This is a genomic window from Pseudomonas sp. Irchel 3A5 (genome assembly GCF_900187575.1).
GTDB classification, from domain to species: Bacteria; Pseudomonadota; Gammaproteobacteria; order Pseudomonadales; family Pseudomonadaceae; genus Aquipseudomonas; species Aquipseudomonas folii.
Genome location: NZ_FYDU01000004.1, coordinates 230,687 through 282,250 on the forward strand (window position 1 = coordinate 230,687; position 51,564 = coordinate 282,250).

76 protein-coding genes and 1 pseudogene (2 of these 77 only partly in view) are annotated in these 51,564 nt (G+C 56.4%); 21 read left to right on the forward strand and 56 right to left on the reverse strand.

Annotated features, from left to right (window positions below):
- Positions 1–88: the final stretch of a hypothetical protein gene (locus CKW31_RS08040; RefSeq protein WP_095093822.1), read on the forward strand. 656 nt of this gene lie to the left of the window's left edge; the window shows 88 of its 744 coding nt (coding positions 657–744); its start codon lies beyond the left edge, outside the window; its stop codon occupies positions 86–88.
- A 62-nt stretch (positions 89–150) separates the two neighbouring features.
- Here CKW31_RS08040 and CKW31_RS08045 read toward each other — a convergent pair whose 3' ends face one another.
- The 14 genes from CKW31_RS08045 to CKW31_RS29495 form a co-directional block, all read right to left on the reverse strand.
- Positions 151–1,395, reverse strand: a complete 1,245-nt coding sequence (locus CKW31_RS08045) for an SGNH/GDSL hydrolase family protein (RefSeq protein WP_095093823.1) — start codon at positions 1,393–1,395, stop codon at positions 151–153.
- Positions 1,392–1,604 carry a hypothetical protein gene (locus CKW31_RS08050; protein WP_095093824.1) on the reverse strand — a complete coding sequence of 71 codons (213 nt, stop codon included), beginning with the start codon at positions 1,602–1,604 and terminating at the stop codon, positions 1,392–1,394. Before CKW31_RS08050 ends, CKW31_RS08045 begins: the two co-directional genes overlap by 4 nt.
- Before the next feature lie 12 nt (positions 1,605–1,616).
- A complete protein-coding gene (locus CKW31_RS08055) occupies positions 1,617–2,153 on the reverse strand; it encodes a DUF2514 domain-containing protein (RefSeq protein ID WP_095093825.1) in 537 nt (178 codons plus the stop codon).
- Positions 2,150–2,587 (reverse strand): cell wall hydrolase, encoded by a 438-nt coding sequence (locus tag CKW31_RS08060; RefSeq protein ID WP_095093826.1) that lies wholly within the window; start codon positions 2,585–2,587, stop codon positions 2,150–2,152. Before CKW31_RS08060 ends, CKW31_RS08055 begins: the two co-directional genes overlap by 4 nt.
- Positions 2,588–2,647: 60 nt before the next feature.
- Positions 2,648–3,016 (reverse strand): phage tail protein, encoded by a 369-nt coding sequence (locus CKW31_RS08065; RefSeq protein ID WP_095093827.1) that lies wholly within the window; start codon positions 3,014–3,016, stop codon positions 2,648–2,650.
- Complete coding sequence (locus CKW31_RS08070) at positions 3,013–3,348, reverse strand: hypothetical protein (RefSeq protein WP_095093828.1); 336 nt, start codon at positions 3,346–3,348, stop codon at positions 3,013–3,015. Before CKW31_RS08070 ends, CKW31_RS08065 begins: the two co-directional genes overlap by 4 nt.
- Entirely contained in the window at positions 3,345–4,313 is a 969-nt protein-coding gene (locus CKW31_RS29785; protein ID WP_176469827.1) for a hypothetical protein, read from the reverse strand. Before CKW31_RS29785 ends, CKW31_RS08070 begins: the two co-directional genes overlap by 4 nt.
- Positions 4,314–4,375: 62 nt before the next feature.
- Complete coding sequence (locus CKW31_RS08080; protein ID WP_141230125.1) at positions 4,376–4,891, reverse strand: hypothetical protein; 516 nt, start codon at positions 4,889–4,891, stop codon at positions 4,376–4,378.
- A 219-nt stretch (positions 4,892–5,110) separates the two neighbouring features.
- Positions 5,111–5,407 (reverse strand): hypothetical protein, encoded by a 297-nt coding sequence (locus tag CKW31_RS08085; protein WP_095093830.1) that lies wholly within the window; start codon positions 5,405–5,407, stop codon positions 5,111–5,113.
- Positions 5,407–9,015 (reverse strand): DUF1983 domain-containing protein, encoded by a 3,609-nt coding sequence (locus tag CKW31_RS08090; RefSeq protein ID WP_095093831.1) that lies wholly within the window; start codon positions 9,013–9,015, stop codon positions 5,407–5,409. The genes CKW31_RS08085 and CKW31_RS08090 overlap by 1 nt, the downstream gene beginning before the upstream one ends.
- Positions 9,016–9,074: 59 nt before the next feature.
- Positions 9,075–9,686, reverse strand: coding sequence for a tail assembly protein (locus CKW31_RS08095; RefSeq protein ID WP_095093832.1), 612 nt, complete (start codon positions 9,684–9,686; stop codon positions 9,075–9,077).
- 61 nt (positions 9,687–9,747) lie between these two features.
- Positions 9,748–10,038, reverse strand: coding sequence for a hypothetical protein (locus CKW31_RS08100; protein ID WP_256582522.1), 291 nt, complete (start codon positions 10,036–10,038; stop codon positions 9,748–9,750).
- 74 nt (positions 10,039–10,112) lie between these two features.
- On the reverse strand, positions 10,113–10,700 hold the full coding sequence (locus tag CKW31_RS08105) for a hypothetical protein (RefSeq protein ID WP_095093834.1): 588 nt from the start codon (positions 10,698–10,700) through the stop codon (positions 10,113–10,115).
- A 116-nt stretch (positions 10,701–10,816) separates the two neighbouring features.
- Positions 10,817–10,999: a hypothetical protein gene (locus tag CKW31_RS29495; RefSeq protein WP_141230126.1), complete on the reverse strand. Its 183-nt coding sequence runs from the start codon at positions 10,997–10,999 to the stop codon at positions 10,817–10,819.
- 183 nt (positions 11,000–11,182) lie between these two features.
- Here CKW31_RS29495 and CKW31_RS08110 point away from each other — a divergent pair, with 183 nt between their 5' ends.
- Both CKW31_RS08110 and CKW31_RS08115 read left to right on the forward strand, forming a co-directional pair.
- Positions 11,183–11,545 (forward strand): hypothetical protein, encoded by a 363-nt coding sequence (locus CKW31_RS08110; protein ID WP_095093835.1) that lies wholly within the window; start codon positions 11,183–11,185, stop codon positions 11,543–11,545.
- Positions 11,546–11,625: 80 nt separating this feature from the next.
- Positions 11,626–11,871: a hypothetical protein gene (locus CKW31_RS08115; RefSeq protein WP_141230127.1), complete on the forward strand. Its 246-nt coding sequence runs from the start codon at positions 11,626–11,628 to the stop codon at positions 11,869–11,871.
- Between the two features lie 105 nt (positions 11,872–11,976).
- Here CKW31_RS08115 and CKW31_RS08120 read toward each other — a convergent pair whose 3' ends face one another.
- The 24 genes from CKW31_RS08120 to CKW31_RS08240 form a co-directional block, all read right to left on the reverse strand.
- Positions 11,977–12,741: a C40 family peptidase gene (locus tag CKW31_RS08120; RefSeq protein WP_095093837.1), complete on the reverse strand. Its 765-nt coding sequence runs from the start codon at positions 12,739–12,741 to the stop codon at positions 11,977–11,979.
- A gap of 2 nt (positions 12,742–12,743) precedes the next feature.
- Complete coding sequence (locus CKW31_RS08125) at positions 12,744–13,496, reverse strand: phage minor tail protein L (RefSeq protein WP_095093838.1); 753 nt, start codon at positions 13,494–13,496, stop codon at positions 12,744–12,746.
- An 11-nt stretch (positions 13,497–13,507) separates the two neighbouring features.
- Entirely contained in the window at positions 13,508–13,846 is a 339-nt protein-coding gene (locus CKW31_RS08130) for a phage tail protein (protein ID WP_095093839.1), read from the reverse strand.
- Positions 13,846–16,800, reverse strand: coding sequence for a phage tail tape measure protein (locus CKW31_RS08135; RefSeq protein WP_095093840.1), 2,955 nt, complete (start codon positions 16,798–16,800; stop codon positions 13,846–13,848). Before CKW31_RS08135 ends, CKW31_RS08130 begins: the two co-directional genes overlap by 1 nt.
- Positions 16,801–16,810: 10 nt before the next feature.
- Entirely contained in the window at positions 16,811–17,194 is a 384-nt protein-coding gene (locus CKW31_RS08140; RefSeq protein ID WP_371856704.1) for a DUF1799 domain-containing protein, read from the reverse strand.
- On the reverse strand, positions 17,122–17,505 hold the full coding sequence (locus tag CKW31_RS08145; protein ID WP_095093841.1) for a phage tail assembly chaperone: 384 nt from the start codon (positions 17,503–17,505) through the stop codon (positions 17,122–17,124). Before CKW31_RS08145 ends, CKW31_RS08140 begins: the two co-directional genes overlap by 73 nt.
- A gap of 3 nt (positions 17,506–17,508) precedes the next feature.
- On the reverse strand, positions 17,509–18,162 hold the full coding sequence (locus tag CKW31_RS08150; protein ID WP_095093842.1) for a phage tail protein: 654 nt from the start codon (positions 18,160–18,162) through the stop codon (positions 17,509–17,511).
- 69 nt (positions 18,163–18,231) lie between these two features.
- Positions 18,232–18,642: a phage tail terminator-like protein gene (locus tag CKW31_RS08155; RefSeq protein WP_095093843.1), complete on the reverse strand. Its 411-nt coding sequence runs from the start codon at positions 18,640–18,642 to the stop codon at positions 18,232–18,234.
- Positions 18,639–19,292 (reverse strand): hypothetical protein, encoded by a 654-nt coding sequence (locus CKW31_RS08160; RefSeq protein WP_095093844.1) that lies wholly within the window; start codon positions 19,290–19,292, stop codon positions 18,639–18,641. Before CKW31_RS08160 ends, CKW31_RS08155 begins: the two co-directional genes overlap by 4 nt.
- The gene (locus CKW31_RS08165; RefSeq protein ID WP_095093845.1) at positions 19,289–19,657 is read right to left on the reverse strand and encodes a hypothetical protein; all 369 of its coding nucleotides are present in this window, start codon (positions 19,655–19,657) and stop codon (positions 19,289–19,291) included. The genes CKW31_RS08160 and CKW31_RS08165 overlap by 4 nt, the downstream gene beginning before the upstream one ends.
- Positions 19,658–19,856: 199 nt before the next feature.
- Entirely contained in the window at positions 19,857–20,357 is a 501-nt protein-coding gene (locus CKW31_RS08170) for a DnaT-like ssDNA-binding protein (protein ID WP_095093846.1), read from the reverse strand.
- 3 nt (positions 20,358–20,360) lie between these two features.
- A complete protein-coding gene (locus tag CKW31_RS08175; RefSeq protein WP_256582524.1) occupies positions 20,361–20,786 on the reverse strand; it encodes a CTP synthase in 426 nt (141 codons plus the stop codon).
- A gap of 45 nt (positions 20,787–20,831) precedes the next feature.
- Positions 20,832–21,782, reverse strand: coding sequence for a major capsid protein (locus CKW31_RS08180; protein WP_095093848.1), 951 nt, complete (start codon positions 21,780–21,782; stop codon positions 20,832–20,834).
- Between the two features lie 12 nt (positions 21,783–21,794).
- The gene (locus CKW31_RS08185) at positions 21,795–22,523 is read right to left on the reverse strand and encodes a hypothetical protein (RefSeq protein WP_095093849.1); all 729 of its coding nucleotides are present in this window, start codon (positions 22,521–22,523) and stop codon (positions 21,795–21,797) included.
- 82 nt (positions 22,524–22,605) lie between these two features.
- Positions 22,606–22,929, reverse strand: a complete 324-nt coding sequence (locus CKW31_RS08190) for a hypothetical protein (RefSeq protein WP_095093850.1) — start codon at positions 22,927–22,929, stop codon at positions 22,606–22,608.
- Positions 22,930–22,958: 29 nt separating this feature from the next.
- Positions 22,959–24,038, reverse strand: coding sequence for a minor capsid protein (locus CKW31_RS08195; protein WP_095093851.1), 1,080 nt, complete (start codon positions 24,036–24,038; stop codon positions 22,959–22,961).
- Positions 24,013–25,446 carry a DUF4055 domain-containing protein gene (locus CKW31_RS08200; protein ID WP_095093852.1) on the reverse strand — a complete coding sequence of 478 codons (1,434 nt, stop codon included), beginning with the start codon at positions 25,444–25,446 and terminating at the stop codon, positions 24,013–24,015. The genes CKW31_RS08195 and CKW31_RS08200 overlap by 26 nt, the downstream gene beginning before the upstream one ends.
- The gene (locus tag CKW31_RS08205; RefSeq protein WP_095093853.1) at positions 25,443–26,744 is read right to left on the reverse strand and encodes a terminase large subunit domain-containing protein; all 1,302 of its coding nucleotides are present in this window, start codon (positions 26,742–26,744) and stop codon (positions 25,443–25,445) included. The genes CKW31_RS08200 and CKW31_RS08205 overlap by 4 nt, the downstream gene beginning before the upstream one ends.
- On the reverse strand, positions 26,731–27,192 hold the full coding sequence (locus tag CKW31_RS08210; protein ID WP_095093854.1) for a DUF2280 domain-containing protein: 462 nt from the start codon (positions 27,190–27,192) through the stop codon (positions 26,731–26,733). The genes CKW31_RS08205 and CKW31_RS08210 overlap by 14 nt, the downstream gene beginning before the upstream one ends.
- Positions 27,193–27,223: 31 nt before the next feature.
- Positions 27,224–27,832, reverse strand: coding sequence for a putative metallopeptidase (locus CKW31_RS08215; protein ID WP_095093855.1), 609 nt, complete (start codon positions 27,830–27,832; stop codon positions 27,224–27,226).
- 96 nt (positions 27,833–27,928) lie between these two features.
- A complete protein-coding gene (locus CKW31_RS08220; protein WP_095093856.1) occupies positions 27,929–28,405 on the reverse strand; it encodes a hypothetical protein in 477 nt (158 codons plus the stop codon).
- A 111-nt stretch (positions 28,406–28,516) separates the two neighbouring features.
- Entirely contained in the window at positions 28,517–28,729 is a 213-nt protein-coding gene (locus CKW31_RS08225) for a hypothetical protein (protein ID WP_095093857.1), read from the reverse strand.
- A gap of 402 nt (positions 28,730–29,131) precedes the next feature.
- Entirely contained in the window at positions 29,132–29,470 is a 339-nt protein-coding gene (locus CKW31_RS08235; protein WP_095093859.1) for a hypothetical protein, read from the reverse strand.
- Positions 29,470–29,841, reverse strand: a complete 372-nt coding sequence (locus CKW31_RS08240; protein ID WP_095093860.1) for a chemotaxis protein — start codon at positions 29,839–29,841, stop codon at positions 29,470–29,472. The genes CKW31_RS08235 and CKW31_RS08240 overlap by 1 nt, the downstream gene beginning before the upstream one ends.
- Before the next feature lie 121 nt (positions 29,842–29,962).
- Here CKW31_RS08240 and CKW31_RS08245 point away from each other — a divergent pair, with 121 nt between their 5' ends.
- Both CKW31_RS08245 and CKW31_RS08250 read left to right on the forward strand, forming a co-directional pair.
- Entirely contained in the window at positions 29,963–30,142 is a 180-nt protein-coding gene (locus CKW31_RS08245) for a type II toxin-antitoxin system HicA family toxin (protein WP_038413159.1), read from the forward strand.
- A 51-nt stretch (positions 30,143–30,193) separates the two neighbouring features.
- Complete coding sequence (locus CKW31_RS08250) at positions 30,194–30,619, forward strand: type II toxin-antitoxin system HicB family antitoxin (RefSeq protein ID WP_095093861.1); 426 nt, start codon at positions 30,194–30,196, stop codon at positions 30,617–30,619.
- Positions 30,620–31,061: 442 nt separating this feature from the next.
- On the opposite strand, the gene CKW31_RS08260 is transcribed toward CKW31_RS08250, so the two are convergent.
- The 9 genes from CKW31_RS08260 to CKW31_RS08300 form a co-directional block, all read right to left on the reverse strand.
- The gene (locus tag CKW31_RS08260) at positions 31,062–31,745 is read right to left on the reverse strand and encodes a hypothetical protein (protein ID WP_095093863.1); all 684 of its coding nucleotides are present in this window, start codon (positions 31,743–31,745) and stop codon (positions 31,062–31,064) included.
- Entirely contained in the window at positions 31,742–32,326 is a 585-nt protein-coding gene (locus CKW31_RS08265; RefSeq protein WP_095093864.1) for a recombination protein NinG, read from the reverse strand. Before CKW31_RS08265 ends, CKW31_RS08260 begins: the two co-directional genes overlap by 4 nt.
- Positions 32,323–32,793 carry a hypothetical protein gene (locus CKW31_RS08270; RefSeq protein ID WP_095093865.1) on the reverse strand — a complete coding sequence of 157 codons (471 nt, stop codon included), beginning with the start codon at positions 32,791–32,793 and terminating at the stop codon, positions 32,323–32,325. The genes CKW31_RS08265 and CKW31_RS08270 overlap by 4 nt, the downstream gene beginning before the upstream one ends.
- A complete protein-coding gene (locus CKW31_RS08275) occupies positions 32,790–33,575 on the reverse strand; it encodes a hypothetical protein (protein WP_095093866.1) in 786 nt (261 codons plus the stop codon). Before CKW31_RS08275 ends, CKW31_RS08270 begins: the two co-directional genes overlap by 4 nt.
- Positions 33,562–34,464, reverse strand: a complete 903-nt coding sequence (locus CKW31_RS08280) for a helix-turn-helix domain-containing protein (protein ID WP_095093867.1) — start codon at positions 34,462–34,464, stop codon at positions 33,562–33,564. The genes CKW31_RS08275 and CKW31_RS08280 overlap by 14 nt, the downstream gene beginning before the upstream one ends.
- Complete coding sequence (locus tag CKW31_RS08285) at positions 34,461–35,252, reverse strand: Rha family transcriptional regulator (RefSeq protein ID WP_256582525.1); 792 nt, start codon at positions 35,250–35,252, stop codon at positions 34,461–34,463. Before CKW31_RS08285 ends, CKW31_RS08280 begins: the two co-directional genes overlap by 4 nt.
- An 84-nt stretch (positions 35,253–35,336) precedes the next feature.
- A complete protein-coding gene (locus tag CKW31_RS08290; RefSeq protein ID WP_095093869.1) occupies positions 35,337–35,579 on the reverse strand; it encodes a hypothetical protein in 243 nt (80 codons plus the stop codon).
- Between the two features lie 20 nt (positions 35,580–35,599).
- A complete protein-coding gene (locus CKW31_RS08295; RefSeq protein WP_095093870.1) occupies positions 35,600–35,794 on the reverse strand; it encodes a hypothetical protein in 195 nt (64 codons plus the stop codon).
- Between the two features lie 30 nt (positions 35,795–35,824).
- The gene (locus tag CKW31_RS08300) at positions 35,825–36,049 is read right to left on the reverse strand and encodes a helix-turn-helix transcriptional regulator (protein ID WP_095093871.1); all 225 of its coding nucleotides are present in this window, start codon (positions 36,047–36,049) and stop codon (positions 35,825–35,827) included.
- A gap of 104 nt (positions 36,050–36,153) precedes the next feature.
- Between CKW31_RS08300 and CKW31_RS08305 the strand changes: the two genes are divergently transcribed.
- Positions 36,154–36,978, forward strand: a complete 825-nt coding sequence (locus CKW31_RS08305; RefSeq protein WP_095093872.1) for an XRE family transcriptional regulator — start codon at positions 36,154–36,156, stop codon at positions 36,976–36,978.
- 291 nt (positions 36,979–37,269) lie between these two features.
- Positions 37,270–37,509 carry a hypothetical protein gene (locus CKW31_RS08315; protein ID WP_095093874.1) on the forward strand — a complete coding sequence of 80 codons (240 nt, stop codon included), beginning with the start codon at positions 37,270–37,272 and terminating at the stop codon, positions 37,507–37,509.
- Positions 37,510–37,560: 51 nt separating this feature from the next.
- Here CKW31_RS08315 and rhuM read toward each other — a convergent pair whose 3' ends face one another.
- Complete coding sequence (rhuM, locus tag CKW31_RS08320) at positions 37,561–38,589, reverse strand: RhuM family protein (RefSeq protein WP_095093875.1); 1,029 nt, start codon at positions 38,587–38,589, stop codon at positions 37,561–37,563.
- Between the two features lie 303 nt (positions 38,590–38,892).
- On the opposite strand from rhuM, the gene CKW31_RS08325 reads away from it, so the two are divergent.
- On the forward strand, positions 38,893–39,366 hold the full coding sequence (locus CKW31_RS08325) for a hypothetical protein (RefSeq protein WP_095094013.1): 474 nt from the start codon (positions 38,893–38,895) through the stop codon (positions 39,364–39,366).
- Positions 39,367–39,398: 32 nt separating this feature from the next.
- Here the strand turns inward: CKW31_RS08325 and CKW31_RS08330 are convergent, their stop codons facing one another.
- Both CKW31_RS08330 and CKW31_RS29500 read right to left on the reverse strand, forming a co-directional pair.
- Positions 39,399–39,701 carry a DUF1654 domain-containing protein gene (locus CKW31_RS08330; RefSeq protein WP_095094014.1) on the reverse strand — a complete coding sequence of 101 codons (303 nt, stop codon included), beginning with the start codon at positions 39,699–39,701 and terminating at the stop codon, positions 39,399–39,401.
- A 774-nt stretch (positions 39,702–40,475) separates the two neighbouring features.
- Positions 40,476–40,787, reverse strand: a complete 312-nt coding sequence (locus CKW31_RS29500) for a hypothetical protein (protein WP_141230128.1) — start codon at positions 40,785–40,787, stop codon at positions 40,476–40,478.
- A 613-nt stretch (positions 40,788–41,400) separates the two neighbouring features.
- On the opposite strand from CKW31_RS29500, the gene CKW31_RS08345 reads away from it, so the two are divergent.
- The 9 genes from CKW31_RS08345 to CKW31_RS08385 all read left to right on the forward strand — a co-directional run bounded on the left by CKW31_RS08345 (position 41,401) and on the right by CKW31_RS08385 (position 46,231).
- Complete coding sequence (locus CKW31_RS08345; RefSeq protein WP_095093878.1) at positions 41,401–41,721, forward strand: hypothetical protein; 321 nt, start codon at positions 41,401–41,403, stop codon at positions 41,719–41,721.
- A gap of 20 nt (positions 41,722–41,741) precedes the next feature.
- The gene (locus tag CKW31_RS08350) at positions 41,742–41,987 is read left to right on the forward strand and encodes a hypothetical protein (protein ID WP_095093879.1); all 246 of its coding nucleotides are present in this window, start codon (positions 41,742–41,744) and stop codon (positions 41,985–41,987) included.
- Positions 41,984–42,211: a hypothetical protein gene (locus CKW31_RS08355; RefSeq protein ID WP_095093880.1), complete on the forward strand. Its 228-nt coding sequence runs from the start codon at positions 41,984–41,986 to the stop codon at positions 42,209–42,211. Before CKW31_RS08350 ends, CKW31_RS08355 begins: the two co-directional genes overlap by 4 nt.
- The gene (locus tag CKW31_RS08360; protein ID WP_095093881.1) at positions 42,208–42,387 is read left to right on the forward strand and encodes a hypothetical protein; all 180 of its coding nucleotides are present in this window, start codon (positions 42,208–42,210) and stop codon (positions 42,385–42,387) included. The genes CKW31_RS08355 and CKW31_RS08360 overlap by 4 nt, the downstream gene beginning before the upstream one ends.
- A gap of 214 nt (positions 42,388–42,601) precedes the next feature.
- Positions 42,602–43,489: a recombinase RecT gene (gene recT, locus CKW31_RS08365; RefSeq protein WP_095093882.1), complete on the forward strand. Its 888-nt coding sequence runs from the start codon at positions 42,602–42,604 to the stop codon at positions 43,487–43,489.
- The gene (locus tag CKW31_RS08370; RefSeq protein ID WP_095093883.1) at positions 43,486–45,129 is read left to right on the forward strand and encodes a YqaJ viral recombinase family protein; all 1,644 of its coding nucleotides are present in this window, start codon (positions 43,486–43,488) and stop codon (positions 45,127–45,129) included. Before recT ends, CKW31_RS08370 begins: the two co-directional genes overlap by 4 nt.
- The gene (locus CKW31_RS08375) at positions 45,126–45,359 is read left to right on the forward strand and encodes a hypothetical protein (protein WP_095093884.1); all 234 of its coding nucleotides are present in this window, start codon (positions 45,126–45,128) and stop codon (positions 45,357–45,359) included. Before CKW31_RS08370 ends, CKW31_RS08375 begins: the two co-directional genes overlap by 4 nt.
- The gene (locus CKW31_RS08380) at positions 45,356–45,814 is read left to right on the forward strand and encodes a hypothetical protein (protein ID WP_095093885.1); all 459 of its coding nucleotides are present in this window, start codon (positions 45,356–45,358) and stop codon (positions 45,812–45,814) included. The genes CKW31_RS08375 and CKW31_RS08380 overlap by 4 nt, the downstream gene beginning before the upstream one ends.
- A gap of 81 nt (positions 45,815–45,895) precedes the next feature.
- Complete coding sequence (locus CKW31_RS08385; protein ID WP_095093886.1) at positions 45,896–46,231, forward strand: hypothetical protein; 336 nt, start codon at positions 45,896–45,898, stop codon at positions 46,229–46,231.
- Between the two features lie 7 nt (positions 46,232–46,238).
- On the opposite strand, the gene CKW31_RS08390 is transcribed toward CKW31_RS08385, so the two are convergent.
- Entirely contained in the window at positions 46,239–46,820 is a 582-nt protein-coding gene (locus CKW31_RS08390; protein ID WP_095093887.1) for a hypothetical protein, read from the reverse strand.
- A gap of 104 nt (positions 46,821–46,924) precedes the next feature.
- On the opposite strand from CKW31_RS08390, the gene CKW31_RS08395 reads away from it, so the two are divergent.
- A complete protein-coding gene (locus tag CKW31_RS08395; RefSeq protein ID WP_095093888.1) occupies positions 46,925–47,521 on the forward strand; it encodes a hypothetical protein in 597 nt (198 codons plus the stop codon).
- 451 nt (positions 47,522–47,972) lie between these two features.
- Complete coding sequence (locus CKW31_RS08405) at positions 47,973–48,380, forward strand: hypothetical protein (RefSeq protein WP_095093890.1); 408 nt, start codon at positions 47,973–47,975, stop codon at positions 48,378–48,380.
- Position 48,381: 1 nt separating this feature from the next.
- On the opposite strand, the gene CKW31_RS08410 is transcribed toward CKW31_RS08405, so the two are convergent.
- The 3 genes from CKW31_RS08410 to CKW31_RS08420 all read right to left on the reverse strand — a co-directional run bounded on the left by CKW31_RS08410 (position 48,382) and on the right by CKW31_RS08420 (position 49,109).
- A complete protein-coding gene (locus CKW31_RS08410; protein ID WP_095093891.1) occupies positions 48,382–48,591 on the reverse strand; it encodes a hypothetical protein in 210 nt (69 codons plus the stop codon).
- Positions 48,592–48,657: 66 nt separating this feature from the next.
- Positions 48,658–48,873: a hypothetical protein gene (locus CKW31_RS08415; protein WP_095093892.1), complete on the reverse strand. Its 216-nt coding sequence runs from the start codon at positions 48,871–48,873 to the stop codon at positions 48,658–48,660.
- Positions 48,874–48,908: 35 nt separating this feature from the next.
- Complete coding sequence (locus tag CKW31_RS08420; RefSeq protein WP_095093893.1) at positions 48,909–49,109, reverse strand: hypothetical protein; 201 nt, start codon at positions 49,107–49,109, stop codon at positions 48,909–48,911.
- Between the two features lie 103 nt (positions 49,110–49,212).
- Here CKW31_RS08420 and CKW31_RS08425 point away from each other — a divergent pair, with 103 nt between their 5' ends.
- A complete protein-coding gene (locus CKW31_RS08425) occupies positions 49,213–50,316 on the forward strand; it encodes a site-specific DNA-methyltransferase (protein WP_095093894.1) in 1,104 nt (367 codons plus the stop codon).
- Between the two features lies 1 nt (position 50,317).
- Here the strand turns inward: CKW31_RS08425 and CKW31_RS29505 are convergent, their stop codons facing one another.
- Positions 50,318–50,623, reverse strand: coding sequence for a hypothetical protein (locus CKW31_RS29505; protein WP_141230129.1), 306 nt, complete (start codon positions 50,621–50,623; stop codon positions 50,318–50,320).
- A 5-nt stretch (positions 50,624–50,628) separates the two neighbouring features.
- Positions 50,629–50,969, reverse strand: a pseudogene (locus CKW31_RS08430) (DUF6864 domain-containing function).
- Positions 50,970–51,494: 525 nt separating this feature from the next.
- Between CKW31_RS08430 and CKW31_RS08435 the strand changes: the two are divergent.
- On the forward strand, positions 51,495–51,564 hold the 5' end (the start) of the coding sequence (locus CKW31_RS08435) for a DNA cytosine methyltransferase (RefSeq protein WP_095093896.1). It continues 1,985 nt past the right edge of the window; 70 of the gene's 2,055 nt are visible here — the first part of the coding sequence; the start codon lies at positions 51,495–51,497; its stop codon lies off the right edge, out of view.

Below are 51,564 nucleotides of genomic sequence, written 5' to 3' on the forward strand. Positions count from 1 at the left end.
CCATTCCTGCAAAGGCATGGGCTTCATAGAGGATCCGCTCTGTCCGAGCAGGCTACCCGCAAGCCATCCTGCTCATGGAGCATCTTGAACAAGACTTAACACCCCAGCTTCGGAGCTTGATTAGCCTCCTCCCTCATGTGGCAGGCGATCTCACACTTTGCGAATTCCGAACTGAGCAACCTTTACCGTAGAGTTCTGGGCCACGCCTGCAGCCAGGTACAGGCCCATGCGCGAGGTGATAACAGTCTCACCCAGATCGACGACTCCGCGCTGTGTTTCCAGCTGTCCTGAAAAGCTGGCGGGCATGGTGAACGGCTCCTGGTACTTGTCCATCGACCGGTAATAGAAGGTCGTAGAAGTACCGCTCACCGGTTTGGTAATGATCAACTCCGCTTCCCACGCCAATATCCCGCGCGATGAGCCGACGATATCCACCGCCGACACCATTTCGATAACGTCACCGGCCGCCAGATTGGTGGTGATGACGTTGGCCGTCGGCTGCATGTAGACGTAACCACCCGCCGCCGCCATTGTGCCGCCCAGTTCTATGCACTGCGCCTCGCCATAAGCCGCAGGCTCCTTGAACCACCGCGTGGTGATGCCGGTTAAGCCAGAGCCGACGGCCTTATACCCATCCGCCAGCATGGATCCAGCCACGGCATTCACACCGGCCGGGAGAGTGCCGCCAGTCCCGACCAGTAGTGGGTTGGCATTGAGGCAGCCGAAGGGGCGGATAGCTGAGTAGATATCGCCAGCATCCGTTGGTAATGGGATGCCAGGGAATTCAAAGTTAGCGCTGATGATCGGCACGACACGCGAGCTGATGAAGTCCGCGCCGAGGATATTCGGGTGCAGGCCCTCCACAGTCATTGCCTCTGTGAAGCCATCCCAGATGTTCACCACAGGCACGAACTGGCTGACGTAACTGATTACCCAGTCTTTGTAGGCTATCGCGTCGGCCAGCGCTTGCCCGGCCAGCGCCCGCGCTCCGAAGCGTGGCGTTCCGGTGCCGACGATCAGGTACTTACCGGGCGTGTTCAAGAAAGCCGTGACGACCTTCATCACGTTGGCTTTCGTGTCGGCCAGCGTCATGCCAGCGGTGGTGCTGTCATTGGTGCGCGACAGCAGAAGCCACAGATCGGCAGTGGACGAAGCGATGCACGCCGGTAGTCGAGCCATGAACTGGCCGGTGTGGTCGCCGACTTTTCCCTGGTTATCGAGGTAGCTGGGGAACAATCCAGTGCGCGCTGCGATCATGGCGGCGAAGCCGTAAGCCTCGGTGCCGTAGGCAGTTGCAGCGATCGTATGGCAGTTCCCGGAGAAGCTGTCACCGAGCAGCCCCAGCCCGCGGCGAACTGACTGCCGACTCGGAGCCTGATTGACCAAAAGGCTCATCGGGTCACCTCGAAGGACGCACCGGCTGAGGGTGTGATGCGCGTCGACGAGTTACCGAGTTGCAACAGGTAGCCACCGTCCTTGGCGAAAGTGTCAGTCACCACCCAGCTTGTACCGACTTGTTTCTCGACGGTCACGCTGCCGCCATTTGCCTTGACGATCAGCATCGTCTGGCCCATGTATTTCTGAATCAGCTGGGTCGTCGCCATCTTATTGTTCCGTTACTCAGAGGTAATCAAGGGTTTGGGGAGCGCATCAACAAAGCGTTCGCAGGCCAGCCCCGCTACTCGGGATTGGTCATAAGCCTTTGCCAGTTCTCCCGCTCGCGCGTCAGCCCTGCCGAGCAGGTCGGAGAGCACCATGGCGGCGCGGGTGGCTGCCTTGCCTCGCTCGGTAGGGCCGGTATCGCCGGGGGCGCAACTTGCGGTGGCGGCCAGCTTTCCGGCTTCGACGCGCAGGCGGTCGCCAGCAGTGTCAGCGGCAGCAGCATCAGTAAGCGCAGCGGTCTGTTCTTGTCTCGCATTGTTTGCCACCTGGTTGGCCGCTTTCTGGCGGCGCTGTTCTTCGGTTCGGTAGTCGTTGGTTGTCGTCGCGACGGCCTGCGCCTGGTTGCCGAACTGCTTTTCCCATTTCGCCTGCCATGCCAGATCAGAGACATGCACTCCGTGGCCGTACGCTGCGTAAAGTGATCCGGCGATGATCAGCATGACAAAGAGAGCGCCGCCCAGCTTCAGGTACAGCTGAGTGGCTGGACTCATGGCACATCCTTGAAGAAGACGTGATGACCCAGCTTCAACGTCTGCTTGGCCTTCGCCGCCCATGCCGGCGCCTTTGGCATCATGATCGCGTAGTAGTGAGTCGCGCCTCGAGTTGGATCAGGCTGCTTGCCGTCGATCACCAGGTCAGCAGCGCTGCGCGCTTGAGCCAGGTCGCGGAACGGGATCTGTTTCGCCCCGGACAGGAACGGATAGTTCGGGTCGCTCTTGTTCCAGCAACTGAACTGGTAGGGCTTCAGGCAAACTCCGGAATACCCCTCGCCCCACCAGTCAGGATTGCCGTCATTGTTCAGGTCCATGTCCACACGGTTGCGGATGGTCCAGGCTACGGCGATCTGGCCGTTCAGGCCTTCACCGCGAGCTTCTCCCCACAAGGTTCTGGCAAGGATGTCGCGGTCTTTCTCGGATACGGTCATGCTTTTCTCCAGGCAAAAAAATACCCGCTCGATGGCGGGGTTCTTGTACTGCTCTTGCGGTTAGATGGCTTCAGCCGCTATCTCGGATGGATCGGCTGCAATGTCAGGAATGGCGGGGGCGCTGGGCCAGACCGGGGCTGACGGCCAGGCTGCTTGAACGGCGACTTTGCCCAGAGCGTACTTGTACGCCTTCCAAGCCTTGAGGTTGATCGTTAACGCGGCAAGCTCGGCTTCGTCCTCTTCTGTGGCCTCGCCGCTGTCGATCCCGTAGCCGAGAGTTTCCACTCGGTCCTGAATTCGCGCTATTTGCGCGGCCGCTGTTGCGTTCCGGGAAGCAAGCTCCAATTTGGAGAGTGCGAGTTTATTTGCAGCGATTGCTGCGGCTTTCATTTCCTGCGTGATCAGCCTGGACCAGTCGATATTGCTCATACCGCCTCCTCAGCAGCTTGCTCATTGAATGCTTCGGGGTTTGGCTGGGGCAGCTCTACGGGCCCATCCGGTACATTCAAAAGGTCGGCCGGAAAAGCCTGCTCTTGGCTGAAGTTTCGAGGCAGCGGAAGCAGAAGTGTCAGGGTTAGTTCCCCGTCAATATTTTCTACATCACCCGCGAACCACACTGACGTGATGGCGTCTTCCGGGAGGGTCGCTCCGACAGTGACTGGTCCAAAGTCGAACACTTCCCCGTTGACAGTAAGGATGCTGCCTGACTTTACTACAGACAACTGATCATCCCGACGCTGCGGAACAAGTTTGATAATCATCCGAACCATCTCCCAATCGCGGTGTAATCGAAATATACGAGGTCGCTCTGAGTCCTCGACACCTCAGTCATGACAAAGCCTGCGGGCCATGCAGATAAGGGCGCGGTCCAGCGAGAACCCAGCCAAAGCACCTCATAGGTGTAGCCGGTAACTTGAATTGAAACTCGGGGCTCGCTCGAAAAAGCCGCCGGATATTGGGGCTCGCCCTCTTTTGCATCGAAGAACAATGCACCGGCAGCTTTATTCAATAGCCTTTGACCTGACAGCCTGCGAGTGCAAAGCATCGTGCCATCTGCCCATTTTGTATAAGTGCCAGTTGTACTTGTTGCAGTCTCGATGATGGCTCCAGCAGGGAGTCCATTCGACTGACTGACAGTCCCAACGAGAGGCGCAACGGCTGCCGACCCCAGCCCCATAGTGCCGCGCGCCGAAGCGGCATCTGCATCGTCGATAAGCGACCGACCAAAAGCAGAGAGCGTGGTCAGTGCTGCGGCAGATGTAGAGGAAAAATAGGGTAGCTGGTTGGCGGAGAAGTTTTGAAAGCTGAGCGCCGACAGGCTCGCGGTTTTAGGCTGGCCATTGAGGTTGCTAAGCGCAGTGGAGAAGTTGTCAGCGCCGGTCCCCCCCTTATTGATTGGCAGGATGTCGTAATTGCCCGTCGTGCCCAGCGCTGCGAGCTTGGCACCGAACTGATTGTTCAGATTGTTGAAAGAGTCAGCGAGCAGTTTCGGATAGCCATTGACCGGCATGATTGCGTAGGCCGAGCCACTGACTGTCGCACCTTTGTATGCTGGGATAATCGAAATAACAGTCGGGCTGGCGACGTTGGCAACCTCATAATTAAACCCGTCAGGACCAATGAACGCATCGCCCACCCGAGAGTTTGCGGCGAAATCAGCGTTTGTACCTGTGACAGTTGTCGACCCGTTAGTAACAGCAACTGTTCCACCTCGAAGCCAAGGCATGGGGCATCCTTAATTTGGTAAATAAAAAGCCCGCACTTGGCGGGCTGTTTGTATTGATCGGTCTAGAGCGGGCGCATGGGCCTGGCAGCAAACGTCGTTCTGCCATTTTTATCAGTTCCCCCTTCCGAGCTGACGAGGGCACCCATATAGCCATTTAGCGTGCTGCGCAGGCCTGCGTGAAATCCACACGGCGTTTCACGAGAGGTGTTGCCGTTGTAGTTCTTCCCACCAAGCAGCGTAGAAGCGAGAAAGTAATCATCGTAGGAGCCAGTCCAGTTCATTTGAAAGCCAGACCAATAAACACCTGATACCTGCCCACCCCGATTATCCAGCCTCCAGCCTTCGTTAGACGGGACACCTGTCAGCACCAAGAGATTGTCAGCCCCCACGTATATCTGTTCTCCCGTTTCCCCCCTGATCCTGAGGTCATATTCATTGGGCTGCGTTCTTGACGTGAACGTTGCCACCAGCCAACGACCGCTACAATCAGATGAGTTGAAGGGGGACATAAGGTGTAGTTGAAACTTGAAACCGGTCCAATTACCTGGACCTCCTGAGTTCAGCAAAGTGTGGTACATGCCCTGATCCGTCGGGTTTAAGAAAACCATCGGCGGCTCAGTGGTAGTTATTGGCGACGCGTATGTGATGGTCGCAGAAGAGATGGTGACCGACGCACCCGGGGGCTTGCCTATCCTGTAACTGCCAGAGCCAGCAACGCTTAACACCCTATTCTCGCTTCCGACCTGGACGAAGTTTTGGCCGTTGCGCGATCTAAATCCGTAACTCATTGGCCCTCCTCACTGATAAGTCAGGATGAATACGTTCAGCAACAGCCCCACGCCACGCCGAACACGCAATTGGCCCGCAGACCAGAATACAGACGGTAGCGTCTGCTCCTCTCCCGTTTGATTCGCGAGCGTCACGCAAACAAATGACTGCGCCGCTATCTCTGGCATCGAGATGAAGCTGGTGAAGTCGCTAGTGATGGGCGGGACTGTTACTTGCCTGATAACAATTGAGCGGATCGTCGTAATTGACGTATCAAGTGTCACAACTCCCGCCGCGTTCTTAGTTCTTGCGCCGTAGTAATCCATTACGTCATTTTCCCGAGTGCTGCACGCTCGATGTAGTTCAGGTCGTACACATAGAGACCGTTGTTATTCAGCAACGTATAGCCGCTATCGGACTGACCGCGAAGGGTGAACGTGCCTGCCGGAATGTTGATCTCCAGAAGGGGCAACCCCTGACTATTCAGAGTGGAGGATCGTAGCGTCATGCCCAGAACCAACTCCCTAATAAAAGCGGTGCTGATGATCGCAGTGTTCATAAACACCTGGCCGCCCTGTACAACGAACGGAGCAATCATCTGGCCACTGACCTCATCGAGGATCGCGAAGCGCTGGGCAAAGGCGAGGATTTGCGACTCCTGCTCCTGCCCTTCCACGCCAATCGCCAGTCCAGCCATAACCGTCCTGCCGCCCACAACGGTCGACGTCTTAATGGTGGTTAGCGCGGAGACCTTGCCGTTAAGCCCTGACACCGCGACACTGGCGTTTTCAGCCTTGGCTGTTGCGCCATTAGCTGTCGCTGTCACAGCCTCAATCCGTTGAGCAGTTGCCTCCTTATCCGTTGCAACGGCCGACTCAAGTGTCGTCAGGTTTGCAGCGTTCTTGCCGACGGCCGCATCCAGGGTGGTGATTCTGGTAGCCGAGGCTAAGTTCTCCTCAGCCCTCACCTTGTCGTTCTGGACAATGCTGGCGGTGCTGCTCCATCCCTTTGCCGCATCGGTCATCGCACCTGTTCCATCGTCATCATCACGCGATGCAGCTTGCAAGGCCTGAACGGTCGAGGCCTGAGCCGAGACCTTGCCATCGATCGTTTCAATCCGGGTGCTGAACTGTTGGATCTGTAGGGCTAGCGCATTCGTGGTTTCAGCGATGGTCCCAATGTCAGTCCAGAACCCGACGTTGGGCGGGGTAGCGCCTGCCGGTACCGCCTTGATCGCTGCGTACAAGCGGCCATCCAGCCTGACTATCTCTCCTATGGCGTAAGCCTTTCCGGGGTTGTAGGCCATGGCTTCGGTGATATCACCGATCAGATCCTGTAGCTCCTGCTTAGCGACCTGAATGCGATCATTAACCGACCCCTCGCCATCTCCAGAAATCTTCCCGAACTCCGAGAACAGCCGCTCGCCCAACGCCGATTCCTGAATTTTGCCGAGGAAATACTTCTCGTACTCCGATTGATCGGCGCTTACCTGGCCGTTAACTCCATTGACCGCAGGGAACCAAGGTCCCACGTTGCCGGTGCGATCCACAAGCCTCGCCCAGAAAAACAGGCTCGTACCCGGCAACAGGTTTTGCATCTCGTGATTGGCCTGCGGGTAGGCAAAGTCCGACAGTTTGATAGCGGATGCCAGATCGTTAGTTTTACTGTTCCATATCTCAGTTCGCTGCGTGTCCTCTGCACCAGGCGGGAATGCCCATTCGAGGCCGATGCCGTAGACCTTGCTGACTGCACGAAGGAACGAAACGGCCGGCGGAAGACCTTGCTTGCCAGTGAGCGGGGTCAACATCGAGTTGCGCCAGATCGACGAGATATCGAAGGCGCTCACCGCGCGAACGCGTGCAACGTAATCGCCCGCGTAAATACCAACCACGTCTACGCTAGTCGTGCCGGTGCGAGGAAGCTTGATCCAGTTGCCGCTGTCTTTGCGCCACTCCACGTCGTAGCTGACAGCACCGTCTACGGCAGGCCAGCTGATTGTCATGGTGGCTACAGACAGCCCCTGCACAATCGAAGAGGTTGCCACCAAATTGACGCTCGTGGGTGCAGGGACGACCGTGATCGGAATGACACTGATCGGACGTTCCTCGAGGCGCGCGCCCGTGTCGATGTGCGCGAACTTGCTCGGGTCGTATTGAACGGCCGATATCTCGAAAACGCCGGCTTCTGGCCGGGCCACGCTGACTACTCGGTACAGCGGGATAGCCAGGTCATCTGCATCCAGCGCCCAGACCAGTTCACGCTCAGGCTGAACCGAATAGGCCGTGGTGACAGTGACCTGACGCCCGCTCACGAGCTGAACAGTACGGCCCTCACATTTACCGTCAGGCAAGTTGAGGATCAGCCGATCACCGGTTTTGGCCTGGGTGTCACGATCAAGGGTAATCACTCGACCGTTTACGGCTGAGATACGGCCGCCAACGGCCCGCCCGGCGAGCAGTTCATCAGCAATCGGGATCACATAGCCAGGCAGCGGAATTCGACCGTCGAGCCCAACCCTGAAGACGACCGCGCGATCTTTGGAGTTGGTCAGCAGCGCCCACTTACCGCGGCGCTGCGCCTCCGACTCACGAGTGCAGCCAATAGCGCTGACTTCCAGCGGATTGTCGCCATATCGACGCTGTAGCTTCGGGTCAGTGACAGCCGTTACGTCGGTGTCGTAGTTATTCAGCGGATTGTCGTAGCTGATCAGCGCCCGGGTGTAGCGAGTACGCTCCGAGGCGCTGGAATACGTGAACTTGCCGTCGATGACGTTCGCCCTGGTGTAGGCAAAGTCGAAATCGGTAGCGCGAGGCATGTCCGAAAGCGTGAAGACCTGACCTTGGGCCCAGTAGGTCATGCCCCGGTAGATTGCCGAGATGTCACGGAGCAGCGACCAGGCATCAGCCTTGCTCTGCAGGTTCAGGTCGCAGATGAAACGCGGCTCCATACCGCCCTTGCCGTCTGGCACCAGTTGGTCGCAATACTGGGAAATGCGGTAAAGCTCCCACTTATCGACCATCCACGACTTGATACGGCGACCAAGGCCGAATCGGTCATTGATGGTGATCCCGCGCGTCACCCAAGAAGGATTGTTTGTGTACGCCTCCTTGAATGTGCCATCCCAGATGCCTGTGTAGGTCCGAGTTTCTGGGTCGTAGTTGCTTGGAACAGGCCACTTTCGGGACTTGCACCCCACGGTGACGGCAGGAATGCTGCGAAACTGCTCAGCAGAGAATTCGATGTAGAGCAGCGCGGTATTTGGGTAGCGGATCTTAGCGTCGATGACTTCGGTGAAGCCCGCGATCTGCATGGTGTCGGAGATTTTGTTGTTGTTCTGGTTGACGGTCAGACGGGTGATACGCATTAGCCAGCCGGAGGTGGCCTTGGGCAGGTCGATACGCCTGGTGCGCTCATAGGTGCTGGTGGTCTTGCCGTCAACAGCCTCATTAAGAACTTGCTGATAAGCACCGCCATCAGTTGCCAGCTCAACCCTGTATTCAATCCGGTACCCTTTGATGTTGCTATTCGCATCCACCGATTGAAGCGCTGGCCACGCGAAGCGAACCCGTACAGCCGAAAGCTGGGTGTTCGTGATCGACCGCACCCATGGGGTCCCGCTGCGCAGCTCAGTACCGATTGATGTTTCGTTCTCAACCGATGGAATGCCCTGAATGTATGTCTGATCCACAGCGCCGCTGCGCCACTCCCACTTCACATTCGGGAAGTTCATGTTGCCTTGAGGGTCTTGCAGCGGCGTGTTGTCGAGGTAGATGTCACGAGCGGTGGGAACGCCTTCAAACTCACCCTCCCCGACTCCAATCAGCATTTTGGCGATAGCAATTGAGCGAAGGCTATCCGGCGCTTCCGTTGGCGTTTTAGGCTTGTCTTCGCCGCCCTTCGCGCCGTAGATATCGATCTTTTCTGCTGCGCCCATGCTTTTCTCCAGGCATAAAAAAACCGCCTCGTGGGCGGCTGCTTTGTTTCGAGCTGTGGTTACATCTGATCTTCGGCGTAGATCGCGGCGCTGATAATTGCGCCGCCCCACCGGCGCTCGCCAATACACAGCGGAACAGGATTACCGGATGCGGTCGTGTTTTTAGCGCTACCGAATGCGTAGCCGGGCGTGTTCTCTGGCGCAGCGCTGGTCTTCAGGCCTCCAGCTTGCGGGCTGAGCATCTGAATTACGCCGCCTGCCACCATCGAAGCACCCATCATGATCAGCGCCGATCCGAACGGCGCACCAGCACCGAACGTGCCCCCAGTAATGACAAGGCCAACAACGATTAGCACAGCACCGATAATGGTCTGCAGCGCCCCTCCTCGCTTGCTGCCGGTTACTACTGGCGCGATTCGGATTTCACCCACTCCGGAAAACCCGAGCTCTTTCTCGGTAAGGTTTGCGGAGCCCCGGAAGACGGCGAATTCAATCCCCTTGGCTTTGGCATTTGAAAGGAAGCGCTCAAAGCCGGGTATCTGCACACACAAGGCCTTTACGGCCTCGGCCGGGGTGCTTACAGACATCCGAAATGAGCGGCCGAACTGTCTGAGCTTTCCGTACAGCTTGATCGTGGTCATGGGCTGATAATTGATGGCCAGTGCCGCCATGGGGCTTTTCTCCAGAAAATAAAAAAGCCCGCGAATGCGGGCTCGGGTGAGACGGCTTGCGCTATAAACAGCTTTGCAGCGCGGCTAGCCTCTTCTTAGCAATCCAGTTGCCTAGGACAGCGTAATATTTGGCCTCAGAGCCGGATGCCTTAGGCTGGATGTCCACGAAATACTGGGAGCCTTCAGTAAACACGGTATAGCCAGTATCACGCCCAGATTGAAGCGTCGCGCCTGGCGATCCGCCAAAGATTGGTTGATTCTGCCATTCGTACTGCACGCACTTGGCGAGCGCCGCGTCGGTCTTCTTCGAGTTCAAGACCTTGTATGGCCCGTCCTGACGAGCTTCGTTCATCGTCGGAGCCATGCAACCAGACAGCAGAGATGAGCAAATAGCTAGCGTTAATATATTTCTCAACCCCTCCCCCATCACTGATACCCCTCGTACACGTAGCGATTGTTAGAAGGCTCAGGCTTGCTGTATGAATCTCGCCAATTACTAGAATAAGAGGGGAAGTTTTCAATTCGCGAAATCTTCCATTCGCCAGACGCATCCTTCCTCTCAAGAGTGTATCGGTAACGTTCGCCAGCCTCTTTGAGTTGTCGGTCGCGCGCATCAAGAACTGCACCGGGCTCTGGCGGCGTGATGTTTTTTATCACAGCACCTACAACAGCGCGAGTATCTGACTCAACTTCGACCTTGGATATTTTTCGATCGAAATTCAGTTGATCTAAGAAACAATCTTCTCTCGCGGGCAGATCAGCGGTGGATAAAGCTTTCAGCTTGTCAGTGATCGGAGACTTCATTCTCTGATACTCGAGGCATATCTCCCGATCAAGGTCCATGGCCGCATCCCTCACCGACCACCAGGATTTTACTGCAGCGTCAGGGGAATTTGATGCAACAGACAGTCCCTTCGCTTTTTCAGTGGCGCTGACTAGGCCGGCTGGTCGCTTGTCTTGGTCAAGACATCCGGCCAGCGCGACCAGGGCCACCGCCCCAATCAGAATTCGCATGATGTTCCCTCATTTTTCGATGGCAGCAATCTACCACCATCAGAAGGAAGCGCAAAAAAACCAAGGCACCAAATGCAGAAAAGCCCAGCGCAAAGGCTGGGCTTTATTGGCGAAAATCAGCACCGCTCCCGGCGCTCCTTAAGCAGCGCATCAGCAATTTCCGCAGCTCTTTCTGCAGCTCTTAATACGTAGTCACGCTCATCACGACCCTGCACTGTTTTGTAACTTGTGGCAAAAGCCGCGGCAGCATATTGATCCCACGCCTGCAGCTCGCCATCCGTTTTGACTTTCTTTGACATATCTTCCCTTGTCTTAAGTATCGAGCAAATCGCTCAGAGATGATCTTACAAATCTCGCAGCGAAGATCATCTACGACCAAAGCCTAGCCTGTCCACCCATCCAGCGTGGATGGAATGACAGTAACGCGGAAAGTGCCCGGCGTAGTAGCGTTATGACCCTCACGGATGAACAGGAAATCACCAATGCCAATACTGAACAAAGACAAAGCGGAAGCAATACGCACCGCAGTCGATACCCTGAAAAACGGTCCAGATACAGAGGAAAGACGTAAAATTGCAAGGGCTGCTATCGAGTGTCAACTTGAAGATACCAAGCTGGAACAGTACCGAATAAGCGAAGTATTGATACCGCTTCCTGTTCCCGAAACAAATGGTAACTCCCCGACCAACTGGGATGGAGGAAACGGAGGCGGATCTGTGGCAAGCGCACTACCGCCTATTGATACCGATGCTGCGGAGTTCGTCGACGGTATCATTCGTACGTCTAGCGACAGCTTGCTTGCAGACGCCGAAGATCACTGGGTGCTCACGTACGACCCAAGATAAAAGGATTTCCCAGTCCTTCGCCTGCAAGCCCAAGGACTGGGGTGCGCCAATTTCGGCGCGTTTATGACCTGGAGGTCAACATGGCAACGCCAGTAAGCTCCACAGAGGCAGGGATCATTGCCGCATTCGGCGCAATATCGCTTTATTTGCGATCGCGCCCCGACTACGACGAGGCCGAACTGCAAAAGTACGTAAATTTCTTCAAAAACACCCGGCAGCCAACGGCGGATTCGGGCGCGTTCAACCTTGCTCTCGACGCTGTTGGTGGTGATCTGAGCAATGTTCAAGAAGCCATAAAAAATGGCGTCGGAGCCAATCCGCTTTAATTGACGGGCGCATTGTCGAGAATTACAACTCCGGCAATGCGCACCTTCCCATCTTCAGCTACTTCAAATGGCTGGTTCATGTATCTCTCCTGCGGCCCTGCCGCATCATGTGCTTGATGGTGCATCTTTATGCCTGAGGATCAGGCGTGATCTGTCGTTCCATGGCCCGCCGAACACGATGATCTCGCTCGGTCGACCGTATAGATGGTGCAACAGGAAAGGCCCCGGCCCGAAGGTCGCCGCATCTTCGTCTGGCAAAGCCGGATCGGTGCCGAGATAAATCCCCGCATGGTTCGGATGTTCTGTCCGGCCGACCTGCATGACGATCATGTCGCCACGCTGCGGCGTATCAACCCGGTAGAAACCGGCAGCCTCGTAATTGGCCTCGTAAAGACTGGCGCTGTCTTTGCTCTCCCACCAGCCGTCTGCGCGCTTGAAGGCCTCGAACTCAAGCCCCCATTCGCGCTTGTACCAGTCAGCGCAGACCTGCCAGCAATCCCATGCACCGTGAACGAATGGTCGCTTAAGCAGCGGCGTGTTGCGGGTCGGTACAATCGTTCGCAGGTCGCCTTCCGGCCAGCTTAGGATGTGCCAGGGCAACTCTGTCGCTTCACACATCGCCAGGTCGCGTGGTGAAGGCCGGCTGGTTGCATCTGGATGCGAGTGCACGATGCCGATCACATCACCGACGTCTTCTGCCCGGGCGTAATCCTCAGGATCAATCCGGAACTCTTCAATGGGATCAGTTGAAGTGTTCGCACAGGGGAAGTACTGCTGCTTTCGGCCAACCGACAACAACAGACCGCAGCATTCTTTCGGATACTCGACCGCAGCGTGCGCCCGCACCGCTTCAAGGATGTACTTGAACATCGTTAACTCCGCGCGATGAGTGATACGGCCGGGAAGCCGCCGAATGAAAGCTCGTTGTTCTCGCCGAAGCGCAACTTGCAAGACGACAAACACCCTTTGCACTCGTCCTTCGAGGGATCGTCAGTAGGGTTGTCTTCGTCGTCGAACATGGCCTGGCCGGTGTATCCACAGTCGGGGCCGCGATAACCGTTTGTCATTGCCCAGTGGCAAAACGTCGTCATCTGTCGCCCCGGAAGTCCATGACTGTCGATCTCGCCGGGAGACGAAAGCTCCCAGGTCACGGCCTCGCCGTCCTCGCTGGTTTTCTGGTCGATGTACCAGATTTCCAGCGCCTCCTGAGTCGGATCAGCAGTCGGGTTGCCGTCGAGGAAATTGGCGGCGTCCAGGTACTGCGCAAGCGTCTCGCGCACAGTCAGCTTGAACTTGAGAAGGTCGTCGAAGGCCAGACACAGCGCTGTGACGCGGCCATTGATGTTTCCCGCAGCGAATGTCGGCCGCGCCGCCGTACCATCACTGCTGGAAGAAATCCCGTCGATCTGGACCGGCCATGCGGCGTATTCCTCGCCCTGCCACCATATGGACTTGGCTGGCAGATCCTCGTCCGATTTCTCATAGGCCAGCAGCTCTTCGGGCGTGTGCGGAATCGCGTGTCCATGAAACCGCAGGTAATCCGCGCCGTACTCAGTCCCATCTATTTCAAATAGGCGAATTTCGCCACCGGGCTCCAGCTTCTGGATGTCCGTGATCAGTGTCATGGGCGGTTTACTCAGGGGTGGAAGGTTTGTTCAAAGGTGGCGGTGATGGCGTAGACCTGGCCGCCTCGGTGCACAGGCTTATAGCCAGTGCATTTGTAGAGGCCCAGCACACCGAGAGGCGGCGTCCAGAGGAATCCCTTTGCACCCTTGTGGCTATCAAGGAACTTCCTGATCTCCAATATCCGAGCCTTCATGCCGGTGAAGACGACCGGCCAAGACTCGGACTGGTTGTTGATTCCATCCTCAACCGACTGCGCATATCCATCGCCGAACTGCTTAGTCCGGACGCGCTGGGTGATATCGCCATCCGCACCCTTCTCTGTAGCCCAAGTGAATCGTTCGATTGCCATCAGCGCCCCTTAATTGCATTGCTGATCACGCCGCCTTGGCGCATATCGACGTTTCGCAACTGCTGGTACTTCTGCTCAACAAACGTCGCTAACTCTTTGCCGAACAGCTCATAGCCAGGCGCGTCAGACGATGATGTTGCGTTCCCATCGCCGTCGATATGAACCTCAACATTGATCTGGGTACTGCCTGCACCACCGCCAGACATTGCCGATAACCCCGCGCCGCCTCCATACGTCAGCGGCGTGACGCTCCCGCCGTTTGCGCCAGTCATCAAATATGACTTTCCGCCCTCGTTGTAGAGTTCGGGGCCAAGTTCATTCACTTGGTACAAGGAGCTTGGACCAACCGGCCCGCCTGCCGCCCTTGCGCCGCTTATGTATGTGCTGGAGTAGCCTTCTTGTGTGGCACCAAGGTTCGACGAGGTTGCACCCGCTGACCCAGCATCAAGCCCATTGCCACCGCTGCCAGTGAAATAACTGACTCCCGCACCGACAAGCGAGCTCAGCAGTGCAGAGCTGGCCTGCCGCGTAGCAATCCGGGCCATGTCGGCCAAGATAGATTTGGTGAGGTCGGAAAACGATGACTTACCGCTAATGGCGAAGTTAACGATCGCGTCTTCCATACCTGTGAAGGCATTGCTGAACAGGCTTCTTGTCTGCCCTGCCACATCTCGCGCCGACTCCAGGTAATTGCTAAAGGCGGACGTTGCACCATTACGCCAGTCACTCTGCGCTGCCGACATCTGCTCGTAGTTGCGAAGCGTGGTCTCGGCAAGATCCTTCTCGCTGCGGTTGATTGCGTCCAGCTTGGCCTGATATTCCTCGGCGCTCATGTTGCGCGACTTGTCGGCCTTGTCACGAGCCAAGTCCAGGCGCTGCTGGTTGGCCCGGTCCTCGATGCCGTTTAGCGAACCGGTCAAAGACGCCTGGCGATCACCCTGCCCCACGCCAGCCGCGGCCCGTTGCCCTGCACGTTGCAAGGCGACGTTTTGCTGGTTGAGTGCGTCGGTGTAGCTGCTGATTGCAAGCTTCTGCTTCTCGATCCGCCCGGTTTCGGCATTAGCGAGTACTTCAAGCTGGGTTTCAGAATCCTGCTGAGCCTTGACCAAGCTGGTGCGCGCATCAGCGATCTTCTGGTCGATCTGGATGCGCTGCGCAGCGGATGTAGTGGACTTCGCCCGAACGGCTTCAAGAGCTGTAATCTCAGCCTCGTATGCCGCCGCAACCTCTACCCGCTCCTGCTCAACCAGAGCGACGCGCTGTTTGCTGTACGACTCAGCCGACACCAGCCCAGCCTTTTGGGCTGAATCCAGTTCCTTCTGGATGTTTTGGTAATAGCTGGAAACTGACTTTAGTTGGTTCTGGGCGTCGTTGAAGCCCGTCAGGTCTACAGCCTTGGTGCCGCCCTTCTTGGTTTCCTTGAATTTGTCGCGGGTCTGCTTTTCCAGCGCCGCTTCCTGTTCGGCTGTTATCTGGAAGCCTGCCTTGCGCGCCTGGGCGATTTCACGCTGGTTGTCCTGCAGCGCCTTCGTCAGCTTCGTGGATTTGGACGCAGTAGAATCGAGATTCTTCTGGAGCGATTCATAGGCCTTCGTCCCTTCACGGATGTTCAGTGCATCGAACATCTGCTGTCGGGCCTTGGCCTGGTCGTCGACTTCCTTTTGCAGCAGCGCAGTTACATCGCTCTGAGCACCTGATTCGCCACGACCAAGCATGCCGAGGTCAGGGTTATCTCCCAAGATGAGCGGATTGCTTTGAGCGTTTCGAAGCGTGGCCAGACGGTCAGCCAGTTTGTCGAACTTCTCGTCGAATGTGTCTTCTCGACCAATGTCGAGGATGGCGTCCCATGCACCTTTAGCGCCGCTCTTTACCGCCGCCCATGCGGACTCAACCGCGCCCAGATTGTTGGTGATGGTTCCGGCGCGCTCAACCAGCGCATCAGCATAGGCACCCTCCGCAACCTGCTGAGCGCCCAAGGTATCGCCCTGCTCCTGCAAAGCGCGGATCTGAGTGAATACCGCCGCGGTGAGAAAGTTGTACTTGTCATTCAACGCAACGACGGCTTTGACCGGATCATCTGCCAGCTTGGCGAACTCTGCGACCGTCTCGGATGCAGCCTTTCCGGTAGCCTTCTCGAATGCCAGAGAGGCTACGGCGATTTCTTCAAAGCTGCTGCTGACAATCTTTCCAGACCCAGCCAACTGCGCGAGAACTGCGGCAGCAGCAACTGTGGTACCCACCGTAGCACTGACCTGCTTCGCCATACCTGCCAGCGATGAGGTAGTCGTGCCGGCCGAATTGCCAGTCATGACCAGCGCATCGCGGAATTTATCCTGCTCTTCGCTGCCCTGGTAGTAAGCCAGCGCCAACACGCCCATCGCGGCCGCAGCGACAGTGAACGGGTTGACCAAGCCGAGGACGTAGCCTCCCAAGGCTTTTGCAGCCGGTACAGCGCCGCCGAACATGTCCTTTAGCTGTCCGCCCTGCTGCAGGAACACAGTCAGCGGAGCCTGGCCACCTTGCAGCGATACCGCGATATCAGTGAACTGCGCCGGGACGCCACGTAGAGCAGCGGCGGTTTGCTTGGCGGTGTTGCCGGTGCGGGTCAGGCTGTCGTCAAAACGTCCAAGGTTCGCCCTGGACTGATCGATCTTCGCCTGGTATTCGCTGAACGTTGCGGCATCCAGCCCGACGCCTTTGTGCTTGGCGAGCTTTGTCTCCAGCTCATCCAGGCGGCCCAGCGCTTTTACCGTCGGGTCAATCTCCCCCAACAGATCGGCCAGCTCATCCTTTTGCTTCTTGATCGACGTCGTGGCCTTTTCAGCGCCTTTGGCTACACCTTCGGCAGCCTTCTCCGCACGTCCGCCTGCCGCCGTGAGCTTGTCGAGGTCAGAGCTCGCCTGCGCGGCATCGGTCGAATCGACCCTGATACCGAGTTCAGCAATCGTAGTCATGCGCGCTCCGTTACTTCGATTCGCTCATAACGAGCATGGCTTCAGCCTCCATGACACGAATGTCCTGGAATGCTTTGGTGGTGTCGGTTTTCTTCATGCCCAACAGTTGAGCTATGGCGGGGATTGCGGTGTAGTCCAGGCCGATGGGCCCACCCATACCGACGCGCCATTGCGTGGACATTGCCTCGAACAGGAGAAAGGCAGGCCAGATGTCCGGCCATACCTCGAATTCAACATCGGGAATGTCAGCCTTTGTAAGTCCGAAGGCCGCGAGCTCTGCCTCCGACGGTCCGGGTTCATACAGTACCCGGGCCGCCTGCGTCAGTTTCCCAGTCGGGCCGGGTTGTACGCACCCTGATAAGCCTCCAGCACTGCCTGAGGCGCGCCGACGCAAGTGGTGACCAGAGCAGTAATGGACTCATCGTCGAACTTGTCGTCGAAGGCCCAACCAGTGACGATTTCCTTGATCTGGGAAACCTGCAATGCGATCTCGGAAGCCGTTGCCTCCTGCCACGACATGCCCTCCTCCTTGACCTTGACGGCATGAGCGTCCCGAGCCAGGTTCCACTTGTCGAACAGGGCCGACAACTCCAGGCGATTCAGATAAGCGAAGGTGAACTCCACCTGAACAGGCTCGCCACCTACACGCGGAATGCCGACCTTCGCCGTGAAGGTCGGAGTCTGAGCAATCTTGATCTTCGCCATGGGTTACGCCGCCGCCTGATAACGAGTCGGGCGCGAGGCCAAAGACAGGGTGATGGTGCGGGTCATGATGTTGTTGCGAGACAGCGAGGGCGTCGACGTGATCGACACATACGCGTTGTAGTAAATCTCGGAGCCATTCGGCAGCTTCAGCCGGACCACGCGAGATTCCTTATCCTCGTCAGCGCTCTCGCAGATCGGCACATACGGTAGCAGCGGGTCATCCGCGACGGTGATGGTCATGCTGATCGGCGACTTGGTGGTTGGCAGCTGACGGTCGTCATCGTCTTCAAGGAAGCCGAAGGTCGTGAACTGCTGGTCGCCGCCGCTGGTGGCCACTTCGGTGATCTGGGCAATTTGAGCCCAGGCACTGACGGTGCGAACGGAGCCAACACCGGCACTAGCTGTGTAGACATTGGTCTTGGTGGTGTCGATGCCTTCCAGTGCGAACGAGTCAGTCAGCGCAGCGTCAACGCGCGCCACACGATCATTCAGACGAGTCCAGCCGGAGGTCACGACGATGATGTCGCCATCTTCCAGGTCATGGCCAGCCGCCTGAACCACAGCGGGCGCTGCGTTGCTGATGGCAGTGGCCAGCACGGCAGCGCTGAATACCGAAGCGATTTCCATGATCGCGCCGTTGGGGAGCTTGAACGCCATTGGTGTTTCCTCTTTTCAGAAATGAAAAAACCCGCTCAATGGCGGGTTCAGGGTTGCCCAACGGGCGAATTAGTTGGTGTCAGATCGATACTGGAACGAGGCCGAGACGGTAAGCGTCGTGTCGCCAGTGATTGGCGGGCCAGGCTCGACCGGCGTCAGCACCATTACCTCGAAGTCGTCACGCTTGAGCCTGAGGAAAGCCGGAAACAGCTCAGCCAGTTCATCAACCAAGCCCTCGGCATCGCCGGTTCCGTTACCGACTGGCGTCACCACGTTGATCTGGAATACGCCGGTGTAGACCCGGTGATCGCCTGACAGCGTGTTGGTGCCGGTCCCGGCCGGGAGCATAAAGGCGCTCAGGTAGGTCTCGTCGGATGTCGGCGTGAAGTTCACGCCCTGATAAGAGACGCGCAGTTCGCGCTCGGCAGCCCACGCGGCGAGGCGCAACTCAAACAGAGAGCGGATAATTTTGTGGCTCATACCTGGTTGTTCCTGATGGCCTCGGCCACGATCTGCTGGAAGCGAGCGACCGTTACGCGGACCATGCCCGACGGAGCCTGGCTGCTATGGCCGTACTCCAGCGGGATGGCATAGGGCAGATTGTTCACGATGTAGGCTGTTTGGCCCGCAGTGAGCGAAGCGACCTGCCCCCTCAGTAGGGCCAGAGACATACTTCCACTCGGGTCGACGATATCGAGCGTCTCGTCTGCAGGAGCCTCGATAGAAAACTGCCAGTTGCCACGAAAGCGACCGCCGACATAATCCTTTCCGGCGACCAGCCCATTGACGTTGTAGTTCTGGTCTCGCTCTGTCTTCGTCAAGGGCTTGGCATATTTAACACCCTTGCGAAGATTGCCTGACTTCGTGAAATTGGAGTCGGTCAGATTGATAACGGTGTTGCGGACCGCCACCTTAAAATCGTAGTCGTCTGCTGCGCGGGTATTCTTGGCCCGGAAAGCCACGTTACTGGCCCAAAGCTCCTGGTTACCGACTGGAGACATTCGAATCAGAGAGCCGCCCAGCTCGATAATAATTTCTCGGAAACTAACGTCCATCGCCTGGCGTGCGCCTTCTGCGAATTGGGCGATTTGCTCAGCAAAACTGCCGCTGAGACCTGCATACTTACTCATGCCCGCACCTGCAGCTCATAGAGCAAAGGCGTCCCGGCCGGGTTGATCTCTTTCAGTGGAGGAATGATTGACCAGGTGCGGCCCTGAACGATGACCTTGCTTAACAGTGTCGGTGGCTGAATCAGCCCCTTTGCTGCGAGCTTCAGCTTCTTGTCGCCGACCTTGATCAGGGTATTGGTCTGGAACTCATCGCCAGTGAAGTCGAGCATGATGCCTTGGGCGGTTCGCTCAGTGACGGTGTCCGGCGCCGTGCCGCCCTTGCCCGGGTCATAGACACCCTTCGTAACATCGCGGATGGTGACCGGCTGGCCGAACTCGGTGATGAGGTCGAGAGCCATCACGGCCATTTCTTCGTAAAAGGCCATGAGGGCTCCAGATGTGAGAAGCCCAGCGCGTAGGCTGGGCCTTGGAAAGGTGCAGATGTCCGGTACTGATCTCCGGATAGAGCTATGCCGAGATATTCATTTTTTGCCGGGGCTGAAGGTAGACCAAATCAGGCCCTGCTCGCCCTAAATCCCTGTTAACTCGACACCGCATCAGCCTGCGCATTCATCTGCATGCCCATTATGCACGCACCGCAAACAGCCCGCGCTTGAGCAGGTAGTCAGCGAACTGCGTAGCGCTCGGTCGATCCGGCGCAGCGGGCAACAGTCGCTTGCTCGTGCTGCTGATGACCGCATACTCACGCTCGACAGCCCCATCGACCTTGTCCTTCGTCACCGCGCCTTTGCGCTGGTCGATTGGGTCGATGTCGTCTTTATGGATCTCGGCGGCCAGAGCCATCTGGCCGTACTGAATTCTTGCCGGTAGGTAGCGTTCCGGCTTGTTCTCGCCATCAAGGCGAATCTCCCGACGAGGCCAGGACAATGCCTGATCGCCGGAGGATTTACGGCCCTTCCATGTCATCCCGTCCATTGCCAAGGCGGCCCGGCGCAATAACGCTTCCTGCGCAACCGCGTCGGCTGGAATCACCACACCGAACTTCATGGCATAGAGAACCAAGTCCTCAGCGGTTGCGTAGCTTTCGGCGTCCGGCTTACCGGTACCGTCCTCGACAATGAGCATGGGTTATTCCTTGTTGTTCAGGCGGTCAGCTTCTGCCTTTGTGGCGTCTTCATCGCCAGCGAAATCACCGAAGCGCAGGCCGTCACGGGTGATGATGATCCACTGGTTATCTGCTTCCAGCTTGGGGATGTAGATCGGCTCGTCCTCGGTCCCATCGTTCTGGGTGCCATTAGACTGAGGCTTGGTCGGGCCCTTGCCCGACTTCGCAGAAGTTTTGTCGGCGGCCTTTGTCTTGCCCTTGACCGGGGTCTTACGGGTTTCGACCTCTACGTCGATTTCGAGCGCCTTATAGGCCTCCACAATCTCAGGATAGTCGCCAACCACAGTGACTTTGGTCACGCCGCGCTCCACGTTCCGGAAAAGATCTGGGTTGCGATAGCGCTTGTTTGGATCGAAGTCACCGCGCTGGTTACTGTAAACGAGTTCCATGATGTTCTCCCTGGCGGCCATTGCTGGCCGCGCCGTACGGATGATTTAAGCAGCCGGAGTGAGTTCGATCATCACGCCAGCAGTGACCTTGTCGCTGGTGGAGTGCTTGGCCCAGTTGGCCGAAGAGCCCACAGCGGCGAGCGACGGGTTCGCGCCGCCGGCGGTTTCCTTCCAGCTGTAGCCCAGCACGTCGATGTTGACGACGCCTTCAGCGCGATAGCCGATGCCGAGGTTTTCTTGGTCATTGACTTCGTACGAACGGAAGCCCGGTGCTTGCGACTCGGTGATGGTCACTGCGTTAGGCAGCAAACCGAAGATGACATCGACCGGCGCGGTGTCGGTGACCAACACCGGCTTACCCAGCGTGCCAGGCAGACCGCCGTAGATCACGACACCGGCTTCTTCGTAGATTTTGTTGGTGATCGCTTCATCAACGATGTCGAAGTAAGCGGACGAATGCATGACCCACAACGCGATACGGCCGAATTTGTCGCCGAACTTGCGCATGCCACGGGTAAGCGTCTTCTTGCCGTCGGTTTCGATGCTGGCCTCGACCACCATGCCCGGGTTGGAGCCGATAGATGCGCGCAAGGCTGCGGTTGCGTATTGCACGAAGCCTTCGAGCGTTGCATCAGCCACGTCCTGACCGATGATCTGGGAGAACTCTTCTACCGGACGACCGCGACGCTTGAAAGCTTCCTCGGTGGTTTCGTACGGGCCGTATTTCCACGGTGCTTTGACACCGACTGCTTCACCGGCGCTGATCTTCTTGGCAACGACCTTCGCTTCGGAGTTGACGTCGCGGTGATCAAGCGAGCCTGCCAGCTTGTAGAAGGCACGCTTGCGGAAGTCGCCTTCGATCAGCTCGTTGTCGAGGATAATCGCGCCGTTGGACGATTCGTTGAAGATGTCCAGGTTGTCCTGAACACGTTCGAGGTACGCGGTCTGGGCTTCATCGTTGTAGATGATCAGATCGCTGTTAACAGTTGTAGCCATGGGTGAATCCCCTTACTTGGGCAATTGCAGGAATGCGGTTTGGCCGTGCTTGCGCTGGTAGTCGCGCTTTTGCGTGGCTGACATTTCGGAGCGCTTCAATGCAGCCTGGCCGCTACCCCCGCCCGGGGCATTCGTTCCTGAGGCCCTTGGCCAGAGGTGAGGTGCGCTTTCGCGCAGGGATTCCGCCCATTCGAGCGGGGTCAGAGGGGTCTTGCCGTCTTTGCCGAAAATGGTCTGGCCGGACTCATCCACAGCGACTGCTTCGCCCTCTTCGTTCAGCGAGAACACGCCTTTGGCGCGCAGGATGATGTCGTCTGTTGCTTCGGGGAGTGCACCGGCCTTGAGAGCCGCGCCTCGTACCGAGTCGCCGAGGACTTTGCCTTGGAACTTGGCGGCGAACGCCTCTGCCTTCGATGCACGCTCGCTCACAGCCTTCAGCTGCTTGTCGTAATCGCCGCGCAGGCGCTCAGTGCGCTTATTGAAGACCTCATCCACCTTGCCCTCTGTCAGCAGCTTGGTTTCTTCGTCCTGCCCGGCACGACTGAGTAGGCCTTTGACGGCGTCGATGTCGATGCCTTCAAACTGGGTTTCGAACTGGGTCAGTTTGCCGGATGTTTCCTTCAGCTTACCCAGCAGTTCCGAGTTCTTGGTTTTCAAACCCGAAACGGATGCTTCAACGGCAGTCGCGATAGCGGCCTTGATTGCCGGGTTTTCCAGGTCGATTTCGTTTTCTTCTGCCACGTTGATTCACCCCTTGGGTATGTTTTGCCCACTTTGCAGGTATAAAAAAACCCGCCGAAGCGGGTTATTGGAAAAATCACGATCAGTAGTAAATTAACTCTAGAGACTTGGCGACATCTGCGTTGTAGGGTCGCAGCGGATACGCTTCACTAATAATGGACGAATACCCTAATCCCTTTCTGCTAGCCATATCTTTTAGTTCCGGATACTGGCCGGTAAATAGAATGATTTTGTTCAGTTCATCATCAGGCAACCGGCCTTGGCTCAGAGCTTTTTGAACAATGACGTCTAGCTCTACGAGAATAGCCGCGGCTCTCGCATTATTTTTCGCGGCAATGGCTGAACGGTACAGGTGGAACCTCATTACCACTTCATACTCTTCGGCTATCGTTAGATTGAAAATCATATATGGGCACCGCTCCTTAGTTTTACCCATCACATTAACAACTCCGCTCTCCGAAATGCCAGTGGCTCAAGGGCTTTCATCTGTTGAAGCGTCAGTGGCGCGAAGTTGCGATCAAGCTGCAGTTCCGCGAAGCGCCCCACAGACAGACCGCCTTCACGGAATAGCTTGCCCCGGACCGGCCCAATGGCTACATCCTGAAACGCCGCTGGCTGAAGCTGAAGCCAGTGGTAATAGTCGAGGTCTGCACTGACCTGTCCGTTCTGGGATGCCCTGTTTGCGCCTTGAGCGAACAACTCGCTGAACTTCGTGATCATCACAAAGGTGGTACGGCAATTTGGGTGAAATGGCGGCCGAGGCCCCGAATTAACCGGAAACCGGCGCTTATCCAAGCTTCGGCATACCTGGCTGGTCTTGCTATCTAGTGTGGCAACCAGCTCGATCTCAGGAACCACATCGCTGTTCGCATTGGCCGTTTCCATCCGGGCTTGGCTGGCTACGTGCTGGATGGCTGTACGAACCACCGTCGATGCATTACGGTCAGTCGTAGCCAGGATGCCGTCGGCATACTTGAGCGCCGCTGTGCCGCGAATCTTCTGGATGATCTGGAAGTTAGTCTGCCCCTCGAAGAAGCCCTGCCGAATCGCGCCTGTGATGCGGTTACGCTCGGCAGTCGTCCAGTCCTTGATGAATGGCTTGAGCAGCTTCCCACCGTCTGTACCACGCACACTGAGCGGGTTGCTCAGCACCGCTGTACGGATCGCGGTGGCTGTCGGCACAGCAGCCTCAAAGCTCACACCGACGGGCGCGGCTTTCGTTAGGCTGGTTGCCTCGAACTGGGCCTCATAAGTAGCCAAGTCAATCAGGTCCAGCATGAGCTGATCGGTGAAACGGGTGAAGATGCCAAGCAGCAGGCTGTCTACTTCGTCGAGAAGCTTCTCCAGACGCTTGCGGGTGTAGCTGGTCATATCCGATTGGGTCAGCCGATCCCGGAGCGACCGGTCGATCTCCTTGAGGAACGGTGCAAACTTCTGCACCTCCCCAGCTTTCAGTCGCTCCAGAAAGACCGCATGCCGAATCGTTGCATCAAGCAGCGCTTGGTTGGCGGCCATTGTTCAAGTCCTCGTCATCGAGGCCGAGGCCATCGGTCTGTTCGCTAATCTCGTTATCGATCTGCTGATCAGTGCGTTCCGGTGCGATCAGACCAAGTTTGCGCAGGTAGCCGCGCAGATCAGCCTTAGCGAACCCGCCGCTTTGCCACAATTGGACCAGAGCGGTGATCATCTGCGGATCAGCCGACAGCTCCACGAACTCTTGATTAACCAGGTAGGCAGTCTTGCCAGTTGCGCCGATGAACTCGCCACACCACATCAACGCCCGGGTGTAGGCCTCGTTGATGTTCGAAACACAGATAGCGAGCACGGACGTCGACGCTGACTGATCACCGCGGGATTCTGTTGCGGTCTTCGCAGCGAGTGAAGCAACGACCATGCGTGCGCCCAGCTCAATCATCATCTGGTTCTTGTCGGCCATGGCCTCTTTAACGAGGGTATTAGGTTGCGGCTGGGCAAAACCGAATGTTTCACCAGCAGGAACAGGGATTGGAGCGCGAGAGCCGACATAGACGCCCTCTTTCCGGGCCATTTCAAGCCATTGATCATCAACACCGCTAATCCACGGTTGCGCCTGCCCACACCAGAAGACGCTGTCTTCATAGTCCGCGCTGTTACGGTAGTGGCCGAGGTTGATCATGGCGATATCGTAGAGTGGCGACTCGTCGATACTCGGATCGTTGTTCTGAGCGCCGATGAAGGTGAACGGGATCTCTTTGAGTCGCCCCTTCTTACCGGCCGGCCGGTACTCTTCAACAACCTCAAGAGGGCCGCCGCCGCGCACGCCTTTACGACGCCACACACGGCAGACATAGAGGCCGCCGTCTTCGCTGCCACCTTCCCCGAGCGCGAGCTCACGGAACTGTTCAGTGCACTTCAGCCCGAAACCATCAGGCTCTTCATGCATCTCACGCAGCACAACCATAGTCAGGACGTTATGCCCGCCGACCATGCCGGTGCGCCAGTTGATGATGTCCTCGGCTGAATAAGTGAGGATGACGGCATGCCCGCCTATGCCGCTGTCTTCGTGAAAGTCCACGAACAGACCATGCCGCCCCGCCTCTAGCACCTTCTCCAAAGAGCCTTGCGACTGCTGGTAGATGCTCACACCTGCCCCGTTGGCGTTGTCCTGCAGGTATTCGAGATTCTTGGGTACGGTCAGCGTCGGCTCTTTGTGGAAAGCTAGGCCGATCAAGCCATTTCGGGTGTGGCCGGTAGCGTTCTTGAACACCGCGCGTTCGCGGTAAGACTTGTTGCGCTCAATGTTCTCTTCCGACTTGTCGTGACGGTTTATGTACGGCAGCCGGTCGACCACTCGGTGCTGGCCCGCACAGACGTCACGAACGGTTAGCCAGCGGTCCAGCGCCTCAATGTACTCGGGCCGCTTGAAGGAAACGTCGTTGCTCATCGGGCGTATCCCAGTTTTAGAGAGGTGACCGGTTTAATAATCGGGTACTCGCGATGGATGAAGTAACCGCCGCCGTCGTTAGCGTGGTCATTACCTTGTGATTTGTCCGGCTCGCCATTGGCCGCCCAAACCTGTTGTTCCAGGCCATCGGCGTACGTCGGACACGTGAACGGGTTGACCAGGTAACGACGCTCGCCCTGCGCATTGCAGAACATGGCGTTCATCGCGTTGATGCGGTCCTTCACAGGAGGGTTGGCCGCTGGAGCAATGACCGTGAACCCCGCTTGCTTGAGCATGGCGATGTCCGTCACGCTGGCGTTCACCGATTTGCGTGAGTCGCCCGATGCGTCCGGATAAATCCTTATTTCGCACGTCTTCTTGAAGCTGTTGCCGTCGTGCTCCCAGTAGCGTTCTTTGATGCGCCGGATCATGTCTGGCGTGTCGTAGCCATCCATGAGTTCATCCACCGCACGGGGCATACCTTTATCGCGCTTCACGTGGGTGATTGCAGCCATCTTGCCGACGTTGAAGTCCATCCCGATGAATAGCGGCTCGCCGGGCTGCACTGTGTCAACGCACTGATTCAGCTTGCGGTCGTATGAGTGGTAGATCGAGCCAGAGGTCAGGTTTACGAACTGGCCGTTCAGATAAGCTCTGATCAGTTGCTCGGGGTACGACTCCATCAGTGATGGAATGTAGTCATCCGGCAGATTCAGTTCGTTGTCGAACGTGCTGGCCTGCACCAGACCATACATCTCATTCAGCGAAGGCTTGTCGCGCAGTTGCTTCACGAATTGCAGAAAGACGAACTTGAAGCCCTCAGGTGTCGTCGTTACATCCACGCCGTTCTTCAACCCGGGCACGTTGTAACGCATCCGGGCAATGATCTTGCGCCAAGCCTGCTGGGCTTTGATTGCCGTAAGTACGTCCAGCTCATCGACCAGGGCGTGCCCGATCTTGAAACCGACAATCGTCTGCGGCTTCTCCATCGACCGGCAAATCACAGTGCCGCGATACTGTCGGCCGCTGTAGATGTGAACTTCGTGATTCGCCTGGTTGATCTTGGTCTTCAACCCCCAGTCGTAAGCCACTTCATCCATCGTCGGATAGAAGATGTCCCGGATCTGAGGGTAAGTCGGTGCGAAGTAACCAGCGTTGACGCCTGGCCACTCCATGAAGTGCCTGCTTAGCGCTGAACACCCTACCCATGTCTTGCCTGAACCAAACCCCGCAACAAACGCCCGGAACTTGTGCTCCATGCGTAGGAATGTCGCCTGCGGAACGTTAAGGCTCGGCATTCGGCTTCCTCGCATCCACCACATCAACCTGAATGCGGCTTGGAATCACCGGCTCATCACCAGACTCTTCCTTCCGGTGCCGGTTGACGTACATGTCGCCCGCTTCTTTCGCTGCCTGCTCCAATATCTGTAGAGCGAGCACGATGTTCTTCATCGTCTCGGCCTTCTCTACAAACCGGTTCATGGCTCGGAGCCGGAACGCACGATTGGCGATCGGTATCTCCGCAGTCTCTTCGCGGAATCGCTTGCGGGTGTCGTGAAACAGGGTTTGCCACTTGGCGGCGAGATTCACACCAGCACGCTTCGTTGGGTCGTGCGACTCACAAAGCTGGCGGGATATCTCAATACTGAATTCTTGTTTGACCTTCTCTACAACTTGCGAGGGGGTGTCAAAGCACGCCAAAGCCTGAACGATGAAGCTCTTCACCTCATTTTTCAGGGCTGCCATATTTTGGATTCCGTCTAATGCCTGTCAAATATCAGGCCGATCTGAGCAGACAGGTTCCGCAGGCCCTCGAAATGTTCAATTTACCCACCTCAGCAGGTTTGTTTGCTGCATCCACCAGAGCCTGAACGTCAGGGCTCGCACCATAGCGGCGAACCACTCCGACGAACTCTTCGACGTCATGCCCGCGCATCTCAAGCTTGGGCAGACCTTCCTGCGTGAACTTGGGTGCGCCGTACTGATCTTTGGCCTGGGCGATGTGATAAAGCTCGTGCTCCACCAGTGCGCAGAAGTCTTCATCCGAGCATTGAGCGCAATAGTCAGCAGCCAGGGTGATGATGTAGGCCGGTATATCCCCGAACCAGTCGCGCATCTGCTGTTCCATCCGGGCTTTCTGCCATCCCCCTGCACGGAACATGACCTGCTCAGCTTGACCAAGGACAGTGCGCCCCTGCTTGCCGTAACTGGACGATGCCCACATCACCCGGATGTCTGCGTCAATCAGGTGAGCGTGATCTGGGTTGTGGATGCTGCCGGTGTCGGCAAGGATCTCGGCTTGGAGCCACTCCCACACTTCGGGGGCGGGGCCCAGAATAAGGGATGCAGATTCGAGCATATTCAGCAGGGGCTGAGGTCTCCTCATACAACACCTAATCTCGCGGGAATTTTCAATCGTAGTACGTGCAATACCGACCTTAGAGCAGTTTGCTCTAGGCCGGTTTTCTAGCAATGTCGATTATTAAGCTACGACGCTAAAATGTTCGTTTGAGCATAAAGAGTGGATCACAGAAAGCCCCATCTCTTTGACTGCGGATGAGCTCTGACTGTCGTGCAGGCTATTTAAATCAGCTAGCTTTTGCCCACTATCATCAGTAATTACGCCTTCCGCATCAATTCTAATCTCCGCGACTTTTACATGCCCGGGCGTACCATTTTCGAAGCTCATAGCCTTCTCGAAGACGTAACGCACCACTACCTGATCGTTTACGATCGCATTCACGGCCACGGCCCTGCCGCTTCCAAATAGCGTGGAGATTTCGGCCCCTAACCCTTCGCCTGCCACAAAGGAAACACCCAGCGCAGCTTTTGTCTGCGGTTCAGCGAAGAAGCTCTGGAGAGTCTCTTGCATTTCGACCGCCCAAGACTGCGCTTTTGTCAACGACCACTGCGCGCGCATGAGCGCGCTATGCTGGTCTCTCGTCAAACGCTTAATCATCCTGACACCCCCGTTGAATGGAGATGTGATTATGGGTGATTAAAGGCGATAAGCCACTCATAACTAGCCATTCTTAGACTGACGCTTCCGCGATAAAACTGCTGAGGGTCATTAGTTGTGGCCTTCCAACGGCTGAGCAAAGCTGAACTTGACGCCCTCCTCTGGCTGGAATACCGAGGAGCAAGCTCTCTGCAGAATCACATCCTCACCGAGGACTTTCGCCGCGTCCTCGCCGTACTTAGCAATGAGCGCAGCTTTGAGATCGCCAGCCGATAACGTCAGTGTGATGTCGTTGAAGTGGATCAACGTCTTCTTGATGGTCATCAGCTACTCCACTGTGCATTGCGGCCAGATCGACCGGGCAAAGGCCAGAGCAGACGCGTGATCCATGGCTTGACTGAGCAGGATCATCGGGAAGGTTCCGTGGCCCGGGGTTGTCACGTATCAGTTTCGCTTGGTCATGAGCGGCCAACTTTTAGCGGCTCTACCGTTACCTTTCCACTAAGCCGCCTGGTGTAGACCTCATCACACCAGGGCCGCTTGATGCGAACAGGCTGAGGCGCGAACACAACCAAGCCAGCCTCGGTGTCGCACCACAGCACGTGAGTGATCTCGTTCCCATTGACGCGAACAACTCTGGGGCCGCCACCGTCTTGTGCGGTATGGAATGTCGGATGAGGCATAAGCACTCCGCGCTACGAAATGGCGTCATCTGAAAACGTGGCGCTACGGGCTAACCCGCTCCACCGCCTTATTGACCTTGTCGGCCGCTTGGCTCGCTGTATCTGCGGCCTGTACGGCGCTGGCAGATGCTGCCTCTACTTTCCCAGCAGCCTCTTGCGTCTTGTCGGCCAGCTTGCCCAGACGTAAGTCGCGCTGAGCGGTTGCTTCGTCGTAGCCGCGGCGCACTTCTGCCACTTGTTTGGTGTACCAGTCGCCGAGGGCCCATTGAGAAACCTGAAAGCCCATCGAGAACGACCCAGCAGCGAGCAAGATCGCAATGACCCAGATCTCGATACGTCTCCACCAGCGGCGGGCGATGAATTCCATTGAGCATCTGTCCATCAGTTGATTCCTCCCAACTTGGTTCGCAACCGCGCGATTTCTTCGCTCTGCGTCGTTACCTTGTCAGTGAGCTGAGCGACCTGGCTGGTGAGGGCTTCAATCTTCCCTTCCATTCCGCCGACCGCTGCGGCGAGCTCGTTACGCTCCTTGGCGAATTGGTCAGCGCGGGCCTCAGCCTCTTTGCGGGCAACACGCTCGGAGTCGAGCAACTCATTCAGCCGGCGGACGGTGCCGATATCGGCGTTGTCCATTGCCCGATCAGCTGCATCCCGAGAGAGGAACTTGCGCAGCCAAAGGAAGCCAGCAAGCAATACGGTGCCAGTACCGCCCAGCCAGGTGACTGTGCCTGAGCCGAGGTCGGTTGGGTCCATCTTTACCTCTGAATAAAAGGGCCGTGGGGAAACGGCCAAGGGAGCAAATAAATAAAACATTTGTGTTGTATTAAGACAAATATGTTGTAGAATGGAGTCATCCAAACAACGAGGCGAGGTGATGAAGTTCAGCGAGTTCAGACGATGGTTGAAGGCCCAAGGGGTGACATTCGAAGCAGGCAAAGGAAGCCACTTCAAAGTCACCGCCCCAAACGGCAACAGGACCACCTTCGCGGATCACGGCAGCAAGGAAATGCCAGAACCGACCCGCAAGGCGATCATTAAACAACTGGGGCTCTGAGAGCCCCTTCACCACATCTGAATGCTGAGCGATCACCTCCAAGGAGTGACCATGTACAACTATGCAATCCGTTTTGAGCAGGACAGTGAATTGGGGCTGGCCGTCTTCTGTCGCGATCTTCCGCAGCTGAACAGCTATGGCGACGACATCGAGCACGCGAAGCGAGAAGCGCTCGACGCTATCGAATCAACGCTGTCTCTATACGTCGATGAGCGCAAGGCGATCCCAGAGGCGACGCCGCCGCAGGAAGGCGAGCACGTCGTGTACCTGCCTACCGTAACCGTGGCGAAGATTGTGCTGTGGAACACCATGATGGAACGCGATATGCGCAAGGCAGATCTGCGCCGCCTTCTCGGCGTGCACCAGGTACAGGGCGACCGGCTGGTCGACTTCCTGCATACATCCAAGATGGAACAGGTAGAAGCAGCTCTTGCTTCCGTAGGCAAGCGCCTGGCCATTTCGGTTGAGGCCGCCTGATGGAATATTGGAATCAAGTAGCGGGGATTACAGGAGCCATAGTCGCGGCGCTAGCATTTGTACTAGCGCTAGTGGTGACCCCCGCGGAAGCACGCCTTCAATTCTGGTTAGCGATCGCGACCATTACACAAATTGTGATTTGTGTTGCTTCTATAGTTTTTATCGCGAAATTTGCTACAGGTGAAGGGTCAGCTTCGCGACGAGAAATAGTTGACCTAGGAATTTGGTTTTTTAATTTGATTTTCACTTCCCGGTTCTTAATCGAACATTTTTCGAAAGCAGCATCGGCAATTCGGAATCAGTAACTCCGCGAGAAGCACAAAAAAGCCCAGCGATTAGGCCGGGCTTTTCGTGTCATTCCCACATGTGCGCAGGAAGGACAGGATGGGTGAATAATGCGACATGGCGACATGATATTGCAAGCCCTTTTGAGGGACTATTTTCATGCTGCCTCGCTATCCAGAACCCCAGCCGCTTCAAGCATGTGCTGAGCCTCCATCAAAGCCTCATTTACGACGCTCTCCAGACTGTCCTTGATCGCCTTGTTCCAGCGCTGGTAAGTGCGCTCAGTGAGCCCTTGGCTGTCCCAATTGGTCATGTCGTAGTTGGACGCTGCCAGCACGATCATTTCGCCTGAGCGTGTGTCAGCGGTCGTCCTTGCGTGACGGTTGGCCCGATCGGCTGCTTCCTGTGCTGCCCTGTTGCGCCAATCCCACTTTCCGGTGTCGGCTCCATCTGTTCGCCGCTCGGGTGCAGGGACTTCGCGCACCTGACGCTGGATGCCCTTAACCTGTTGCGGTACCGCCCAGACCAATACGGCTTGCTGAGTGAATCGCTGCGGTGCTGGGCTTTTCACTGCATGAACCAGCCGGCCGATGGAATCGATCTTGCGACCTTTGTGGGTGCTGTACTTGGCGACCAGAGCATTCCATTGGCGCGGCGTGAGCTGAGCGTGGAGCAGCTTGTGGACGATGCAGTCAGCCAGTAGCGCAGCCTCCTTCCCGACAATCGCGCCCTTCTGCTTCGCGCACTGGACCTTTGGCTCGAAATCGCCGCCACTGGCTGCGTTGACGGTTTCGGCGGCGAGCGCCCGGACAACTGCTGCTACAACGTTCCGATAATTCATGCCGCCTCTCCCCGTTTCAATTCTTTGGTCAGTGCCCGGTAATGCGCGGTCAGCGCCTTCAACTCATCGATCGTGTACTTCTGGGGCTCATGAGGCCCTTCCAGCCATTCCACTTTTTCAGCGCCGATACGCAGCACCAGGTTGATCCGGTACTCCACGATGTTTCCGGACTTGTGCTGGTTGCATGGCACGCACTGCTTGTGGCAATTCAGCGGCTCGAAGCGCAGTGCGGGATTGCTGCCCACTGTCCGGTAATGCCCGGCGTCGTACTTCCCTTGGTGGTGACGACCGCAGCTGATGCATGGCAGCAATGCGTCACGCTCGCGAACCCAGGCATTGAAAGCCTGCTGCGTGTCCTTGAGGTGATCCGCCCTGCTCTTCAGCTTCTCCTTGCGGACTTTGATCTCGGCGCGCTGGACGTCCGCCAAGGCCTTGCGAGCCTTTGGGGCGTGTCTCGGTGCGTCGATCATTGCGCAGGCTGGGCTGCATACCGCTTGGCCGAGTCGCTGCGGGACGAATGAGGCCCCGCACTGTTCAACTCTGCAGTTCTTGGATTTGCGCTCTTTGATGGCGAGTCTCATGCAGCTACCTCGCCCAGCAGATCCGAGAACACAACCCCGTGACGGGTGAAGTGCGCAACGATGCGGTCGGTGTACTGGATGCCCTGCGCGCGGTTGAACAGGCTGGTCACTGGGAACCCGTCCGGCCCGAACAAATGGCACCCGCCCATCATGTCCAGCTTCGCCTCGTATGGCAGGTGACGCATGACCCGATACCAGTCAGCCTGAAACCCGGCGTCCTCGTTCAGCAGAATCTGCACGCCGATGTGCAGCTTGCAGTACTTGCGCGCCTCGGCGGGGTCGCCGATCTGGGTCATCTCGGAAATACGCCTGTACATCGCGAACCAGAGTGCGTTCTGATCCAGTGTGCGGTCCTTGCCTGGGCGCATCGACACAACCACGAAACGCTTGTCGCGGAACATGGTGGTCAGGCTGGTGATTGCCTCGGTCAGTTTGGCCTGGCAGTTGACGCTGATCTTGTCGGTCATCGCGCAGCCCTCTTCAATTCCAAATCCGCGGCCTGCTGCTGGAGCAGTGCGAGACGGTCAGCCAAGTCATTGGCTGCTTGAATCTTCAATTCGGTCCGGCGCTCAGCGCTCGCCCGGCTCATCTCGGCCATGCTGTCCTTCACCGCTTTGAGCCTTTCCCGGACGTTTGCGCTCGGCCGTGTCACCTGCCCGGTGAGGAGGCCTGCGATAGCTTGTCCATCTTGGGTGATCGGTACGACGTTTAGGTCGACCAGATACAACTGCCCGCGCTCCTGAGGAATGCGCTGCATCTGCACGGCCTTGGTGATGGCCTGAACTCTGCGGTTCGCGTCAAAGCCGATAGACGCATGCCAGTTCACCGCCTTGTGATCCTCGCGGGCCTGACTGACCAGACGTTCGTATGCGCTGATGAACGCCATTCGTGCGCCGATCTTGTCGCCTGCATCGAGCACAGGCTTAGCGGCGGCCAGGGCGAGCTGGATTTCGTCAGTGAGCACCACTGTTTCGAATTCGTCGTTGGTGGTCATGGCGATCGCCCATGCTTCGTCCTTGCCCGGACGGCCATCCTCAGCTTCGATGCGCTGCAGCACAGCAGCCAGTGTGAAGCGGCCGGTCAGTTCGCGGCGGCATGACTGAAGTGCTTTGCGGATATCGGCGGGCGGATACACAGACAGGTCTTCGGCCATCAGCTCAGCAGCAGTCGCGCTGATCGTCTGCCCGAGGGTTTCAGCAGTGGCGCAGATCGCACCGGCCAGTTCCGCAACTTTGTCAGAGGAAAGCATTGCGCGGCCCTCCCTCACGAATCTTGCGACCAGCTTCCTGTGCCGCATTCATGTTCGCCTGGGTGTCTTCCTGCTGGCGGGCTGTCCGGCCGTTCATTTGGGTCTGTGTAACCCACTGGGTGTGGTAGCCCTCAGCGTTGGCCAGCAGTTCGTTGAGACTGTGGCATTTGCGGATGAGTTGGGCGTCGTTGATGCCGAGGTAGTACGCGGCCACGCTGTGAGCCACGTCGATACCGAGACGGCCAATCAACAGCCCGACCTGCCCTCCCACCTTCGCATTCCAGACCGGCCACGCCTTGTAGCGCTTGCGGTAGGACATGGCGTAGTTCGCCCAGGTCTTGAAGGTTTTGCAGGACTGATCTTTGGGGCCGGGCATGTCCGCAGGGATTTCAACGCGTGACTGCTGCTGGCTGAACGGGACAACCTGCCCAGTCGCGGCCTTGGCGGAAGCCGGGGCTGCAATAGGTTCATTGACCGGTTCATTGACTGATTCAGAAGAGTGACTGGTTCTGGGTGCACCTCCTGCACTACCCCCTAGTGAATCTGCTGCACTAGGGGGTGAATCTCCTGCACTACCCTGATGAACTTGATTCACTACCCCTGGTGCAGGAGTTGCACCACCATCGATGGTCAGAAAGTAAACATTCGATGAGTTCCCCTTCGGGCCACCTTTCCGGATTTCTTTACGAAGTAGTCCGGTCGCACACAACGCCGTGATGTGGTTCATGACTGAACGCTTGCTGATCTCGCACTGATCGGCGATATGCTGGTAGGAAGGCCAGCACTCACCTACATCGCTGGCATTATCGGCCAACTTGATCAGCACCAGCTTGCGCAGGGGATTGCCAACGCGAAGCTTCATCGCGGCGACCATGAGGGTCATGCTCACGCGGCACCCCGCAAAGCCTTGTCGTGCGTGAAGAGGCCGTCCCACGTCTTCTTCATTGGCAGCTCACCAGCTAGGTACAGGTCGTACAAGCGGACGGCACCCTTCTTGAGCAGGACGGGCGTATAGGAAACAAAGGACTCTTTGCCGTGCGGAGTGACTTCGTGCTGGTGCTCGGTCATGTACTTGTCGCGGGCATAGGAACCCACGCGGTGACGGGTACCGGATTTGCTCTCGTTGTAGAGCCAGCTCCGGCCTTCCAGATACTTGCCAACCTGCATCACGTTGACCCCATTGAGGCCCTTGCAGAATTGGGTATGAGTCATGCCCTCCTTGAACAGGTTCTCCAGGGAGTGGATCTTGGTGGCTTGTTGATCGACTTGAATGGTCAGCAGAACCCTGGCCTTTTCAGATTCCAAGGCAAGCTGCAGGATTTCAAGTGTGGAGAGTTCGCGGGGCTGAGCGACTTGCTGCTCCAGCTCCTGCCAGCGATCAACCAGAGCCGCGGTGAATTCAGGGCTGAGCTGGGCAACCACAATGAAGCTATCGCGCTTGCTGACTTGGAAGACCGAAACGGATTGGCCGAGGTGATTTCTAACTACCCCCATTGGGGGAAGTTGAATAGCGCCGCGCTCTGCCAGCCTTTCTATGGATTGCTTCACCTTGTCATGCCGGGAGCCGACAAGATCGGCAATCTCCTGCGATGACATAGTTCGCGCCACGTTTTCGTGATTCGAAAAATGTGGCGCGGGATTCTTCAGGGCCTGTACATCGGTATTAGAGGTATGCATAATCGGCCTCACAGAGTTGTTACAAATGCAGTTGAAAGAGCCCGGTTGCCGCCGGGCTTTTTTGTGCCTGCAATTCGGGTTTTGCTATTGGGAGCCTTCATCAGTCCCTCCTTTTTCAGGGCCTATTAAGTCCTGCGGCGGGTCACGCCGTGTCGTGGGCAGGTGTCGGATTTTTCCGACTCCTTTGGGCCTGGTCTTTTCGAAGATCCGCTCTGCTCCAAGCTTTGTGGCGTACTCATCCGGGGTCATACCCGCAGCCTTTGCCAGCCTTTCAAGCTTTTCGTAGAGCCTCCCGTCGATCCCGTGGCAGATCGTGTTTTCGGGCACGTTGGCCTCCTTCAGGGACTTCAGGCCATTTGGTGTTTGTCGGTAACATCCTGCTCAACGATGCTTTCCAGCTTCTCTTCCACGCACATGCGTACGAAGACGGCCAATTGCAGTTTGTGAAGACGCGCCACTGCCTTGAGCGCTTCATAGGTCTCATCGTCGTAGCGGGACTTAATCTCCCGGTCTTTCACGTGGCGCGAATCGTCGTATGCCATCGAAGGCTTCCTTGTGTGGTTGGAATGGGGTTAAGCGGCTGTTAACGGTTGTTTTTCTGGAGGAAAGGCTTCGTCGAGAACGCACTTCGCACCGAGTACGTTCAGTGCGTTCACGATCAAGCGCGCCTCGCTAAGCCCTGGGCTGCGAAGGCCTGACTCGTAATTCGCTAGGCGGGACTGATTCCAGCCGAGCGCCCGGCGCAGCGCTGCCTGAGTTACGCCAGCCCTCTCGCGGATCATTCGGACTTGATTCATGTGGTGTTCCTCCATAATTAAACACAGGATAAAACACGTATCGTGTTATTAGCAATCACAATAAGTGAAAGCCGGGTATTTCAATACGTGATTGAATCCCGCGCATGAACGAATTAGCTAAGCGCATCAAGCGCGCCAGACAGAATGCAGGTATGTCCCAAGCTCAGCTGGCAGATGCCTGCGGGTGGAGATCTCAGTCGAGAGTCGGCAACTACGAAGCAGGCAGCCGCGAGCCGTCGTTTGCCGATATCGAAGCAATGTCTAAGGCTTTGGGTGTAGACAAGTCCGAGCTTTTGATTGGTTTGCCGGAGCCTGAGAACAGCCCCGAGGAGCCTAATGGTGTTCCGGGCTCCTCTGCCGATCTGGTTCGGCAAATGCTAGCGAAGCATGGAAAGAATTTGCCTGATGAAACGAGGCAGCGCATCTCTGCTGCTGTAGAAGACACTGCCATGGTTGCTGCGAGCAACGTCATCAATGTCGACTTCTCCAGGCCAGGCCAAGTCGGAGATGAAGTGTGGATCGCGCACTACGATGTCCGCGCAGCGATGGGCGGCGGGCAGATCCCGCACGAATACCCCGAAATGCTCCAGGACATCAGAGTCAGCCCCAAACATCTGCGCGAGATGGGCGTCTCGTTCAAGGAGCACTTCCACCTCAAGATGATCACCGGCTGGGGTCAGTCGATGGCGCCGACGATCAAAGACCGCGACCCCCTACTGGTCGACGTGACGATCCGGGAATTCACGGGAGACGGGATCTACCTCTTCTCGCACGACGAAATGCTTTACGTGAAGCGCCTGCAGAAGAAAGGCAAGGATCGATTCAAGATGATCTCAGACAACAAGCACCACGATCCAGAGGATATCCGGATCGACGACACACATATACTGGCTCGCGTGCTGTACGTGTGGAATGGGCAGCCGGTGTGATCCTAGCGCGACGCGCGGATATCGCATCATAGCCAAAGGGAGTAATTGGCATTGCGTGCAAACATCGGTGATATTTTTGAGCTATTAAGGATTCTGGACCTTTGGGATTTCTGGAAGGACGCCAGGAACGCACCCCAAGGGACCCGCCTCTACCGCTGGAGATACCTTGTTCAGGGTTTAGTCTTGCTCATTGGGGTGCCTTTGGTACTCGCCCTTCCATTGTGGGTAATGTTGCTACTCTTGAAATCGTGAACCCGGATTACCTAAAGAAAAGGATTTATAGGAGGCGGCATGAGCCTGAACAAACCAAATCAGCAGCTTCGACGCGATCTGACAGGTTCCGCGTCGGACTTGAAATGGTCAGCGGTTGAGCTCATGCGTATTGCTGAGAGATTGAGCCTGGCCGGTAACGAGCCTGACGCATGGGCGTTGCTCAAGATGTGCCAGGTATTGCAGGCCGCCGAGGACAAGCTGGCCGGGTATGCGGATGAGGTTCGGGATGGGCGGATTGTGCGGGAAAGGGCTGAGTAGCTGATCATGTGTTAGTTGGGAGCATCATCGCGTAATGCCTCCCAACGACTTTTATGCGTCGATAAGTAGCTCGTCATACTCACCGGCCGCCAGCGCATCCTCGTCGTATTTGTAACCGAGAGATTCGATCTTCAGGCGCTTCTTATACAGCCCAAGCTCTTGACGAGCATGGCTTAAAGCTTCCTCTTTGATGTAGTCCTCGTACCCGCTGAACACCGGGTAATCGTTAAATATGAGTAGGGCGTCGAGCTTGCCGTGTAGTGAACTCATTGTCATTGGCCGCTTGGTAAGGGCTGTGCTTTCGGCGTAGAGCATGAATTGCTCCGAGAGCAAATGAAGTCGGTATAGCTCTTCGTTATTCAGGTAGTTTTTGCCTGTCTTCGCCTCTTCTATTGTTGGAGATGCGCCCTTTACAGCCTGCATACCCATGTTGTCCGAATGGTGATTGGCGCGATCAAGGATCAGCTTTGAGCTGGTCATACCGGTGACGGCGTGATGAAATTTATCTTGTAGCAAGGCGTAAAAACTTCTGACTTCTTTTGATCCGGGGTCGTAATCAGACGCGCAGATTCGGAAGCATTCTCGGACCTTTGCGTAAACCTGCTTTTCTTCAGAGCGGAGCGCCCGAACCGCTGCTGCCAGTTTATTGAGTTTTTCAGGAGACTCGCGGAGAGCCTTCTCGTTGATTACATAACCTTGCTCGATGTAAGTCTTGAGGGTTTGGGTCGCCCACTGACGAAACCTTACGGCTCTCTTAGCGTTAACTCTATATCCAACGGATATGATCATGTCGAGGTTGTAGTGCGCCGTTTCCGGCCGCACGACTTCCCTTCCGCCCTCAATTTGAACTATGGCAAATTTTGCCATAGTTGCCGATTCGAGCAGTTCTTGGTCGGCGTAGACGTTTTTTATGTGTTTTTTGGCGTTTGAATAGTCAATGCCGAATAGCTCTGCGATGTTTTGGCCCGTCGCCCAGATCGCCTGATCCTCCGATTCGAACCTGAGGCTTACCTCGACACCTTCGTCAACGAACATCACAGAGTTGTCGTAAGGGTCGCTACCATCCTTTCCGTTAGACATGATGAACTCCTACTGCCGCTAGCCTAGATTGGCCAAAGCGCAATATTGCCACTTATCGCGCGCATTAGCTTGCAGGCTAATCTCAAGCGCCATGCTTTTTTCATTCACCCCTTCACGCCATCTTCACTACCTGTCTCGTAATCTGATCGCACGCACTATCAGGCCCTAGCCCGCCCCCCCCCATCGCGGGCTTTTCTTTACCTGCGATTCCTCGTATCGCATCATGGTCGTCCATCGTCTCGCCTGATGCCTGGCATTCAAATGCCCCAAGTAATCGGTGCTTCAGTCCAAGGATAAATGCCCGTGCCATCTTCCATCTACGCTAATGAATTCGACATCTGCGTATCGATCTCCGATTTGGTCTCGTGGGTAGAGGACGAACACACACCAAATACCGATTTAGCAGCCGCGCTAAGCCTCGCGGGTATCGATCTCGACCTCGCCAAACTGTACGACTGCTATATCGAAGGTACGCCCATAGGTACTGGCGATGTCCACGTCTATTCGTCCGAGCTCAACAAGAGTCTTCTGGTCATGGACCTGTATCGAGGCCTGACCGACCAGCTTGATTTGGTTTCGGCCTCGCTTAGACTTGATACGGACTTGGTCGAATCTCTGCTTCCTCGGCTCAGACGCTTCTTTGATGCGGCTGATTGCCAAGTGCTTTTTAGACAATCCAACCACTCCCAGCAATTACGCTCACTGCTGGATCAAAGCAGATACCCGTCACCGGTCGACGAAAGCGGGTATCGTCAACATTTAATTTTCCAATTCTGACGCACCAGTACCCCTCGAGCTTTTTTTGCATGTCAGAAAGGTGCGGGCTCCTCTTCCCTATCCTCGACAGTTTCCGTCGGGCGATCTTCAAGCGATATCGGTTCCCACCTGACAGTCACCGCGCCATCGTCCTCGAAGGTCAAATCCAGTTCGTCCGTAGCTGCTAATACTCCCATCACCTCCTCCCACTCCCGATCGCCATCTGTATCTAGGCGATGGATCGTCACCCAGCGCTGAATCTGTGCGACAGGATGATTGATCATCTCGGAGACCCTCAGGCTCAGCCGCTCTATCCCGGACATCTCAACTCGCTGTGCTGCGCTCGCGCTTCCCATTCTCCCCCCCACATTACTGTACATATATCCAGCTATTTAATGAGGATAGCGAACCCTTCGCCAGAGGTAAACAGGCTGTAACTCAATTTTGGGGAATCACACAAGCCGTGTTTTCTTTCAAATAAATCACATTACGTGTTGACGCATTAAACACAATACGTGATAGTTCACCCATCGCAGTAACACAGCGACAGGGACTGAAAGGCCCCGCCCGCTCTTTAACAACCTGATGGACGCCGAGCTGGCCGATGCATAGCCAGCGGACGTACCGCGCAACGGTACGCAGCGATTCGACCTCATGTCGGCGCTGGGCATAGGAAACCTCATTCGGAGGGCGCAGCTGGAGAGGCTGCGTGGTGGTGAGTAAGCGTTTGGCCTTGGGACCTTGATCCCGTGTCGCGCTGAAAGGCATCAACGGGAAAGCGACCGTTGGCCTATGCAAGGAACAGAGATTACCGGTCTGCCTAATCGTGGACCGGATGCTCTCCAAGAAGCATTAAATGAGTGCTTCTCGGAAAGCAGATTATCGTGAGTTTGAGCCGTAACTACCCGAGACCTTATACGTACGAACCTGGCCTATTTTCGAGATTAAATGCATGCGTTCTATCGCTATGCTCTCGCGATAGATTCGAATATCTCTTTCGATGATCCAAGTGCGTCTTATTGAGGCGCTAGGCAGCTCTTCTTCCAAAAGGAGAATGAGATTTTCCAAGCGAGCAATTCGTTGTTTCGTGCTTGGTCCTTTCGCGCGCTTTTTCCTCGGTTTTCCGGTCTTCATTTGTGCTTTCCAGCGCCTGGCGAGCCGCCGTGAAACACCTGAGTCGCCGAGTAAAGCGTATCCCCTACTCCTGGTTTGTAGCGGGTCTTCCGCTCACGACGGCAGCCTTCACACATCACCGGAGGGTTAACCCAGTCAGCGCGGTAACTGAACTTGGTCGTCTTGCAGAATCTGCAGTTCTTAACGATCCAACCAGTTTTCGACTGTGGAATCTCCGGCTGGACATATGGAGTTGGTACCGGTGATGGACTTGCCATCTCCATGGCGTTCTTCAGCGTCATAAGTACCGCAAGGTTCTTCGCATCCATGGCATTCGCCTCTGAGTCCACCTCTGCAGAGATTATCAGCAGGGATAAGCCCGCGCTACTGACCAACCAGTGCCAAGTCAGCCTGACGAAAACTGCCCGATCCTCTCAGAGAGAGCGCATCGGCCTGCAATCTCGCCGGAACGTGAATACCGGTTACCCGTCAGCCTGTCACGAGGCAGCCAATACGGCGGGCTGAGGGTTCGCCCTCTGAGATTGCAGGCCGATGCGGATGAGCACACACCGCGAAAGCGGCCCCCTGCGTCACTGCAGATGAATCGCCACAAGAGACGTAGGCGCTCAGGAAAACCCGAAAGGGATAAACCCGGCAATTGGCGACCGGGCATCTGCACTTATTCGGCGAAAGCCAAAACGAAATTGCCGCTTCACGACACTACGGCAATCCAAATAATCAGTGGCGTCGTCAAGAAGGCTGGAGGCCTTCACGTCGGGAATCGCTGCGTCAGTTCGACGTTAAAGCACAGGCAGCGTGACAGCCGGAAAGACGGCACCCAATTTCCCTATTCCAATCCCAGTCCTCCCCTTGCGCCCACCGGCAATAGCGAGCGGCCGAGGGCTGAGCGAGTGGATTTGCCAAACAACCGAGGTGCGCACCATGAACGACGAACACAGCCTGATGGCCTGCAGTGCAATAAGCCATAACGCGCAGCAATGCTTTTCCGCTGTTGCTGAATATCTTACGGAGCCATCTGCGATCTACCGACCCGCTTTGGCGGTGGACGGCAACCAGTGGTGCGCTCTGTACGGCAAAGATCTGCAGACTGGAATTGCAGGTTTTGGCGATTCACCAGAAGCAGCTATGTGCGACTTCAACCGCAACTGGAGAACGCCCCTGCCCAGCTCGCCTAGCGGCATCGCAATGGCTGAAAAGATCGCTGCAAAAACTGACGCGATGGTCGCAGCACGAAACTCATAACCCAGCCCACGGAGGCGACCATGCCCGACTTCGACCTTGAGCGTTATCAGGACAGCGCCCAAGGCCGGGCGTCTGTCCGCAGCCGTGATGAGTGGGGCAACGAAAAGCCTCGCTGTGACGAGTTCGCCCACGACTACGACAACCCCGTCGACCGGAAAGCCCGCCGCGAACGCGAGCTGGATCGACGACTGAAGCTGAAAGCAAACATCCAGGCATGCATCGCTCAGATGGAGCTGATCTGCCCGCCAAAAGGAGGTGCCGCGTGACCAAGCACGAAATTGCGGTCGGCATGATCGACTCGCGTATCCAGAAGCTGATCGAAAACGCAGATGACTACAGCCTGCACTGTGAAACGCAGATGGCGGTGGAAATGGCGTACGCACTCAGCGCTATCGAATGCAAAGAGTACACGCGCTACACCCAGTGCCTGATGTTTATCCGCGCTCGGTCAAATGAAGAGTTGCTCGCAAGAATGCGGAGGTGCGCATGAGTCGGCCAATTGTGAAGTCGCTGATCGACGAGCAGGTAGAGGAGTTAGAAGTGCGCGCCCAGCCCGCTCAAGTGCGCGGCACCTTCTCACCGCCTCGTGGCATGCGTGTCGCCGATCTGCCCTACCCGATCAAAGCGGACTGGCTGAAGCGTCGGCCAATGAAGGGCTGGGGATGACCCGCCTGCAGCGCGCCCGTCGCATCTGTATCTGGCGCGGCTCAGCCATCGCCATCACGGGCTCAACCATCTGGATGCTCGCCAGCGCTTACGCCGGGCACATCACCGGCTGATCAAACAGCCGTCAAAGACGCAGGCCGCGCAGTTCGCGCAGCACAGTTTCAAGCCCCCCTTTCAATCAAACAGGCTGCGTATAGCGCGGCAAGGATTTCGTATGTCTGCACAAAACGTTGCACCCGTCATGCATGAGTCGAATCTCCATGTGCTTCCTCATGCTGCGACCAGCACCAGTGCGTTGGTTCTCGATGGCGACAGCCTCGACAAAATGATGCGCTTGGCTGAGGTCATGGCGCTGGGCCGGGCAACGTTGCCGAAGCACTTCAACGGCAATTCGGCCGACTGCCTCGCGGTGGTGATGCAGTCGATGCAATGGAAGATGAACCCCTTCGCGGTTGCCCAGAAAACGCACCTGGTGAATGGCGTGCTCGGCTACGAAGCTCAGTTGGTCAACGCAGTGATCACGACCTGCGCGCCAGTCGTGGATCGCCTTCATTACGAATGGTTCGGTGCCTGGGAAAAGGTCATCGGCAAATTCATTATCAAAACTGGCGACAAAGGCGAATACCGCCAGCCGGGCTGGAAGATGGCCGACGAAGAAGGCCTTGGGGTGAAGGTCTGGGCAACGTTCCGCGGCGAAGATGAGCCCCGAGTTTTGGAACTGCTGCTCGCTCAGGCCCGTACGCGCAACAGCACACTTTGGGCTGACGATCCGCGCCAGCAACTTGCCTACCTCGCAACCAAACGCTGGTCGCGTCTGTACTGCCCTGACGTGATCCTCGGCGTTTACAGCCCTGACGAGCTGGAAGAAAGCGCACCGCGGGTGCGTGACGTATCGCCGACACGCGGTGCTGAGCCCGGCGAGCTTCCACCCTACCCCGACGAAAAGCTGGCCGAGAACCTGCCTAAGTGGCGCATGGCCGTTGAGGCAGGCAGATCGTCACCTGAACACCTAATCGCAACCGTCAGCAGCAAGTACACGCTCACTGACGAGCAGACCGACGCCATCAATCAACTGAAACCACTCGAAGGTGCCGCAGCATGAAAATCCATAACGTAGCCCAGGGTTCCGCCGAGTGGCTCGCACTTCGCGCCGACCACTTCACCGCTTCAGAAGCGCCAGCGATGATGGGTGCTTCGAAATATCAAAGCCGAACCGAACTGCTGACACTGAAGAAGACCGGTATTGCGCCGGACGTGACGCCGCAGACGCAGCGGATCTTCGATAAGGGGCACGCGACTGAAGCGCTCGCCCGGCCTTTGGTAGAGGTCATGATCGGCGAGGAGCTTTACCCGGTCGTGGGCACCAGCGGCAACCTGCTGGCCTCAATGGACGGCGCGACGATGATGGGCGAGACATTGTTCGAGCATAAGCTCTGGAATGAATCTCTGGCTGCCCAGGTGCGAGCCGGAGACCTGGCTCCCCATTACTACTGGCAGCTCGAACAACAGTTGCTTGTAAGCGGCGCAGAGCGCGTCATCTTCGTTTGCTCGGACGGCACAGAGCAGAACTTCGTTTCTATGGAGTACCGTCCGGTTCCTGGCCGAGCTGCGCAACTGGTTGAAGGCTGGAAACAGTTCGAACAGGACTTGACCGGCTTTGAACTGGCAAACGCACCTTCGATAGTCGTCGGTAAAGCACCAGACGAACTGCCTGCGCTGAAAATCGAACTGACAGGCATGGTTACCGCCAGCAACCTCAAAGTGTTCGAAGAGTCGGCTCTCGCCGTCATCGACTCGGTGAAAACCACACTGGAGACCGATCAAGACTTCGCGGACGCCAAAAAAGCTGTGAAGTGGTGCGGCGATGTCGAAGAGGCTGTGACCACGGCGAAAAAGCAGGCGCTGTCACAAACCGCGACGATTGCCGAACTGTTCTCATCGCTGGATCGAATCAGTGGCCATGCCCGGGAGACCCGGCTGAAGGTAGACAAGCTGGTTAAGGCTCAAGAACTGCTGGTAAAAACCAGCATTAAGCAGAAAGCCGAAATTGCCTTGGCTGACCACATCGCCGCAATCAACAAAACTCTGGGCCGTGTGACTCTGCCAGTTACGCCGGTCGATTTCGCGGGCGCAATGAAGAACAAGCGCACTATCGCGAGCCTGCAGGACGCTGTAGACACTGAGCTTTCACGGGCAAAGATCGATGCAAGCCAGCGCGCCGACAGCATCCGCTTAAATCTGACCAGCCTTGCCGAACACGCAGCTGACTACAACTTTCTGTTCAACGACATCCAGCAACTGGTCCTCAAAGCCAATGACGACCTGGTTGCTCTGATCAAGGTCCGCATCAACGAACACCAGTTGGCTGAGCAAAAGAAAGAGGAGGAACAGCGCGAGCGAATCCGCCAAGAAGAGAAGAAACGTCTTGAGGATGAAGAGGCTCAGCGACAGGCAGCCGCTCAGCGCACTCAGCCAGCGGTGGTTACCAAACCAGCACCGGTGGTTGAAAAGTCGCCGCCAGTTGCGCGAGTGACCGCAGTTCCATCCGCCAAGGTTCAGCCCAAGCCTACGCGCCTCGAAGCACGCGTAACTGACTTGGAGGCACTGGTGAAAGCCGTGGCCGCTGGGCAAGCCCCTGTTTCGGTCCTCACGGTCAACTGGCAGAACCTCGACGACCTTGTCGAGTCGCAAGGCTCGGAATTCAACATGCCGGGGGTAACCCTGGAGCAGGTGGCAGCGTGACAGACAACTTCATTCTTGCCGCCAATCAGCGGCAATCTCAATTGGAGGCGGCGAAAGCTGCCTTCTTCGCATCTGGCGGTCAGATGCAGATCGGCCCGGGCGTTCCGGACCACCCACTGCCCCCAGTCCGAAAAAGCACCATCGATCCTGAGACGGTGCTCAAGCGGAAGAAGCCAGCGCTCAGCCGCACTGAGCGAGGCGCGCTGCGCAAGATGGCGGCCTCGATATGAAACGGCGCAAAGCGAATAACTGTTTCGCACGCGCTGAACGCAACTGCCGCGCCCTGCTCAACACCAACCATGTCGCCGTCGTGAACATCGACCCAAGCGGTTTGCAGATCATGGTGAACTGGAAGAGCCACAAGCAGATCCGCAGTCTGGCGATCGCCAACGCCCTCTTCGACTTCTCCTACCGCTGGACGATCTACATCAGCGCCATGTGTAGGGACGAGCGCGGCGTTGAGTACGTCAAATCGGTGGAGATATCGCCCGAGGGCATCTACAAGGTCGAGCGGCTGACGGATGCGATCGAGCACTACTACCTGGAGCTGCGCGGCAGTTGCAATAAGAACCACCTGGTGGCGTCGGGGTGGATCGCTATACCGGCACAGGTTTCACTGGACGAAGCGCAGGCGGCAAGTTTGTTTTACGCGGCCGGTGCTTGGCATCAGGCGAAGGCAGCATGAAGCGGATCAAATCTCGCGTCCGACACGGCCTGCGCCAGCACCACATACATCTGCCGCCAAGCGGCTTTAAGGAGTCAGGTTATGGCGATGACGCCAACGCAGCGAAACGACAAGCTCAAGGGCAGGCGAACCAAGTTCGCCGAGAAGGAATTGCGGCACCGGGTTCGGCCTGGCATCGAGCAGGCAATCGGGAGAATCAGCGCTAGAGCTGGCAAGATTGCGACCAGCGAAATGCTTCAGATCGCAGTCTTGAAGATGGACCTGATGGGCGATGAAGAGCTTTCAGCATTTCTAAGATATCCGCGCCACGAAATCATAGTCAGCGAATCCGTGGCGCGGGATATTTACGATCACGGAGCCAGATGCATCATGGTTAATCCGGATCAAGAACCAGAGGATGAGATTATTCCGCCTTAAAGATCCTCTATCTTCCCTTGAAACCGGTTATAAAATCCGGCACGGATAGTCCTCCTCCGAAGTTAACTGTGCAGATTAGAAGTATCGCCCATATACATATGAGCGTGACACCAAGCTGGATGGGCACTTTACTCACCGAGTATTTTCTGAGTATTAGCTTGCTAACTAATACACCAGTCCCGCCCGCCTGAAGGCGCTCCTGTACCGCGGCTTTTATGTCCTTCTTTTCCTTGCTGAATAATTTCACCGGTTCTCGGGCCATATTCGCACCTAGTAGGGCTAGTAGCTCAATTTCGGATTGCCGCAACTCGGCCTCCCAGTGCTCCTGCCAGTACTTTGCGCCAGCAGCAATTTGCGTTTGATGCCAAGAGACCAGTACGCCGGTAACACATGCCATGAATGACACTATTGGGTAAATGCCAGAAGACTGGACAAGGCCGGCAAAAAGCACGCCTTGAAAAATCATCAGAAAGTTATTTCGGTTTGCCAGCTGTGCGATTTCAAAATTTCGAATGCTAATGCATTGCTCATATACGCGCTTGGCTGAATAAAGCTGTTCGCTTTCTGCTGGGGACAGGTCATTACACATGCTCACTCCATTGATCCAGCTCCATGCCGGTAATCATCTATAGCTCACCCTCAACATATTTGCCACCACCGGTAATGGAGGGCGGCGCCTGACTGGAGATTGCCATGAGCAAGGACACCAAGATTCTGATCCCGGAAATTCCCGGCGAGTGGACCGAACGCACGCGCAGCGGCCACACCTGCAAGTGGAACGATGGCTGGCACGGCAAACCCCACCGCAACGGCCTGCCCTACGTTGAGCTCACCGCTCCTGAAAGGGGGCTGTACGCTGAACGCATCGACGGTCCCTGGTACTGGGTATCGGGGTGCAATAAGTGCACTGGCAACACCCAAGGCCATAGCTACATCGTCTGCGACAAGCACGACGTGTGCATTCAATGCAAAACGCACCGATCCGCGCTGACGGACACGCCTTGGGGCCATCGCGACGGATTCACCTGCAAGCCATGCCAAGACGTACTCGATGCAGTGGCCAAGGCTGAGGCACTGGCAAAGGTCACGGCCGAGGATTATGACGAGTGGGATTACAGGGCGCAGGACGAGTGCAAATGTCCGCATTGCGCGACCGTGATCCACATTGAAACTGAGGACTACGCCGACAAGGACATGGAGTGCGACACCTGTGGCGGTGATTTCCGGCTTCAGCTCGAATACAGCGTCAGCTTCACCACCACGGTTATCGGGGAACGTATCACCGGCTAATGCCGGTCAAGCCACGCTGTGTCGGCATCCGCATCCCCCATCACCAGGTCACCACTTTCCAGCCATGTAAAAGATGCCCCCGGTAAGGCCAGTAACGAAGATGACTTTTAGCAAGTCGCCCAGCGTCGCGCTTCCCACAAGATACGCCTCGACCTTCACAGCAACAGAGCAAATCGCGACAAGTAGTGGGAGGAACATGATTCGTCGTTGGAGCTTAAATCTTTCCTTTTCGGTTCCGCGCCACGACATTCAGACCTCCTTTGGTCATCCACCTGTCACCCAAGATAACGCGCGGAGCAGCTCAGTTCACCCTTGGCGCACATCCCCCCCCAACAGTTGCGCTGAGCGGCGGCAGGCGGTCGGGTGCCGCCGAATTCTGAACCACCTACTCACTTTAACGCATTACGCCACCTGTCTGACCCCGGAGGGCGGCGCATGCCTGGAGATCGTAATGAGCAACTACAACTGCGCCTACGTGCGCCAGCACTACAAAGTCCCGGCTGAGGTCGGACGGCGCGTAATCGCAAATGGGGAGCCTGGAGTGATCCTGGCTGACCGCGGGCAGTACATCGGCGTGGTTCTCGACAGCGACCCGAAAAAGCGCATCCGCAACTACCACCCAACTTGGGAAATGCAATACGGCGAGATGGCCGACAAGCTTCCACTCAAAAAGTGGAAGGTCCTTCCATTCAATTTTGGCTGGGATGAGCTTAGCTGGAACCGAGATGCGCAGGGGTACCTGACTGAAGTTTGGGCGGCTACGCGCAGCCAAGCGAAGTATCTTGCCTATAGAGAGCTTGAAGACTGTTGCGTCGATGCAAAGGCGATGTGCTTTTTCAAAGTACGGCGCGCTTTCTAGGTTACCGTGCGCGCTTGGTGCTGCCTTGCTGAGCGAATTGTTCAAACTCGGCGAGCATGACAACCGCCGTGAACTGCAACTCCTCGTATTGAGCGGCGATCTCGTCAGTTTGGAAAGGCCAATTTTTCTCGTAGAACTCTTCCGCCGCTAATGCCGCTTCATCCTTTGCGATTTGAAGCTCACGAAGGCCTCCGTAGTTTTCATAACGCATCCAAAATCCCTCGCTACGGCGTCACGCCGGTCACCTCTAATACCGCACACCCATGCCCGGGACCAGCTACGAATCGTACACTTCGCCCCTCACCAAGTCGCGGCAGTATCGAATCTCATGTACCGCCCCTGGCTTGAACTGGTCGAGCCACCCGGCTTCCTCTTCATCTAAGTCGGCAGCCGCCTGATCACACAACTCGTCGATATCGATACCCATGCTCGCTGCTGTTGCGAATACAGCAACGAGCGCCTGCTTCAGTTCCATTGCGTGCTTGTCGGTCATGTCGGAACCCTCGTGGGTTTAGACTTACGTTTGCCTCACGCAGATTCAATAGCGTCGGCAGTCACCTCAATTTCAGCGACCGCCCAAGCGACTTCCTCTGCTCCATAGGCTGCATCGTTGAGCATCCAATCGATCGATGCCTCACATAGCGCTTCGAGCTCTAATCCCTGCTTTATAGCGGCGGCAAGTACGGCTTTTAACGGCAACCTCGACACCTCTTCCCTGCTTGCGCCCATGACTCACTCCTTTGGGTTGAGCGTTAAGCATAGTCCATAACTTGTTCAACATTTGCGCCACCTCATCCGTCGTTGGGTGGGCTGCGCCTCACTGGAATCCGATATGAGTCAGCTCCACCAGATACTGGTCGGTGACTGCATTGAGATGATGCGGACGCTGCCAGACCGATCAGTGCACACATGCGTGACAAGCCCGCCCTACTTCGGCCTGCGCGACTACGGTGTCGAGGGCCAGATCGGGCTGGAGGAAACACCGGCCGAATTCATTTCCCGCTTGGTGGAAGTGTTCCGTGAAGTTCGTCGGGTGCTGCGGGACGACGGTACGGCCTGGGTGAACATGGGTGACAGCTACGCATCAATATCAGGCGGCTATGCAAAGGGTGGTCAGGCTGGCAAGCACGGAGCGGTTTCGACGGCGACCAGAGGTGCAGTCCTACGCGGCCAGAGACCAACGCCGCCAAAGGGATTCAAGCCTAAAGACTTGATGGGCATGCCATGGCGCTTAGCGTTCGCGCTGCAGGACGATGGTTGGTATCTGCGGCAGGACATCATCTGGCACAAGCCAAACCCAATGCCAGAATCCACACGGGACCGATGCACGAAGGCCCATGAATACATCTTTCTGCTAAGCAAGTCGCGCCGGTATCACTGCGATATGCAGGCAATCAGGGAGCCTGCGGCTGAATCCAGTATCACAAGATGGGCGCAGGATCTCGAGCAGCAGTCCGGCAGCGACAGGGTGCCAGGCAAAACCAACGGACCGATGAAAGCCGTCGGCGGTCAGCGATCCAGACGTGACAGTTTCCAGCGAGATGATTCAAAACGGGAGCAAGCCATCCCCGGCCAGAGCAAAGGCACCCACCGGCCAGATCGGTCGGAGAGTCAATGGGACATTGCAAGCCGGAATAAGCGAAGCGTTTGGACCGTGCCGACTCAGGGCTTCAAGGGTGCCCACTTCGCCACATTCCCGCCCGACCTGATCCGGCCATGCGTTCTGGCTGGCGCACCCCGCGGCGGTGTGGTGCTCGACCCGTTCGGCGGTGCCGGTACCACGTCGCTGGTTTCAATGCAGGAGGGTCGCAAGTCGATCATCTGCGAGCTGAACCCGGAATACGCAAAGTTAGCTCGAGCAAGAGTCGACGCGGCATGGCTGGATGGCTCTTCGCAGATGGATTTATTGCACGATACCACATCTAACATTTATTAATTTATTGACTCTTACCGAAAGCATAACCAAGAGCCAAGGTTATAATAGGAACAAAAATAGACCATACAGTTTTTATATGCTCTAAGTACAAAAAATCTTTATAAGCTACAACCAAGGAAAACATTAAGAGACTCAAGGTTGATGCAATTACAAAGCTCCATGTGATTGTCATCCATACGATTGAATTTTTGGCGTTGTCACCTGTGCCTATCGTTGCTTGAATTGACCCATGCGAACCAGCTGCTGGCTTTGGTGGCTCGACTCCAACAGAGCCTTTCTTTTCTTCATTACTCCACTCGCCGGACATTGTGATTACCCGTGCAGGAATGTGTATGAGAAAATACGAATGCCGGCAGGTCTATTTACCGTCGCTACGGAAAAGGTGATCGACAACTGTTTACCTTCAATAAAGGTCACGGGTATGGGGTCGTATAACCCTTCCCCAGTTGCGTGGGAAAATTAGCAAGATACAAAACCCAAGTAAGACCTTCTACCTTCGACTCATATCGAGACATGGGATTGGTTATATCCTCTATAAAGCGCACCTGCATATGCATTCCATTTATAGAAATATCGATGGGTGAGTTGGAAGAAAAGTGAATCACCCCGCTCTGAACAACTTCCAATCCTTTAACAAAAACCTTGATTTCCATAGCCCCTCCAAAATTTTCGAGACTGTACCTGAGCCTGTTGTAGGACTCAATCAATCAAAGACTGACACAAGCCAGTCAAGGCGCACGCCATCACCGAATACCAGCTGCAACCATGCTCAAGCCGCTGACTGTCACCCACGTCCACAACCGACAACTGATCATCTTCGAAGAACTGCCACGCAGCGTTACGCCTCAAGATTGCTGACAGGATTGAGGCGCATAACAGTTCGCCAATCTGGCGGCGCGAAACGCAGGTTGATCTGGCGCTCTAGAAAACCGCATCCCATCTGACTTCATCAGGATCTTGCGTTTCTACAAACCTCTCCCACTTTTGAGAGCAAGTTTTGCATTTGTACCCGGTCACCAGAAACGCATTTCGCTCTTCTGTTCCGTAATGGTGAAGCCGGTCAGTTACGCCCTCCTGATCAACTTCATTCATCGCAGCAGCACAGCAGTCTTCAGGTCGTACATCCATTTCAAAACCTCCCATTGATTTAGCGCCGAATATACCGGCGAGGTATCCCCATGTCTGCTCACCAGAAGAAACACCCCTTCGATTTCAAAACCCAGTACGGCCTTGGCTTCAACCCGCAAG

Coding starts and splice junctions, on each gene's coding strand:
- CKW31_RS08045 (WP_095093823.1), bottom strand. CDS start 1,395: ATGAGCCTTTTGGTCAATCAGGCTCCGAGTCGGCAGTCAGTTCGCCGC.
- CKW31_RS08050 (WP_095093824.1), bottom strand. CDS start 1,604: ATGGCGACGACCCAGCTGATTCAGAAATACATGGGCCAGACGATGCTG.
- CKW31_RS08055 (WP_095093825.1), bottom strand. CDS start 2,153: ATGAGTCCAGCCACTCAGCTGTACCTGAAGCTGGGCGGCGCTCTCTTT.
- CKW31_RS08060 (WP_095093826.1), bottom strand. CDS start 2,587: ATGACCGTATCCGAGAAAGACCGCGACATCCTTGCCAGAACCTTGTGG.
- CKW31_RS08065 (WP_095093827.1), bottom strand. CDS start 3,016: ATGAGCAATATCGACTGGTCCAGGCTGATCACGCAGGAAATGAAAGCC.
- CKW31_RS08070 (WP_095093828.1), bottom strand. CDS start 3,348: ATGATTATCAAACTTGTTCCGCAGCGTCGGGATGATCAGTTGTCTGTA.
- CKW31_RS29785 (WP_176469827.1), bottom strand. CDS start 4,313: ATGCCTTGGCTTCGAGGTGGAACAGTTGCTGTTACTAACGGGTCGACA.
- CKW31_RS08080 (WP_141230125.1), bottom strand. CDS start 4,891: ATGTACCACACTTTGCTGAACTCAGGAGGTCCAGGTAATTGGACCGGT.
- CKW31_RS08085 (WP_095093830.1), bottom strand. CDS start 5,407: ATGGATTACTACGGCGCAAGAACTAAGAACGCGGCGGGAGTTGTGACA.
- CKW31_RS08090 (WP_095093831.1), bottom strand. CDS start 9,015: ATGGGCGCAGCAGAAAAGATCGATATCTACGGCGCGAAGGGCGGCGAA.
- CKW31_RS08095 (WP_095093832.1), bottom strand. CDS start 9,686: ATGGCGGCACTGGCCATCAATTATCAGCCCATGACCACGATCAAGCTG.
- CKW31_RS08100 (WP_256582522.1), bottom strand. CDS start 10,038: ATGAACGAAGCTCGTCAGGACGGGCCATACAAGGTCTTGAACTCGAAG.
- CKW31_RS08105 (WP_095093834.1), bottom strand. CDS start 10,700: ATGCGAATTCTGATTGGGGCGGTGGCCCTGGTCGCGCTGGCCGGATGT.
- CKW31_RS29495 (WP_141230126.1), bottom strand. CDS start 10,999: ATGTCAAAGAAAGTCAAAACGGATGGCGAGCTGCAGGCGTGGGATCAA.
- CKW31_RS08110 (WP_095093835.1), top strand. CDS start 11,183: ATGCCAATACTGAACAAAGACAAAGCGGAAGCAATACGCACCGCAGTC.
- CKW31_RS08115 (WP_141230127.1), top strand. CDS start 11,626: ATGGCAACGCCAGTAAGCTCCACAGAGGCAGGGATCATTGCCGCATTC.
- CKW31_RS08120 (WP_095093837.1), bottom strand. CDS start 12,741: ATGTTCAAGTACATCCTTGAAGCGGTGCGGGCGCACGCTGCGGTCGAG.
- CKW31_RS08125 (WP_095093838.1), bottom strand. CDS start 13,496: ATGACACTGATCACGGACATCCAGAAGCTGGAGCCCGGTGGCGAAATT.
- CKW31_RS08130 (WP_095093839.1), bottom strand. CDS start 13,846: ATGGCAATCGAACGATTCACTTGGGCTACAGAGAAGGGTGCGGATGGC.
- CKW31_RS08135 (WP_095093840.1), bottom strand. CDS start 16,800: ATGACTACGATTGCTGAACTCGGTATCAGGGTCGATTCGACCGATGCC.
- CKW31_RS08145 (WP_095093841.1), bottom strand. CDS start 17,505: ATGGCGAAGATCAAGATTGCTCAGACTCCGACCTTCACGGCGAAGGTC.
- CKW31_RS08150 (WP_095093842.1), bottom strand. CDS start 18,162: ATGGCGTTCAAGCTCCCCAACGGCGCGATCATGGAAATCGCTTCGGTA.
- CKW31_RS08155 (WP_095093843.1), bottom strand. CDS start 18,642: ATGAGCCACAAAATTATCCGCTCTCTGTTTGAGTTGCGCCTCGCCGCG.
- CKW31_RS08160 (WP_095093844.1), bottom strand. CDS start 19,292: ATGAGTAAGTATGCAGGTCTCAGCGGCAGTTTTGCTGAGCAAATCGCC.
- CKW31_RS08165 (WP_095093845.1), bottom strand. CDS start 19,657: ATGGCCTTTTACGAAGAAATGGCCGTGATGGCTCTCGACCTCATCACC.
- CKW31_RS08170 (WP_095093846.1), bottom strand. CDS start 20,357: ATGCTCATTGTCGAGGACGGTACCGGTAAGCCGGACGCCGAAAGCTAC.
- CKW31_RS08175 (WP_256582524.1), bottom strand. CDS start 20,786: ATGGAACTCGTTTACAGTAACCAGCGCGGTGACTTCGATCCAAACAAG.
- CKW31_RS08180 (WP_095093848.1), bottom strand. CDS start 21,782: ATGGCTACAACTGTTAACAGCGATCTGATCATCTACAACGATGAAGCC.
- CKW31_RS08190 (WP_095093850.1), bottom strand. CDS start 22,929: ATGATTTTCAATCTAACGATAGCCGAAGAGTATGAAGTGGTAATGAGG.
- CKW31_RS08195 (WP_095093851.1), bottom strand. CDS start 24,038: ATGGCCGCCAACCAAGCGCTGCTTGATGCAACGATTCGGCATGCGGTC.
- CKW31_RS08200 (WP_095093852.1), bottom strand. CDS start 25,446: ATGAGCAACGACGTTTCCTTCAAGCGGCCCGAGTACATTGAGGCGCTG.
- CKW31_RS08205 (WP_095093853.1), bottom strand. CDS start 26,744: ATGCCGAGCCTTAACGTTCCGCAGGCGACATTCCTACGCATGGAGCAC.
- CKW31_RS08210 (WP_095093854.1), bottom strand. CDS start 27,192: ATGGCAGCCCTGAAAAATGAGGTGAAGAGCTTCATCGTTCAGGCTTTG.
- CKW31_RS08215 (WP_095093855.1), bottom strand. CDS start 27,832: ATGAGGAGACCTCAGCCCCTGCTGAATATGCTCGAATCTGCATCCCTT.
- CKW31_RS08220 (WP_095093856.1), bottom strand. CDS start 28,405: ATGATTAAGCGTTTGACGAGAGACCAGCATAGCGCGCTCATGCGCGCG.
- CKW31_RS08225 (WP_095093857.1), bottom strand. CDS start 28,729: ATGACCATCAAGAAGACGTTGATCCACTTCAACGACATCACACTGACG.
- CKW31_RS08235 (WP_095093859.1), bottom strand. CDS start 29,470: ATGGACAGATGCTCAATGGAATTCATCGCCCGCCGCTGGTGGAGACGT.
- CKW31_RS08240 (WP_095093860.1), bottom strand. CDS start 29,841: ATGGACCCAACCGACCTCGGCTCAGGCACAGTCACCTGGCTGGGCGGT.
- CKW31_RS08245 (WP_038413159.1), top strand. CDS start 29,963: ATGAAGTTCAGCGAGTTCAGACGATGGTTGAAGGCCCAAGGGGTGACA.
- CKW31_RS08250 (WP_095093861.1), top strand. CDS start 30,194: ATGTACAACTATGCAATCCGTTTTGAGCAGGACAGTGAATTGGGGCTG.
- CKW31_RS08260 (WP_095093863.1), bottom strand. CDS start 31,745: ATGAATTATCGGAACGTTGTAGCAGCAGTTGTCCGGGCGCTCGCCGCC.
- CKW31_RS08265 (WP_095093864.1), bottom strand. CDS start 32,326: ATGAGACTCGCCATCAAAGAGCGCAAATCCAAGAACTGCAGAGTTGAA.
- CKW31_RS08270 (WP_095093865.1), bottom strand. CDS start 32,793: ATGACCGACAAGATCAGCGTCAACTGCCAGGCCAAACTGACCGAGGCA.
- CKW31_RS08275 (WP_095093866.1), bottom strand. CDS start 33,575: ATGCTTTCCTCTGACAAAGTTGCGGAACTGGCCGGTGCGATCTGCGCC.
- CKW31_RS08285 (WP_256582525.1), bottom strand. CDS start 35,252: ATGCATACCTCTAATACCGATGTACAGGCCCTGAAGAATCCCGCGCCA.
- CKW31_RS08295 (WP_095093870.1), bottom strand. CDS start 35,794: ATGGCATACGACGATTCGCGCCACGTGAAAGACCGGGAGATTAAGTCC.
- CKW31_RS08300 (WP_095093871.1), bottom strand. CDS start 36,049: ATGAATCAAGTCCGAATGATCCGCGAGAGGGCTGGCGTAACTCAGGCA.
- CKW31_RS08305 (WP_095093872.1), top strand. CDS start 36,154: ATGAACGAATTAGCTAAGCGCATCAAGCGCGCCAGACAGAATGCAGGT.
- CKW31_RS08315 (WP_095093874.1), top strand. CDS start 37,270: ATGAGCCTGAACAAACCAAATCAGCAGCTTCGACGCGATCTGACAGGT.
- rhuM (WP_095093875.1), bottom strand. CDS start 38,589: ATGTCTAACGGAAAGGATGGTAGCGACCCTTACGACAACTCTGTGATG.
- CKW31_RS08330 (WP_095094014.1), bottom strand. CDS start 39,701: ATGGGAAGCGCGAGCGCAGCACAGCGAGTTGAGATGTCCGGGATAGAG.
- CKW31_RS29500 (WP_141230128.1), bottom strand. CDS start 40,787: ATGGATGCGAAGAACCTTGCGGTACTTATGACGCTGAAGAACGCCATG.
- CKW31_RS08345 (WP_095093878.1), top strand. CDS start 41,401: ATGAACGACGAACACAGCCTGATGGCCTGCAGTGCAATAAGCCATAAC.
- CKW31_RS08350 (WP_095093879.1), top strand. CDS start 41,742: ATGCCCGACTTCGACCTTGAGCGTTATCAGGACAGCGCCCAAGGCCGG.
- CKW31_RS08360 (WP_095093881.1), top strand. CDS start 42,208: ATGAGTCGGCCAATTGTGAAGTCGCTGATCGACGAGCAGGTAGAGGAG.
- recT (WP_095093882.1), top strand. CDS start 42,602: ATGTCTGCACAAAACGTTGCACCCGTCATGCATGAGTCGAATCTCCAT.
- CKW31_RS08370 (WP_095093883.1), top strand. CDS start 43,486: ATGAAAATCCATAACGTAGCCCAGGGTTCCGCCGAGTGGCTCGCACTT.
- CKW31_RS08380 (WP_095093885.1), top strand. CDS start 45,356: ATGAAACGGCGCAAAGCGAATAACTGTTTCGCACGCGCTGAACGCAAC.
- CKW31_RS08385 (WP_095093886.1), top strand. CDS start 45,896: ATGGCGATGACGCCAACGCAGCGAAACGACAAGCTCAAGGGCAGGCGA.
- CKW31_RS08390 (WP_095093887.1), bottom strand. CDS start 46,820: ATGTGTAATGACCTGTCCCCAGCAGAAAGCGAACAGCTTTATTCAGCC.
- CKW31_RS08395 (WP_095093888.1), top strand. CDS start 46,925: ATGAGCAAGGACACCAAGATTCTGATCCCGGAAATTCCCGGCGAGTGG.
- CKW31_RS08405 (WP_095093890.1), top strand. CDS start 47,973: ATGAGCAACTACAACTGCGCCTACGTGCGCCAGCACTACAAAGTCCCG.
- CKW31_RS08410 (WP_095093891.1), bottom strand. CDS start 48,591: ATGCGTTATGAAAACTACGGAGGCCTTCGTGAGCTTCAAATCGCAAAG.
- CKW31_RS08415 (WP_095093892.1), bottom strand. CDS start 48,873: ATGACCGACAAGCACGCAATGGAACTGAAGCAGGCGCTCGTTGCTGTA.
- CKW31_RS08420 (WP_095093893.1), bottom strand. CDS start 49,109: ATGGGCGCAAGCAGGGAAGAGGTGTCGAGGTTGCCGTTAAAAGCCGTA.
- CKW31_RS08425 (WP_095093894.1), top strand. CDS start 49,213: ATGAGTCAGCTCCACCAGATACTGGTCGGTGACTGCATTGAGATGATG.
- CKW31_RS29505 (WP_141230129.1), bottom strand. CDS start 50,623: ATGTCCGGCGAGTGGAGTAATGAAGAAAAGAAAGGCTCTGTTGGAGTC.